Origin of the sequence: Symbiobacterium sp. (assembly GCF_040797425.1) — a bacterium.
Lineage (GTDB): Bacteria > Bacillota > Sulfobacillia > Symbiobacteriales > Symbiobacteriaceae > Symbiobacterium.
This window is the reverse complement of sequence record NZ_JBFNEH010000002.1, coordinates 57,672-114,150: the sequence shown is the minus strand read 5'-3', so window position 1 is coordinate 114,150 and position 56,479 is coordinate 57,672. Positions and strand designations below refer to the sequence as shown.

At 67.5% G+C, this 56,479-nt stretch carries 60 protein-coding genes and 1 riboswitch (2 of these 61 only partly in view); of the genes, 13 read left to right on the top strand and 47 right to left on the bottom strand.

Annotation, left to right across the window (positions count from 1 at the left end; translation table 11 throughout):
• The 7 genes from AB2385_RS01275 to prfB form a co-directional block, all read right to left on the bottom strand.
• On the bottom strand, positions 1–6 hold the 5' end (the start) of the coding sequence (locus AB2385_RS01275) for a S41 family peptidase (protein ID WP_367653095.1). Its footprint begins 1,227 nt before the window's first position; only the first 6 of its 1,233 coding nucleotides appear in the window; the start codon lies at positions 4–6; its stop codon lies off the left edge, out of view.
• A gap of 158 nt (positions 7–164) precedes the next feature.
• Positions 165–1,325: a murein hydrolase activator EnvC gene (locus AB2385_RS01270; RefSeq protein ID WP_367653094.1), complete on the bottom strand. Its 1,161-nt coding sequence runs from the start codon at positions 1,323–1,325 to the stop codon at positions 165–167.
• Between the two features lie 17 nt (positions 1,326–1,342).
• Complete coding sequence (gene ftsX, locus AB2385_RS01265; protein WP_367653093.1) at positions 1,343–2,266, bottom strand: permease-like cell division protein FtsX; 924 nt, start codon at positions 2,264–2,266, stop codon at positions 1,343–1,345.
• Complete coding sequence (gene ftsE, locus AB2385_RS01260; RefSeq protein WP_367653092.1) at positions 2,256–2,945, bottom strand: cell division ATP-binding protein FtsE; 690 nt, start codon at positions 2,943–2,945, stop codon at positions 2,256–2,258. The genes ftsX and ftsE overlap by 11 nt, the downstream gene beginning before the upstream one ends.
• 229 nt (positions 2,946–3,174) lie before the next feature.
• Positions 3,175–3,921 carry a WecB/TagA/CpsF family glycosyltransferase gene (locus AB2385_RS01255; protein WP_367653091.1) on the bottom strand — a complete coding sequence of 249 codons (747 nt, stop codon included), beginning with the start codon at positions 3,919–3,921 and terminating at the stop codon, positions 3,175–3,177.
• A 42-nt stretch (positions 3,922–3,963) separates the two neighbouring features.
• Positions 3,964–4,389 (bottom strand): hypothetical protein, encoded by a 426-nt coding sequence (locus AB2385_RS01250; protein ID WP_367653090.1) that lies wholly within the window; start codon positions 4,387–4,389, stop codon positions 3,964–3,966.
• A gap of 28 nt (positions 4,390–4,417) precedes the next feature.
• A protein-coding gene (prfB, locus tag AB2385_RS01245) for a peptide chain release factor 2 (RefSeq protein ID WP_367653089.1) occupies positions 4,418–5,537 on the bottom strand; the annotation gives its coding sequence in 2 pieces (ribosomal slippage) (positions 4,418–5,467 and positions 5,469–5,537; 1,119 coding nt in all).
• A 190-nt stretch (positions 5,538–5,727) separates the two neighbouring features.
• On the opposite strand from prfB, the gene AB2385_RS01240 reads away from it, so the two are divergent.
• Positions 5,728–6,540 carry a pyrroline-5-carboxylate reductase dimerization domain-containing protein gene (locus AB2385_RS01240; protein WP_367653088.1) on the top strand — a complete coding sequence of 271 codons (813 nt, stop codon included), beginning with the start codon at positions 5,728–5,730 and terminating at the stop codon, positions 6,538–6,540.
• A 66-nt stretch (positions 6,541–6,606) separates the two neighbouring features.
• Here AB2385_RS01240 and AB2385_RS01235 read toward each other — a convergent pair whose 3' ends face one another.
• The 12 genes from AB2385_RS01235 to raiA form a co-directional block, all read right to left on the bottom strand.
• Positions 6,607–7,857 carry a cation:proton antiporter gene (locus tag AB2385_RS01235; RefSeq protein ID WP_367653087.1) on the bottom strand — a complete coding sequence of 417 codons (1,251 nt, stop codon included), beginning with the start codon at positions 7,855–7,857 and terminating at the stop codon, positions 6,607–6,609.
• 3 nt (positions 7,858–7,860) lie between these two features.
• A complete protein-coding gene (locus tag AB2385_RS01230) occupies positions 7,861–8,307 on the bottom strand; it encodes a cation:proton antiporter regulatory subunit (RefSeq protein WP_367653086.1) in 447 nt (148 codons plus the stop codon).
• A gap of 372 nt (positions 8,308–8,679) precedes the next feature.
• Positions 8,680–9,828, bottom strand: coding sequence for an aminotransferase class V-fold PLP-dependent enzyme (locus AB2385_RS01225; protein ID WP_367653085.1), 1,149 nt, complete (start codon positions 9,826–9,828; stop codon positions 8,680–8,682).
• A gap of 44 nt (positions 9,829–9,872) precedes the next feature.
• Positions 9,873–10,823 carry a peptidase C39 family protein gene (locus tag AB2385_RS01220; RefSeq protein WP_367653084.1) on the bottom strand — a complete coding sequence of 317 codons (951 nt, stop codon included), beginning with the start codon at positions 10,821–10,823 and terminating at the stop codon, positions 9,873–9,875.
• 22 nt (positions 10,824–10,845) lie between these two features.
• On the bottom strand, positions 10,846–11,754 hold the full coding sequence (locus AB2385_RS01215; protein ID WP_367653083.1) for an ABC transporter permease: 909 nt from the start codon (positions 11,752–11,754) through the stop codon (positions 10,846–10,848).
• 16 nt (positions 11,755–11,770) lie between these two features.
• The gene (locus AB2385_RS01210) at positions 11,771–12,697 is read right to left on the bottom strand and encodes an ABC transporter permease (protein ID WP_367653082.1); all 927 of its coding nucleotides are present in this window, start codon (positions 12,695–12,697) and stop codon (positions 11,771–11,773) included.
• 62 nt (positions 12,698–12,759) lie between these two features.
• The gene (locus tag AB2385_RS01205) at positions 12,760–14,415 is read right to left on the bottom strand and encodes an ABC transporter substrate-binding protein (RefSeq protein WP_367653081.1); all 1,656 of its coding nucleotides are present in this window, start codon (positions 14,413–14,415) and stop codon (positions 12,760–12,762) included.
• A gap of 215 nt (positions 14,416–14,630) precedes the next feature.
• Positions 14,631–16,139 carry a DASS family sodium-coupled anion symporter gene (locus AB2385_RS01200; protein WP_367653080.1) on the bottom strand — a complete coding sequence of 503 codons (1,509 nt, stop codon included), beginning with the start codon at positions 16,137–16,139 and terminating at the stop codon, positions 14,631–14,633.
• Positions 16,140–16,328: 189 nt separating this feature from the next.
• Entirely contained in the window at positions 16,329–18,095 is a 1,767-nt protein-coding gene (gene ftsH / locus AB2385_RS01195) for an ATP-dependent zinc metalloprotease FtsH (protein WP_367653079.1), read from the bottom strand.
• Between the two features lie 182 nt (positions 18,096–18,277).
• A complete protein-coding gene (gene secA / locus AB2385_RS01190) occupies positions 18,278–20,989 on the bottom strand; it encodes a preprotein translocase subunit SecA (RefSeq protein ID WP_367653078.1) in 2,712 nt (903 codons plus the stop codon).
• A gap of 193 nt (positions 20,990–21,182) precedes the next feature.
• The gene (locus tag AB2385_RS01185) at positions 21,183–22,295 is read right to left on the bottom strand and encodes a hypothetical protein (protein ID WP_367653077.1); all 1,113 of its coding nucleotides are present in this window, start codon (positions 22,293–22,295) and stop codon (positions 21,183–21,185) included.
• 64 nt (positions 22,296–22,359) lie between these two features.
• Positions 22,360–22,899, bottom strand: coding sequence for a ribosome-associated translation inhibitor RaiA (raiA, locus tag AB2385_RS01180; protein ID WP_367653076.1), 540 nt, complete (start codon positions 22,897–22,899; stop codon positions 22,360–22,362).
• Positions 22,900–23,231: 332 nt separating this feature from the next.
• Between raiA and AB2385_RS01175 the strand changes: the two genes are divergently transcribed.
• Positions 23,232–23,648, top strand: coding sequence for a flagellar assembly protein FliW (locus AB2385_RS01175; RefSeq protein ID WP_367653075.1), 417 nt, complete (start codon positions 23,232–23,234; stop codon positions 23,646–23,648).
• Positions 23,648–23,908, top strand: a complete 261-nt coding sequence (gene csrA / locus AB2385_RS01170; protein WP_367653074.1) for a carbon storage regulator CsrA — start codon at positions 23,648–23,650, stop codon at positions 23,906–23,908. Before AB2385_RS01175 ends, csrA begins: the two co-directional genes overlap by 1 nt.
• Here the strand turns inward: csrA and AB2385_RS01165 are convergent.
• The 5 genes from AB2385_RS01165 to fabZ form a co-directional block, all read right to left on the bottom strand.
• Positions 23,888–24,658: a ComF family protein gene (locus AB2385_RS01165; protein WP_367653073.1), complete on the bottom strand. Its 771-nt coding sequence runs from the start codon at positions 24,656–24,658 to the stop codon at positions 23,888–23,890. The genes csrA and AB2385_RS01165 overlap by 21 nt on opposite strands.
• Positions 24,659–24,698: 40 nt before the next feature.
• Positions 24,699–25,091, bottom strand: coding sequence for a hypothetical protein (locus tag AB2385_RS01160; protein ID WP_367653072.1), 393 nt, complete (start codon positions 25,089–25,091; stop codon positions 24,699–24,701).
• 126 nt (positions 25,092–25,217) lie between these two features.
• Entirely contained in the window at positions 25,218–26,414 is a 1,197-nt protein-coding gene (metK, locus tag AB2385_RS01155) for a methionine adenosyltransferase (protein WP_367653071.1), read from the bottom strand.
• A gap of 104 nt (positions 26,415–26,518) precedes the next feature.
• A riboswitch (SAM riboswitch) is annotated at positions 26,519–26,625 on the bottom strand.
• Between the two features lie 48 nt (positions 26,626–26,673).
• Positions 26,674–27,321 carry a lysostaphin resistance A-like protein gene (locus AB2385_RS01150; protein WP_367653070.1) on the bottom strand — a complete coding sequence of 216 codons (648 nt, stop codon included), beginning with the start codon at positions 27,319–27,321 and terminating at the stop codon, positions 26,674–26,676.
• A gap of 87 nt (positions 27,322–27,408) precedes the next feature.
• A complete protein-coding gene (fabZ, locus tag AB2385_RS01145) occupies positions 27,409–27,855 on the bottom strand; it encodes a 3-hydroxyacyl-ACP dehydratase FabZ (protein WP_367653109.1) in 447 nt (148 codons plus the stop codon).
• 268 nt (positions 27,856–28,123) lie between these two features.
• On the opposite strand from fabZ, the gene AB2385_RS01140 reads away from it, so the two are divergent.
• The 3 genes from AB2385_RS01140 to pflA all read left to right on the top strand — a co-directional run bounded on the left by AB2385_RS01140 (position 28,124) and on the right by pflA (position 31,582).
• Positions 28,124–28,300, top strand: a complete 177-nt coding sequence (locus AB2385_RS01140; RefSeq protein WP_367653069.1) for a hypothetical protein — start codon at positions 28,124–28,126, stop codon at positions 28,298–28,300.
• A gap of 264 nt (positions 28,301–28,564) precedes the next feature.
• Positions 28,565–30,793, top strand: coding sequence for a formate C-acetyltransferase (gene pflB, locus AB2385_RS01135; RefSeq protein ID WP_367653068.1), 2,229 nt, complete (start codon positions 28,565–28,567; stop codon positions 30,791–30,793).
• Positions 30,794–31,582: a pyruvate formate-lyase-activating protein gene (gene pflA / locus AB2385_RS01130; RefSeq protein ID WP_367653067.1), complete on the top strand. Its 789-nt coding sequence runs from the start codon at positions 30,794–30,796 to the stop codon at positions 31,580–31,582.
• 129 nt (positions 31,583–31,711) lie between these two features.
• On the opposite strand, the gene mreB is transcribed toward pflA, so the two are convergent.
• From mreB to AB2385_RS01105, 5 genes are all read right to left on the bottom strand, one after another.
• The gene (mreB, locus tag AB2385_RS01125; RefSeq protein ID WP_367653066.1) at positions 31,712–32,734 is read right to left on the bottom strand and encodes a rod shape-determining protein MreB; all 1,023 of its coding nucleotides are present in this window, start codon (positions 32,732–32,734) and stop codon (positions 31,712–31,714) included.
• An 89-nt stretch (positions 32,735–32,823) separates the two neighbouring features.
• Entirely contained in the window at positions 32,824–33,072 is a 249-nt protein-coding gene (gene spoIIID, locus AB2385_RS01120) for a sporulation transcriptional regulator SpoIIID (protein WP_367653065.1), read from the bottom strand.
• Positions 33,073–33,230: 158 nt separating this feature from the next.
• Positions 33,231–33,902, bottom strand: a complete 672-nt coding sequence (locus tag AB2385_RS01115; protein WP_367653064.1) for a peptidoglycan DD-metalloendopeptidase family protein — start codon at positions 33,900–33,902, stop codon at positions 33,231–33,233.
• A gap of 69 nt (positions 33,903–33,971) precedes the next feature.
• Positions 33,972–35,069, bottom strand: a complete 1,098-nt coding sequence (gene spoIID, locus AB2385_RS01110; protein WP_367653063.1) for a stage II sporulation protein D — start codon at positions 35,067–35,069, stop codon at positions 33,972–33,974.
• A 92-nt stretch (positions 35,070–35,161) separates the two neighbouring features.
• Positions 35,162–35,854 (bottom strand): hypothetical protein, encoded by a 693-nt coding sequence (locus tag AB2385_RS01105; RefSeq protein WP_367653062.1) that lies wholly within the window; start codon positions 35,852–35,854, stop codon positions 35,162–35,164.
• Between the two features lie 247 nt (positions 35,855–36,101).
• Between AB2385_RS01105 and AB2385_RS01100 the strand changes: the two genes are divergently transcribed.
• The 7 genes from AB2385_RS01100 (at position 36,102) to AB2385_RS01070 (ending at position 43,932) form a co-directional block, all read left to right on the top strand.
• A complete protein-coding gene (locus tag AB2385_RS01100) occupies positions 36,102–37,127 on the top strand; it encodes an AAA family ATPase (protein ID WP_367653061.1) in 1,026 nt (341 codons plus the stop codon).
• A complete protein-coding gene (locus AB2385_RS01095) occupies positions 37,097–38,365 on the top strand; it encodes a VWA domain-containing protein (RefSeq protein WP_367653060.1) in 1,269 nt (422 codons plus the stop codon). Before AB2385_RS01100 ends, AB2385_RS01095 begins: the two co-directional genes overlap by 31 nt.
• Before the next feature lie 15 nt (positions 38,366–38,380).
• Positions 38,381–39,100, top strand: coding sequence for a FadR/GntR family transcriptional regulator (locus tag AB2385_RS01090; protein ID WP_367653059.1), 720 nt, complete (start codon positions 38,381–38,383; stop codon positions 39,098–39,100).
• Between the two features lie 214 nt (positions 39,101–39,314).
• Positions 39,315–41,051, top strand: a complete 1,737-nt coding sequence (locus AB2385_RS01085) for an L-lactate permease (RefSeq protein ID WP_367653058.1) — start codon at positions 39,315–39,317, stop codon at positions 41,049–41,051.
• 15 nt (positions 41,052–41,066) lie between these two features.
• Positions 41,067–41,807: a (Fe-S)-binding protein gene (locus AB2385_RS01080; RefSeq protein WP_367653057.1), complete on the top strand. Its 741-nt coding sequence runs from the start codon at positions 41,067–41,069 to the stop codon at positions 41,805–41,807.
• Complete coding sequence (locus AB2385_RS01075) at positions 41,797–43,257, top strand: LutB/LldF family L-lactate oxidation iron-sulfur protein (RefSeq protein ID WP_367653056.1); 1,461 nt, start codon at positions 41,797–41,799, stop codon at positions 43,255–43,257. Before AB2385_RS01080 ends, AB2385_RS01075 begins: the two co-directional genes overlap by 11 nt.
• On the top strand, positions 43,258–43,932 hold the full coding sequence (locus AB2385_RS01070; protein WP_367653055.1) for a lactate utilization protein C: 675 nt from the start codon (positions 43,258–43,260) through the stop codon (positions 43,930–43,932).
• A gap of 82 nt (positions 43,933–44,014) precedes the next feature.
• Here AB2385_RS01070 and AB2385_RS01065 read toward each other — a convergent pair whose 3' ends face one another.
• The 18 genes from AB2385_RS01065 to AB2385_RS00980 form a co-directional block, all read right to left on the bottom strand.
• On the bottom strand, positions 44,015–44,422 hold the full coding sequence (locus AB2385_RS01065; RefSeq protein WP_367653108.1) for a F0F1 ATP synthase subunit epsilon: 408 nt from the start codon (positions 44,420–44,422) through the stop codon (positions 44,015–44,017).
• Between the two features lie 16 nt (positions 44,423–44,438).
• Positions 44,439–45,857, bottom strand: coding sequence for a F0F1 ATP synthase subunit beta (gene atpD, locus AB2385_RS01060; protein WP_367653054.1), 1,419 nt, complete (start codon positions 45,855–45,857; stop codon positions 44,439–44,441).
• 33 nt (positions 45,858–45,890) lie between these two features.
• Complete coding sequence (gene atpG, locus AB2385_RS01055; protein ID WP_367653053.1) at positions 45,891–46,760, bottom strand: ATP synthase F1 subunit gamma; 870 nt, start codon at positions 46,758–46,760, stop codon at positions 45,891–45,893.
• A gap of 15 nt (positions 46,761–46,775) precedes the next feature.
• Positions 46,776–48,305, bottom strand: coding sequence for a F0F1 ATP synthase subunit alpha (gene atpA / locus AB2385_RS01050; protein WP_367653052.1), 1,530 nt, complete (start codon positions 48,303–48,305; stop codon positions 46,776–46,778).
• A gap of 14 nt (positions 48,306–48,319) precedes the next feature.
• Complete coding sequence (locus tag AB2385_RS01045) at positions 48,320–48,871, bottom strand: F0F1 ATP synthase subunit delta (protein WP_367653051.1); 552 nt, start codon at positions 48,869–48,871, stop codon at positions 48,320–48,322.
• The gene (gene atpF, locus AB2385_RS01040; RefSeq protein WP_367653050.1) at positions 48,871–49,398 is read right to left on the bottom strand and encodes a F0F1 ATP synthase subunit B; all 528 of its coding nucleotides are present in this window, start codon (positions 49,396–49,398) and stop codon (positions 48,871–48,873) included. The genes AB2385_RS01045 and atpF overlap by 1 nt, the downstream gene beginning before the upstream one ends.
• 69 nt (positions 49,399–49,467) lie before the next feature.
• Entirely contained in the window at positions 49,468–49,710 is a 243-nt protein-coding gene (locus tag AB2385_RS01035) for a F0F1 ATP synthase subunit C (RefSeq protein WP_367653049.1), read from the bottom strand.
• A 209-nt stretch (positions 49,711–49,919) separates the two neighbouring features.
• Positions 49,920–50,711, bottom strand: a complete 792-nt coding sequence (locus tag AB2385_RS01030; RefSeq protein ID WP_367653048.1) for a F0F1 ATP synthase subunit A — start codon at positions 50,709–50,711, stop codon at positions 49,920–49,922.
• Positions 50,708–50,998 carry a hypothetical protein gene (locus AB2385_RS01025; RefSeq protein WP_367653047.1) on the bottom strand — a complete coding sequence of 97 codons (291 nt, stop codon included), beginning with the start codon at positions 50,996–50,998 and terminating at the stop codon, positions 50,708–50,710. The genes AB2385_RS01030 and AB2385_RS01025 overlap by 4 nt, the downstream gene beginning before the upstream one ends.
• A 23-nt stretch (positions 50,999–51,021) precedes the next feature.
• Positions 51,022–51,288 (bottom strand): AtpZ/AtpI family protein, encoded by a 267-nt coding sequence (locus AB2385_RS01020; RefSeq protein ID WP_367653046.1) that lies wholly within the window; start codon positions 51,286–51,288, stop codon positions 51,022–51,024.
• 190 nt (positions 51,289–51,478) lie between these two features.
• The gene (wecB, locus tag AB2385_RS01015) at positions 51,479–52,657 is read right to left on the bottom strand and encodes a non-hydrolyzing UDP-N-acetylglucosamine 2-epimerase (RefSeq protein WP_367653044.1); all 1,179 of its coding nucleotides are present in this window, start codon (positions 52,655–52,657) and stop codon (positions 51,479–51,481) included.
• Positions 52,658–52,747: 90 nt separating this feature from the next.
• A complete protein-coding gene (locus tag AB2385_RS01010; protein ID WP_367653043.1) occupies positions 52,748–53,803 on the bottom strand; it encodes an MraY family glycosyltransferase in 1,056 nt (351 codons plus the stop codon).
• Between the two features lie 98 nt (positions 53,804–53,901).
• A complete protein-coding gene (locus AB2385_RS01005; RefSeq protein ID WP_367653042.1) occupies positions 53,902–54,336 on the bottom strand; it encodes a cytidine/deoxycytidylate deaminase family protein in 435 nt (144 codons plus the stop codon).
• 11 nt (positions 54,337–54,347) lie between these two features.
• Positions 54,348–54,977 carry a uracil phosphoribosyltransferase gene (gene upp / locus AB2385_RS01000; RefSeq protein WP_367653041.1) on the bottom strand — a complete coding sequence of 210 codons (630 nt, stop codon included), beginning with the start codon at positions 54,975–54,977 and terminating at the stop codon, positions 54,348–54,350.
• Between the two features lie 13 nt (positions 54,978–54,990).
• Positions 54,991–55,557, bottom strand: coding sequence for a TIGR01440 family protein (locus tag AB2385_RS00995; RefSeq protein ID WP_367653040.1), 567 nt, complete (start codon positions 55,555–55,557; stop codon positions 54,991–54,993).
• Positions 55,558–55,568: 11 nt separating this feature from the next.
• Positions 55,569–56,009: a ribose 5-phosphate isomerase B gene (gene rpiB, locus AB2385_RS00990; protein ID WP_367653039.1), complete on the bottom strand. Its 441-nt coding sequence runs from the start codon at positions 56,007–56,009 to the stop codon at positions 55,569–55,571.
• Positions 55,987–56,475: a low molecular weight protein arginine phosphatase gene (locus AB2385_RS00985; protein ID WP_367653038.1), complete on the bottom strand. Its 489-nt coding sequence runs from the start codon at positions 56,473–56,475 to the stop codon at positions 55,987–55,989. The genes rpiB and AB2385_RS00985 overlap by 23 nt, the downstream gene beginning before the upstream one ends.
• Positions 56,472–56,479, bottom strand: the final stretch of a protein-coding gene (locus AB2385_RS00980; RefSeq protein WP_367653037.1) for an L-threonylcarbamoyladenylate synthase. It continues 1,057 nt past the right edge of the window; 8 of the gene's 1,065 nt are visible here — the last part of the coding sequence; its start codon lies beyond the right edge, outside the window; the stop codon is at positions 56,472–56,474. The genes AB2385_RS00985 and AB2385_RS00980 overlap by 4 nt, the downstream gene beginning before the upstream one ends.

Sequence of the window (56,479 nt, the reverse complement as noted above, 5' to 3'; positions counted from 1 at the left end):
ATCCACAACACGTCATCCTCTCTTGGAACAAGCCTCTCCCCCATGTCTATCAGAGCCTGACTAGGAGTATACTCCTTGCGTTCCGCCGTGGTCAAACAAGTTCCACACGCCCAAACGGGGCCCGGCCGCGCCTGCGGCACGGGCCCCGCCGTGTCGGGGTTGGACTACCAGTTGATGTAATCCATCGGGTCCTTCTGCACGCCGTCAACGTGGATCTCCAGGTGCACGTGCGGGCCGGTGGACCAGCCCGTGGATCCGGCGCGGGCGATCGGATCGCCCTGGCTCACCGCCTGACCCTCGGACACCAGGATTTCGCTGTTGTGCGCGTACCACGAGGTGATGCCGCCGCCGTGGTCGATGATCACCAGGTTGCCGTACACGTCGTCATAGCTGGTCTGAAGCACCACACCGGACTCGATGGCCCGGACGGTCTGCCCCCAGCTGGCGGAGAAGTCCGTACCATAGTGCATGCGCTGCGTGCCGAGAATCGGGTGCCACCGCATCCCGAACGGATCGGTGATCACCACCGGGGTGACCGGCGGGATCGGGGCAAACACGCCGGCCTGGCGGTTTAGTTCCCGCACCAGGGCGGCCACCTGTTCGGCGAGCTGCTGGCTGTACCACTCCATCTCATCCAGCTGTGCCGCCAGCGCCTCCCGTCGCTCCGCAAGCGACCGGGAGACCTGCTCCCGCTCGGCCCGTTTGGCCACGACCGTAGCCTGGTACTCTTCCGCCTCGGTCTTCAGAGCAGCCAGGCGGGTCTTCCGCCCCTCCACCTCGCGCTGCTTCTCCTCCAGTGCGAGCTTCTCGGCGGTGACCTGCTCCACCAGTTCACGGTCCTTCTTGGCGATCATCGAGAGAACCTCGGCGCGGCTGACGAAATCCCGGAAGGAGGCGGCGCCGAAGAGCACGGAGATCCAGTCGACCGGCCCGTTTTCCCGGAGGGCACGGATGCGGTCGCCCAGCACGTCCCGCTTCTCCCGGTAGCGGGCCTCGGCTTCGTCCAGTTCGGCCTCCACCTGCTCCAGTTCAGCTGAGACCTCATCGTACTCGGCCGTGATCACCGCCAGGTTGGCGTTGGCCTCCATCAGTTCGGCCTCCACCAGCCTGAGCTGGGCCTCCGCCTCCTCGGCCTGGAAGGCGAGGTCGGCCAGCTCGTTCTGCACCTCGGCCTGCTTCTGCCGCACCGCCTCCAGGTCACGTTGCGCCTGCTCCAGCTGCGCCCGGATGTCGCTCGCCCGGGCGGGGGCGGAGGAGAGCGGCGCCAAGAGACTGAGGAGCAGCGCTGTGGCGATCATCGAGACCCAGCGATGTCCCCTGCGCACGGTATCCGACACCCCCCTTAGACCTTCAGGAAGCGACGCAGCGAGAAGTAGCTCCCCACGGCGCCCAGCGCCGCGCCCAGGAGCAGCAGGCCCAGCACCAGGTCGGCCAGGACCAGTGAAGGCTGCACCACGGGCAGGAAGGGCACCGACTGCTGGATGACCGGAGCGAGGCGCATGTAGCCCCAGGCGGTCACACCGCCGGCCAGTCCGGCGCCCACAGCGCCGAGCAGCATGCCCTCCAGCACGAACGGCCGGCGGATGTACCAGTCGGTGGCGCCCACCAACTTCATGATGGAGACCTCGCGGCGGCGGGCGTAGACCGAGAGGCGAATCGTGTTGGACAGGGTGAGCACGGTGGCGAAGAGGAGCAGCAGCACCAGCCCCAGCCCTGCGATGCGCACCGCCCGGGTGAAGGCCAGCAGGTCTGCCACGATCTCCTTGCCGTAGTCCACCTTGGCGACGCCGTCCAGCCGCTGGATCTGCTCCGCCACGGCGGGGACCAGTTCCACGTCGCGGACCTTCACGTAGACCTCATCGGAGAGCGGGTTCTCGTCGCCCTCGTAGCCCTCGAAGATCGCCGCCTGGGAGGGATCGGCCTGCTTCATCTGCTCCAGCGCCTCGTGCCGGCTGAGGAAGGTGACCTGCACCACGTCCGGCATCTGGCGGATGCGCTCGAGAATGGCCTCGGTTTCCGCCTGGGTCAGGTCACGCCCTCCACACTTGACCTCGTCCCGCTTGGCCGTACAGAGGTAACCCTTGATCTCCACCTGGCTCTCTGCGGTGGCTGCCCAGTACTCGAGGTTCACGGCCAGCAGCGAGACCACCGCCAGCACCAGAAGCGTCACGGCCACCGAGAGGACGGAGGCCAGGGACATCAGGCTCCCCCGCCGCGTGTTGTGCAGCGCGTCCCGCAGCGCGCTGACCCATCCCCTAAGACTCATGGCCGTACGTCCCCCTGTTCTCGTCCCGCACCACGCGGCCCCGTTCCAGGGCGACGACGCGCTTCTTCATGCTGTCGACGATCTCGGCCGCATGCGTGGCCACGACCACGGTGGCGCCCATCTGGTTGATCTGGTTCAGCAGGTTCATGATCGCCCACGTATTCTCGGGGTCGAGGTTCCCTGTGGGCTCGTCTGCGATCACCAGCACGGGATTGCGGACGATGGCCCGGGCCACCGCCACCCGCTGCTGCTCGCCGCCGGAAAGCTCGGCCGCCAGCGCACGGCTCTTGTGCCGCAGCCCCACCAACTCCAGCGCCGCCGGCACCCGGCGCATGATCTCCCGCCGGGGCACGTCGGTGCACTCCAGCGCAAAGGCCACATTGTCGAACACGGTGCGGTCCGGCAGGAGTTTGAAGTCCTGAAAGATCACCCCGAGGTTGCGCCGCAGGTAGGGCACCGCCCGGGGAGGCAGCTTCGCCACATCCTTGCCGTCGATCAGGAGCTGGCCGGAGGTGGGCACCTCCTCCCGGTAGAGCAGCTTCAGCAGGGTCGACTTGCCAGCGCCCGAAGGGCCAACCAGAAAGACAAACTCCCCCCGGTCAACCTCCAGGTTGATCCCGTCGAGGGAAGGTGTTTTCATATGTGGGTAAACTTTGGTAACATTTATGAAACGGATCACGCGGGATCACCCCACCGCTTACTTCGTATACGCCGCGGATCGATTCCATCCTTCATTATCCAAATGTCTAAAATAGAACCTGGGGAGGGTGTTCGACGGATGGCCAACCCTTCCCTTCCTACCGCTGAAATTCTAGCTCATTCCGTTTCTGGCTGCACTGGTAGATCGCACCATCGCAGCCCCCGACACGCGTCGACCCACCCGGCGGCCCGGGTGGGTCGTGTCGTTCTTATTTGTGGCTCCGGCCCCGCCGCCAGCGCTCGCCCAGCACGGCCAGTGCGAACCGCACGAGCGGCGGAACGCTGCGGCTCACCCGGCGCAGGCGCACGATGCGGTAGAGCCACTCGAGGTTGGCCCTGAGCATCCACTCCGGGGCCCGGGGCACCGCGCCCGCCCACACGTCGATGGTGCCGCCGACCCCCATTCCCAGCGGCACCCCCAGGCTCCGCAGGTGGCGGTGCAGCCAGCGCTCCTGCTTCGGCGAGCCCAGGGCGACGAAGAGCACGTCGGGCCGGGCCTCCCGGATCTGCGCGAGGATCTCCGGCTCCTCCTCCGGACGGAAGAAGCCGTCGCGCCAGCCCACCACGTCGACGTGGGGGTAGGCGTCCGCCAGGCGCCGCGCCGCCTCGGCCACCACCTCCGGGCGCGTCCCCAGCAGGAAGATCCGCCCCCCGCCGCGGCGCTCCAGCGCCGCGAGCAGGTTGGTGGCCAGGTCGCAGCCCCCCACCTTCTCCGGCAGGGGATCGCCCAGAAGGCGGGAGGCCGCCACCACGCCGATGCCGTCGGGCACCACCAGGTCCGCGCCGTTGATGATGGCCGCCAGATCGGGGTCGCGTGCGGCCGCGGCGGCAATCTCCGCGTTGGGCGTAACCACCAGGTGCGGGCCGCCCGCGTCGATGAACCCGAGGCACCGCTCCACCGCCTCGGCCATGGTCACGCGGTCCACGGCAATCGAGAGGATCTGCACTCGCTTCATGTTGTCTGCCACCACTGTGCGACCGCGCCGCGGGCGGTGCGCCTACTCCGTCTCAATCGTGATCTTGCCCTTCACCATGAGAACCAAATTGGTCTCCGCGTAGAAGCCGCGGCCGTCGCTGCGCGGGACCACGATCAGGTGGTTCTTGGGGATCTCGGCCCCTCCCGGGGTGTCGATGCCCTGGGTTGCGTCCAGCAGCCCGCCCAGCTCCGACACGATGGCCGTCGCCCGGCCGGAACGCAGCACCATCTCGGTGCCCGCCTCGCCGATCACCCGCTGGCCTTTGGACACGTTGACGACGCGGTAGACCGCCATCTCTTCCACGTACTGTTCCACAAACGATCGGGTCACCAGTGGGTCGCCGCCGGTGCCCGGCTCGCTCCCCTGGGCCATCACCCGGCCGGCCAACATCCCGCCGGCGATTCCGGCCGCCACCAACAGCCACAGCAGCCTCGATCGGTGCGCCATCCGGTCTCTGCTCCCTTCCTGGGCCGAATCAGGGTCGAGACAGTCCACCGCTTGCCCGCTTCTCCAGGTAGCCGTAGATAAACGGATCGAGGTCGCCGTCCATCACCGCCTGGGCGTTGCCCACCTCCACCCCGCTGCGGTGGTCTTTCACCAGGGTGTAGGGCTGGAACACGTAGCTGCGGATCTGGCTTCCCCAGGCGATCTCCATCTGCGGGCCCCTCACCTGGGCCATCTCCTTGTTCTGCTCCTCGATCTTCAGCTCCACCAGCTTGGAGCGGAGCATCATCATGGCCACCGCCCGGTTCTGCATCTGCGACCGCTCCTGCTGGCACGTGACCACGATGCCCGTGGGTAGGTGGGTGATGCGCACGGCCGACTCCGTCTTGTTCACGTGCTGGCCGCCCGCGCCGCTGGACCGGAACGTGTCGATGCGCAGGTCCTCGGGCCGGATCTCCACGTCGTCCACGTCTTCCTCGATCTCGGGCATCACCTCAACGGCGGCGAAGGAGGTATGCCGCCGCCCGGACGCATCGAAAGGCGAGATGCGCACCAGGCGGTGCACGCCCATCTCCGGACGGAGGAAGCCATACGCGTAGGGCCCCCGCACGGCCATCGTCACCGACTTGATGCCGGCCTCCTCGCCCTCCAGGCGGTCCAGCTCCTCCACCTTGAAGCCGCGGCGTTCGGCCCAGCGCACGTACATGCGCTGGAGCATCTCCGCCCAGTCCTGAGCCTCGGTGCCGCCGGCACCGGCGTGGATGCTGAGGATCGCGTTGAAGGAGTCGTACTTGCCATTGAGCAGCACCTGCAGCTCCAGCTTGTGCACCTGCTGCTCCAACTCGTCGGTCTCGCGCTGCGCCTCGGCCGCCAGTTCGGCGTCCGCCCCCTCCTCGGCGAGGTCGACCATCACCTTCAGGTCCTCGAGCCGGCGCTGGTAGCCCTCCAGTTGCTCGATGGGGGCGCGCAGCTGGGCGACCTGACGGGTGACCCGCTGCGCGTTCTCCTGGTCGTTCCAGAAATCAGGCGCGGCGAGCTGGTGCTCCAGCGCTGCAATCTCCTCGAGCCGCCGGTCGACGTCAAAGAGACCTCCTGAGTTCGGTGAGTTTCTCCTCCAGCCGCTGAGCACGGCGAGCCAGTTCATCGTACATGTCAAGCAGCCTCCCCAGATGTGTTCACGTTGTGCATTGTACCATTCGCCCAGTTGTGGGTCCACGGGGTCGGACCGACCGAGACACGCCCGGACGGAGGGGCCGGATCTCTGCAGGCGCAGTCGGTGACCCACGGGCTCACCCCCGAATACTCTGGGAACCAGTGAATCAGGCGCAGGAGGGACCCCCGATGAGAGTGGGCTTCATCGGCATGGGCAACATGGGCCGGCTCCTGGTGACCGCACTGGTGCGTGCGGGGGCGCTTCGGCCGGACGAGGTCGTCATCCACTCGCGCACGCTGGAAAAGCGACGCCGGGTAGCGGAGGCGCTGCCGGGTGTGCAGCAGGCGTACAGCAACGGCGACCTCGTGCGGCGCTGCGACGCCGTCTTCCTCTGTGTGAAGGCGGGCGACACGGGAGCCGTCCTGGCGGAGATTGCACCGTACATAACCCGGAATCACCTGCTGGTCGCCATCAACAACACCGTCACCGTGGCCATGCTGGAGGAGCGGACCCCGGCCCGGGTGGCCAAGGTCATCCCGTCCGTGGTGCACGCCGTGGGCCGGGGCGCATCGCTGCTGGTCTTCGGCGAGCGCTGCACCCACGAAGACCGCGCCCTGCTCGTGCGGCTGATGAGCGCTGTCAGCACGCCGCACGTCGTCGCCGAGGAAGACGTGCGCGCCGCCTCCGACCTCACCGCCTGCGGCCCGGCCTTCGTCAGCTATGCCCTCCACGCCCTGGCCTTGGCCGCCTGCAGCAGGGCGCCGGGCCTCTCCCGCGCGGCCGCGGAGGTCATGGTGCGGGAGACCGCCCGGGCCACCTGTGAGTTGATGGAGCAACACGGGTACACCTTCGCTGACGTGGTCGACCGGGTGTCGACGCCCGGCGGCGTGGCCGCCGCGGGCGTCGAAGCGCTGCGCCCGCTCTTCGCCCGCCTCTGGGAGGAGGTGCTGGGAGCCACGGCCGCCCACGAAGAGGTGCAACGATCCCGGCTGGATCTCTGAGCAGATGCCTGAGGGCCGCTTCCCCCGGCGGGGAAGCGGCCCTGATCGCGGCAGAACACGGTTCGGCTAGTCCTGCCCCCCGCCGCCCGACACGGTGGGGAGGGCAATCTTGCGCTGCGGTGCCGGCTTCTGCCAGTGGAAGATCTTGTTGAGCAGGTTGAAGATCGTCTTCGACTCCTTGGCCAGCAGCGGCCCGACCACGGCCAGGATGAGCACGTACAGGGCCGCGAACGGCTGGAGGATCGGCATCAGGCCGCCCGCCGCGCCCAGGTTCGCCATGACGATGGAGAACTCGCCGCGGGCGACGATGGTCAGGCCGATGTTGGACGAGGCCTTGTGCGAGAGCCCGGCCGAGCGGCCGGCCAGCATGCCCGCCGTGAAGTTGCCGATCGCGCTCACCAGTGCGGCGATGATCGCAGGCAGGACGGCCCCGCCGAGCCCAAAGGGGTCGATGGAGAGGCCAAAGCTGAAGAAGAACAGGGCACCGAAGAAGTCCCGGAATGGGAGGATGAGGTGCTCCACGCGCTCCCGGTGCTCGCTCTCTGCCAGCGCCAGGCCGAAGAGGAGGGCGCCGATGGCCTCGGCCACGTGCAGCGACTCGCCGATGCCGGCGACGAGCATCAGCGCCGCAAAGACCGCCAGCAGGAAGATCTCGTCAGAGAGCTTGCCCAGGAAGCGGTTAATCCACGGCATCGCCAGCCGGCTGAGGACGAGGACGGCGAGCATGAAACCGAACGCGGTGCCCGCCGACAGGAGGACTCCGCCCACCGAGGTCGCGCCGCTCAGCACGTAGCCGGAGACAATGGAGAGGTAGACCGCCAGGAAGAGGTCGTCGGCCATGACGATACCCAAGATGAGCTCGGTCTCCGGGTTCGCCGTGCGCTTCAGGTCGACCAGCACCTTGGCGATGATTGCGCTGGAGGTGACGGTCATGGCGCCGGCCGCCACCAGCACCTCTTTGAGGGGCCAGTCCATGATCAGCTTTCCGAAGACGAAGCCGCAGAGAAGGCTGAGCCCCACGTGGATCGTGCCCGCCACTGCGATCTTCCGGCCGGCCTTCACCAGGCGTCCGATGGAGAACTCAAGCCCCAGGTAGAAGAGCAGGAACAGCACGCCCAGGCGCCCCATGAACTCGATGAGCGGGGCGCTGTCGATGAAGGTGAGGTCGATCATCCCGATCTTGGGGGCGTGCGGACCGAGCAGCATGCCCATGACGATCAGGAATGGCACGTTGGAAATGCGCAATCGGGCGGCAAGATAGCCTGCGGCCGCCATGAGGGCGAGTGCGAGACCCAGTTGGAAGACCGCGTGTTCCATGGGCTACCGACTTTCCCCTGCCAGGAATCGCTCAAATGCCTTTACCTGACGTCGCTCGCCCGCCACCACCAGGGTCTGACCGGCCTTGAGCATTTCTTCGGGACCTGGGTTAATGCGCTTGGTCTTGTCCTCGTTGATGATGGCGATAATCGAAGCGCCTGTGGTCTTCCGCACCTCCAGTTCTCCGATGAGCTTGCCCACCACGGGGGAGCTCGGTTCCACCTTGTACCACTTGATCATCAGGTCGTTGACGTCGATGTCCAGGTTCTCCAGGTACTTGGGTTGATATGCCAGACCGCCGATGATGGCGGCCAGCTGCCGGGCCTCGGCATCGTCCAGCGTCACCATAGAAATCGGCTCGTCGGGATCCTCGTAGTGGAAATGGTAGATCGCACGCTGGCCGTCGTCCTGAACGATCACGACGATCTTGTCGCCGCTGCGCGCATCCATCTGAAACTTACGCCCAATTCCAGGGAGGTCAGACTCCCGGATGGTAGGCATGAACCATCCTCCTCTCCGAAATGCTGCCAGGGCAGCTAACGGGTCTATGCTACCATGAGACCAATTTCACAGTCCACCGCACGAACATACCACAATTATGTGAATCAGCGCGTGGACGGCCCCAACCGAACCGGGGAGCGGTTTCCAGCTGACGAGACTCCACTACAACGACTGCAGAAACAGCCCTTTTGGTTTGCACCGGCGCCAGTTTTTTCGCCGCCACATCCAGGCATCGGGTCCGTGATCGACTACGGCCTGCGCGGAGGCCGCCGAAAAGCGACCGTGGGCCGCTCCCCTTCCGTGGAGCGGCCCCTCTTTCGCTCAGGCGCGAGCCAGCGGCCGAAGAGCCGCGGCCAATTGTTCCAGTTCCTCCTCGGTATTGTAGAAGCCCGTGGAGAGCCGGAGGCTGCGCGGGTGGGGCACCGTGCGGATGAGGATTTTCTGGCCGGTCAGCGCCTTCAGCACCGCGTCGGCATTCGCCTCCACCTGGAAAGAGACCAGCCCGGCCGTCTCCGCCGGGGTGAGCACCGTAACACCCGGCACCTCGGCCAGCAACGCCCGGGCGGCGGCGGCGAGGCTGCGGATGCGGCTGTAGGCCCAGTCCGCCCCCACCTCGTCCGTCAGCCAGCGCAGCGCGGCCAGGTGCCCGGCCAGCGTCGCCGGCTGCAGCGTGCCCTGCTCGAACTTCTGGGCGTTGCCCTTGGGCAGCAGGCCCGCGTACATGTCGTAGGCCTGGGCCGTGTTGTAGCCGGCGAACGTGATCTGCACCTGCGAGACGGCCGCCCGGGAGGCGTAGAGGGCGCCGGCGCCCTCGGGCCCGCAGAGCCACTTCTGGCTCGTCACGGCGTAGAAGTCCACGCCCAGTTCCTTCACGTTCACGGGGATGGCGCCGAAGGACTGGGCACCGTCCACCAGCACCAGCACGCCGTGCCGGTGGGCCACCTCGGCGATCTCTTTCACCGGCAGCACCGCCCCCGTGATAAACGACACGTGCGAGACCGCGATCAGCTTCGTGCGCGGGGTGATCAGCCGCTCGATCACCGCCGCGGCCTCCTCCGGCCGCTCCAGCACGTCGGCGATCTTGATGGTGATGCCGAACCTCGCCCGGGCCGCAAAGAGCGGGAAGAGCGCGCCGGCGTGCTCGAGGTTGGTAGTGATCGCCTCGTCGCCGGGCTGCCAGTTCACGCCCAGGGTCACCAGGTTCATGCCGTCGGTGGTGTTCTGGGTGAGGGCGATCTCGTCGGGCTCGCAACCCAGCATGGTGGCGTGCCGGGCACGAATCTCGGCCTTCAGCCGGCTCAGTTTCACGTAGTACTCCGACGCGATCCGTCCGCCGGAGACCTGGGCGGCCAGCGACTCGGCCATGGCGGCGCGTACCGGCTCGGGCAGCGGGCCGGCCGTACCGGTGTTCAGGTAGACCTGGGACTGCACCGCCGGAACCTGGGCGCGGATTTCGCTGAGCTTGTCCACTGCTGCACCTCCCGGGTGTCTGTATCGCAACACAAATAATTGTACTACAGCCGGTCGTGAGTGGCCAAAGGCCGAATCACGTAGACCACGCCGCTCCGGTCCAGCCAGGCCCGCCGGAACAGGTTCCGGCGGTAGACCCGCCGCACGGTGCCGTCCTCCGCCGCCGCGGGGTCGTTGACGATCACGTCTCCCTCCGGTGTGAAACCGCGAACCACCAGGATGTGCCCGGCTGTGCGGGCGATGGGCGCGTTGGGCAGCCAGGTCCGGTCGTAGGCTACCGACGCGATGATGGGGCGGCCCTGTGCGATGTGGCGCTCCAGGTCGGCAAAGCCGCCGAAGCGGTCGACGTGGGCCACAAAGCCCCTTGTCGCGGCGTAGGCCGTGTTGAAGGGCCAGTTGCCGTGTCCGTCATAGGCCGCGTCGTAGACGCCGGGCACCGTCTCCTCCGGAATGGACTCGTGGTGGCCGTAGTAGGCCATCACCATCGCCAGGGAGACGGGGCTGCACCACACGCGCCCGCCGGGATAGACCATCTGCGACCGCGCAGGCACATCCAGGTCCACACCCCAGGCCGGGGTGTACGGCGGATCCTCCGACCGCTCCGCGGTCACCGCCGCGGCCAGCCAGAGCCGCCGGAGTTCAGCCCGCCGCAGGTGCACCCGGAACTGGCAGGCATCGGCCGAGCGGTCGAGGTGAAGGGTGTCGGTCTCCAGCCGGCCGAACGGCGGGTGCTCCTGCCCCGGAACCGAGGCCCGCGGGCCGGCGGCGGACCAGCGACCGAAGCTGAACCAGGGTGACCAAACCCCGTCGCTGCGGACCCGCAGCTGCACCTCAATCCCCTCGCCGCTGCCGTTCCACGAAGCCACCGCCCAGTCGAAAGGGGCAACCGCCAGGGCCGGCCCGGTCCAGGTGCCGTCACCCGCCATTCCCGCCGCCGTGGGGCGGGTGCCTTCGTGTACACCGGCGTGGAAGGACTCCACCGGGTAGAGTGCCACAGTCCTCGATTCCTCCCCCGTTTCACCGTCTGGATCGCGGGTCAAACGCGTCGCGCAGGCCGTCGCCCAGCAGGTTGAAGGCCAGCACCGTCAGCATGATCATCGCGCCCGGGGCGAGCGACATCCAGGGGGCGTGCCGCAGGTACACGCGCCCCTCGTAGATCATCGCCCCCCAGGTGGGCGTGGGCGGCTGCACGCCCAGCCCCAGGTAGCTCAGCGACGCCTCGCTCATGATCGCGCCGGGGATGCCCAGCGTGGCCGCCACGATGATGGGCCCCGCGGCGTTGGGCAGGATGTGCCGGAAGAGCACGCGCCGGTCCCCCGCCCCCACTGCGCGGGCGCCCTCCACAAAGTCGCGCTCCTTCAGCGCCAGCACCTGGCTGCGAGTCAACCGGGCCATCCCGGCCCAGCCCACCACCGAAAGTGCGATGAAGAGGCTCATGAGCCCCCCGCCCAGGGCAAAGGTGACGGCGATGGCAAAGAGCAGGTCCGGGAAGGCGAAGAGCACGTCGGCCGTGCGCATGATCGCCCGGTCGACCCGGCCGCCGTAGTAGCCCGCCAGCGCCCCCAGCGTCACCCCGATCAGCAGCACGATCCCCTCGGCCACGAAGCCCACCAGGAGCGAGATCCGGGCGCCGTAGATCACGCGGGAAAGCACGTCGCGCCCCAGCTGGTCCGCGCCCAGCCAGTAGCGGCCCTCCCCCAGCTCGTCGAAGGGCGTGCCCGGCGGCGCCAGCCGGGCGAACAGGTCCTGCTTGTTGGGATCCGCGGGCGCCACTACCGGCGCCAGAACGGCAAGGGCGATAAGGACCACGATGAAGACCAGCCCCGCCATGGCCAGCCTGTGCTGCCGCAGGCGCTGCCACACGGTCCGCTCCCGCTGCAGCGCACCGAGCGGTGCGGGATCCGCCTGCCGTATTGCTATGGCCATCGGGCCTGTTCCTCCCTCAGCTCATTCGAATGCGGGGGTCCAGGAGCGAATAGCTGATGTCGACGATGATGTTCATCACCACGAAGATCACCGCCGTCAGCAGCACCGTCGCCTGGATCACCGGGAAGTCCATGGTGCTGAGACCGCGGATGGTCACCAACCCCAGCCCGGGGATGCCGAAGACCGATTCGGTGAGAATCGAGCCGGTGAGCAGCCCCCCGATCTCCATGCCGATCACCGTCACCACCGGAATGAGGGCGTTTTTCAGTGCGTGCTTGAAGATGACCACCCGGCCGCTCAGCCCCTTCGCCCAGGCGGTGCGGATGAAGTCCTGTCCGATCACGTCCAGCATGGAGGAGCGGGTGTAGCGGGCCACTGAAGCGGCGTAGCGGGTGCCCAGCACCGTAGCCGGCAGCACCAGGTGCAGCGGCGTGTCGAAGCCGGAGATGGGCAGGAGGCCCCAGCGGTGGCCGAACAGCAGCTGGGCGACCATGGCCACCCAGAACACCGGCGCCGAGATGAACGACAGCGCCGTCACCATCGCCACGTAGTCCACGGTCGACCCCCGGTGGAGCGCCGAGAGAATGCCGATGGGCACGCCGATCGCCACCGTGACCACCACCGCCGACAGCGTGAGCTTCATCGTGGCCGGCATGGCGCCGGCGATCATCTCGGCCACCGGCTGGCGGGTCTGGAACGAACGGCCCAGGTCGCCCTGGAGGGCCTTCACCAGGAAGTCGGCGTACTGCACCGGCAGCGGCCGGTCGAGCCCCAGTTCGCGGCGGATGCGGGCGATGGTCTCGGGGTCGGCCCGCTTCTCGAAAGCGGCGGTGACCGGGTCGCCCGGCACCACGTGCATCAGGATGAAGGTGATGAGGCTCACCCCCAGGAGGACGGGAACCCCCTGCAGGAGGCGACGCACGACGAAGGCGAGCACGGGCATCTCCCCTCGCAGGCCATCTGGGAGGGGACCGGCCGGAGCGGTCCCCTCCGCCTGATGGGCACTTAGTTCACGTCTTTCCAGACCGTCTTGTAGTCGTAAACGAAGACCGGGTTCAGCTGGAACCCGTGGACGTAGGGCTGGCTGACGAAGTAGGACTTCAGGTGCCAGAGCGGAATGATGGCGTACTCCTCATAGAGCAACCGCCGCTCCAGGTCCTGGTAGGCCTTGATGCGGGCCGCCTGGTCGGTGCTGACGCGGGCCTCCTCGAGGATCCGGTCCGCCTCCGGGTCGTTCATCGCCACCGACATGCTGCGGGAGCTGGAGGAGTGGAAGTAAGTCCAGAGGTAGTTGTCGGGGTCGGGGTAGTCGGCGTACCAGTTGCCCTGGTTGGCCATGATCTCGCCGTTGGCCCTGGCCTCCCGGAAGGTGGCCGAGTCGCGGATTTCCACCTCGTAGTTGAGGCCCACATCGGCCAGCATCTGCTGGATCGCCAGGTTGGTGTCAGACACCTTGTCGCCGTCCCGCTGCCACGAGACGATGGTCATGCCCTCGGCCCCGGCCTCCCGGATCAGCTGCCGCGCCCGTTCGGGGTCGTAGGGGAAGCCCGGGGCTTCGGTGAGCGCACCCACGATGCCGGGTGAGGTGAAGCCGATGGCCGGAGTGCCGGTGCCGTTGTGGATGGTGTCGATGATCTTCTGCCGGTCGATCGCCAGCGAGATCGCCTCACGCACCCGCCTGTCGGGCACCATCTCCAGCTGGAGCGAGAGGTAATAGGTGTTGAGGGTGGTGGTCTCCCACAGCTTCCACCGGCCGGACTGGGTGGCGTTCACCCACTCCACCGTGGGGATGTCGTTGTCGTCGAGGTTGCCCGCCTCGAACTCCAGCCAGCGGGTGGACTCGTCGGCGATCACCCGGTACTCGATGGCGTCCAGGAACGGGTAGCCTTCCTCGAAGAAGTCCGGGTTCCGCTCCAGAACCAGGAGCTCGTTCTCCCGCCACTCCTTCAGCCGGAAGGGACCGGTGCCCACGGGTTTGCGGGCGAAGTCGTCACCCATCTCCCGGGCGTACTCGGCCGGGTAGATAGAGGCCGGGGCGGTGGCCAGGTAGTAGAGGAAGGGTCCGAACGGCTGCTTCAGGGTGATCTCGAAGGTGTAGTCGCCGGTCACCCTGAACCCGGCGAGCTCCGTGGCAGTGCCGTTCAGCATCTCGTCGGCGCCCACCACGTCCTGCAGCACCCAGGTGTTGGCCGCCCTCGTGGCCGGCGTGAGCAAGCGCTCGAAGGTGTACTTCACGTCGTGGGCGGTGAGGGTGGCGCCATTGTGGAACTTCACCCCCTCCTTCAGGCGGAAGGAGTACGTGCGGCCGTCCGCGGAGATGGTGGGCATCTCGGCCAGGAGCTCGGGCTCCAGTTCCAGCGTCTCGCCCTTGTAGCGAACCAGGGTGCTGAAGATGTTGCGCGCCAGGCGGTAGGTGAAGAGCGTTGTGTCGATGTGCGGGTCAATGCCGGCCGGCTCCGCCCCCACCGCCATGCGGTAAACCCCGCCGTACACCTCTCCGTTCGGCCCGCGCCGCACCTGGGACTCGCCGCTGGAGGAGCCGCCGCCCTGGTCGACGACCTGCTCGCCGCCTCCGCGGGTCTCGGTCGACTTCGAGCAGGCCGCCAGGAGCACGGCCGCGGCCAGCACTGCGGCGGTGAGTCGCAAGGGCCTCCCCTTCATCCAATCGCCTCCCCTTTTTCGCACTCCGGCGAGGACCTGATGCGGGTGCTCGCCGTGCCAGTGGATTAGAAAATATTCACTGAAATTCCTCTATAATCCTCTCGCCTCCGGCGAACAGACGTCGAATTTGCAAAAAAACGAGCCCCGGGCAAGGCCCGGGGCGGCTGGTCGAATCCTGCCAGGTCTGAGCCGAGGCGGCGCCGCGGCGTGCGGCCCTACATGAACCGGGCCCAGATCAGGGGGATCCAGAAGTAGCCGAACAGGGTGATCGTGATGATGGAAGCCAGGTTGAGGAAGAAGCCGACCTTGATCATCTGCTGCATGGTCACGTAGCCCGTGCTGAAGGCGATGGCGTTGGGCGGGGTGCCCACCGGCATCATGAAGGCCAGCGTCGAACCCTGCGCCGCCACCATCATCAGGGCGACGGGCGAGACGCCCAGCGCGGCGCCGAGGCTCGCCATGATCGGCATGAAGATCGTCGCGATGGCCGAGTTGGACGTGATCTCGGTCAGGAACACCAGCATCGTCGCCACGGCCAGGACGACGACGAAGTAGTGCACCCCCTCCAGGGCGGCAAGGTACCCGGCGAGCCACTCGGCCACGCCGGTGCTCTCGAAGACGCTGGCGATGGAGAAGCCGGCGCCGAAGAGCAGCAGCACGCCCCACGGGATCTTGGCGAAGGCCTTCTCATCGAGCAGGAACTGGCCGCGCTGGCGCCCGGTGGGGATCAGGAAGAGGAGCAGGGCGCCGAAGATGGCCACCATGGTGTCGCCGATACCCGGGATCACGCCCTTCAGGACGAAGGGGTAGATGATCCAGAGCAGGGCGGTGATGGCGAAGACGACAAGCACTCGCCGCTCCTCCCGGGTCATCGGCCCGAGGGCCGCCAGCTGCTGGCGGATGAACTCACGGCTGCCGGGGATTTCCGTAGACTCGGGCGGCATGATCTTCAGCATGATCCACCAGGCGACGAAGGTGTACACCAGCGCCACGGGAAGCCCCACCAGCATGTAGTCCAGGAAGGTGATCTCTACCCCCGCGGCCTTGGAGGCCATGCCCACCATGATGGCATTGGGCGGCGAGCCGATGACGGACCCGACGCCGCCGATGGACGCGGCGTAGGCGATGGCGAGCATGATCAGGGCCGCGAAGTTCGTCCGGGGCACCTCGCCGCCCTCGCCGGTTGTTCCCTGCAGCTCCGAGATCTGCTTGACCACCGCCAGGCCGATGGGCAGCATCATCATCGCCGTGGCGCTGTTGGAGATGAAGACCGAAATCCCACCGGTGGCCAGCATGAAGCCCAGCACCAGCCGCCGTGGCCCAGTCCCCACCCGGTTGATGATGCCGAGCGCGATGCGCCGGTGCAGGTGCCAGCGCTCGATGGCCACAGCGATGACGAAGCCGCCGAGGAAGAGGAAGATCGTGGGATCGGCATAGGGGGCCAGGACATCTTTGACCGAACCGAGGCCCAGGACCGGGAACAGGATCATGGGCAGCAGGCTGGTGGCGGCGAAAGGCAGGGCCTCCGTGACCCACCAGGCGGCAATCCAGGCCGTCGCGGCCAGCGCAGCCACGCCCTCCTTGCTCAGGTTGGCGGGCCGGAAGAACAGGGAGATGAGCAAGAACAGAACCGGTCCCAGAACCAGGCCGACCTTCTGGCCCAACGAATAGCCATGACGCTCCTCCAGGTCAGGCCCGGGCCGGGAGCTAGGCGCCGTGGCCACGAGTTCTCCTCTCCTTTCGCATGGTAAACTAGCACATAATCAAATCTGTTAGGCCCAAGTTTACGGTGGCCACTCCTATCTGTCAATCCTCCCGCTCCCGTAAATTCGAACTTCAAGCAAAAACGTGCCCCGGGCGCTACCTTTCCCGGCAGCGCCCGGGGCGATACATCTACCTTAGTCTTCTGATGCTCAGGCGCAGAGGATCCGGCGGACCTCCTCGCCATCGATGGTCTCGCGGTCGGCCAGCGTGCCGGCCAGCGCCATCAGCTTGTCCCGGTTCTCCTCCAGCAGTTGGCGGGTCTCCTGGTACATCTGCGACAGGAGCGAACGCACCTCCCGCTCGATGGCGGCAGCCGACTCCTGCGAGACGCTCTGTACCTCGGGCCAGTCGGTGTCCGGCACGGTCATCAGGCCCACGGACTCGCCCATGCCATAGCGGGAGATCATCTCCCGGGCCAGCTGGGTCGCCCGCTTCAGGTCGTCCTGGGCGCCTGTGGACCGCTCGCCCATCAACACCTCCTCGGCGCAGAGGCCGCCCAGCAGCATCTTCAGCCGGGCCTCCAGCTCCGACCGGGTGTAGAGCATCTGTTCCTCTTCCGGTGCGGTCAGCGTGAAGCCGCCCGCCCGGCCCCGGGGGATGATGGTCACCTTCTGTACCGGGTCGGCCCCGGGCGTCAGGGTGGCCACCAGGGCGTGGCCGGCCTCGTGGACGGCCACGCGCCGCTTCTCCTCCGGCCGCATCACGCGGCCCTTGCGGGCGGGTCCGCCGGCCACCACCCGGTCGATGGCCTCGTCGATCTCGCTCATGGTGATCTCCTCGCGACCCCTCCGCACCGCCAGGATGGCCGCCTCGTTGAGCAGGTTCGCCAGGTCGGCCCCGGTGAAGCCGGGGGTCCGCTTGGCGATGGCCGCCAGGTCCACCGAGGGAGCCAGCCGCTTCCCTCTGGCGTGGACCTTGAGGATGGCCTCCCGGCCGGCGGCGTCGGGCAGGCCCACCGGCACCTGCCGGTCGAAACGGCCCGGCCGCAGCAGGGCCTTATCCAGCACGTCAGGCCGGTTGGTGGCGGCCATCACGATCACGCCCTCGTAGGCGCCGAACCCGTCCATCTCGGTGAGCAGCTGGTTCAGGGTCTGCTCCCGCTCGTCGTGGCCGCCGACGATGGCACTGCTGCCGCGGTGGCGCCCCACGGCGTCGATCTCGTCGATGAACACGATGCAGGGCGCGTTCTTGCGTGCCTGTGCGAACAGCTCGCGCACCCGGGAGGCACCCATGCCCACAAACAGCTCGACGAAGCTGGAACCGCTCAGGGCGAAAAACGGCACGCCGGCCTCGCCGGCCACCGCCCGGGCCAGCAGGGTCTTGCCCGTCCCGGGCGGCCCGTAGAGCAGCACCCCCTTTGGGATGCGAGCACCGATGGCCTTGTACTTCTCGGGGTTCTTGAGGTAGTCGACCACCTCTTCCAGGTCGCCCTTCACCTCGTCCACCCCGGCCACGTCAGCGAAGGTGACGGTCGCCTCGCCGGGGGCGATGGGCTTCACCGTACCCCGGGCCAGGCCCACGGCCCCGGCCTGCCGCTTCTGCATCCACACGACCAGGCCGATCATGGCTGCCAGCCAGATCACCGTGGGCAGCAGGGCCAGCCACCAGGGCTGGGTGGCCTCCTTGTATCGCTGCTCCACACCCGCGGCTGCGAGCCGGTCCGCCAGGTCGGGCGTCTCCGGAGGCAGGATGGTCTTGAACGTCTCGCCGCTGTGCAGCTTGCCCGTGACCGTCCGGTCGACGACCAGCACCTCGGCGACCTGCCCCTGTTCCAGGGCGTCCAGGAAGGCCGAGTAGCTGATCTCGTTCTGGCGGTTGTTCAGCGGCGGCATGAACAGGAACTGCAGGAGCCAGACGACAAAAAGGGCCAGCAGGATACGCTTTGTCGTGTCGCGCGATCTCGAGTCGCTACCCATCGCCGATGCCCCCTTTGTCATTTGGGTGGTCCTGCTATCAAAATACCGCGCGATCCTGAGATAGTCCTGAGAGGAACAATATATTGTCGTTAAAAACTAGCCGCGCGGCCGGGTCTGGCGAAGGGCGGAGGTCAGACTGAACGCTGACCTCCGCCCATCCGGCCGGTACGCTGCCCCGGCTGTCAGGCGTTCGCCGCCCGCCCGCAGCAGAACTTGTACTTCTTGCCCGAACCGCACGGGCAGGGGTCGTTGCGGCCAACCTTCTTGCCCTGCGCCCGGACCGGCTGCCGGGGCTCCGCACCCTGGCTGCCCGACTCGATCATGATGCGCGGCCGCTGCGGCTCCCGCGCCACCTCGATGATGAAGAGGTTCCGCACCACATCCCGCTGGATGGAGCGGATCATGTGGTTGAACATCTCCATCGCTTCCATCTTGTACTCGATGAGCGGGTCCCGCTGGCCGTAAGCCCGCAAGCCCACGCCTTCCCGCAGGTCGTCCATGGCGTCGAGGTGGTCCATCCACTTCTCGTCCACGGTGCGCAGGATGAGGAAGCGCTCCAGCCGCCGCATCATCTCGGGGCCGAGCCGCTGCTCCTTCTCCTCGTACGCCCGGATGGCCGCCTGCTTGATGACCTCGGCCAGGTTCTTCCGGCCTTCCTGCTCCCTGCGGACGCCCTCGACGGCCGCCTTCAGGTCTTCCACCTTCACGTAGCCCTTGGGAATGCCGACATCCTCGGCCAGGGCCACCAGAACCTCGGGATTCCACTCCTCGAAGTAGACGCCCTCCGGCACGCCCTCCTCCACGATCGACTCCGCCGTCGCGGCGATCGCGTCCATGGCCACCTCGCGGGTGTCGTGGCCCTCCAGGATCTGGCGCCGCTGCTTGTAGATCAGCTCGCGCTGCGTGTTCATCACGTCATCGTACTGGAGCACGTGCTTGCGGATGTCGAAGTTGCGGGCCTCGACCTTCTTCTGGGCGCTCTCGATGGCCCGGGAGACCATCGGGCTGTCGATGGGCACGTCCTCTTCGATGCCCAGCTTGTTCATCAGGTTGGCGACCATCTCGCCGCCGAAGAGGCGCATCAGGTCGTCCTCCAGCGACACGTAGAAGCGGGACTCGCCCGGGTCGCCCTGACGGCCGGCGCGGCCGCGCAGCTGGTTATCGATGCGCCGGGCCTCGTGCCGCTCGGTGCCGATGACGCAGAGGCCGCCGACGGCGCGCACCTTCTCCGCGTCCTTGGCGCACTTCTCCTCTTCTTCCTTCAGGTACTTCAGGTAGACCTCCCGGGCGGCCTGCACCTCGGGGTCCTCCGACGGGATGATGTCCGTCGCGGCGACGATCAACTCCGGCGAGTACCCCTCGGCCCGCATGCGCTGGCGCGCCGCGAAGTCGGGGTTGCCGCCCAGCAGGATGTCGGTGCCGCGGCCGGCCATGTTCGTCGCAATCGTAACGGCGCCGAAACGGCCCGCCTGGGCGACGATCTCGGCCTCCCGCTCGTGGTGCTTGGCGTTCAGCACCTGGTGCGGGATGCCCCGGCGGGTGAGGATCTGCGACAGGTACTCCGACTTCTCGATCGAAACGGTGCCGACCAGCACCGGCTGGCCCCGCTTGTGCCGCTCCTCCACGTCGTCGGCCACGGCCTTGAACTTCGCCCGCATCGTCTTGTATACGATGTCGGGGTGGTCGATGCGGATCATCGGCTTGTTGGTGGGGATGGCGATCACATCGAGCCCGTAGATCTTCCGGAACTCCTCTTCCTCCGTGAGCGCGGTGCCCGTCATGCCCGCGAGCTTCTTGTACATACGGAAGTAGTTCTGGAAGGTGATGGTGGCCAGGGTCTGGGTCTCTTCCTCGATCTTGCAGCCTTCCTTGGCCTCGATGGCCTGGTGCAGACCGTCGGACCAGCGCCGGCCGAACATGAGGCGGCCGGTGAACTCGTCGACGATGATCACCTGGTTGTCCTTGACGACGTAGTCCTTGTCGCGGTGGAAGAGCTCCTTGGCCTTGATCGCGTTGTTGAGGTAGTGGACGAGCTGCTGGTTCTCGCCCTCATAGAGGTGCTCGATGTTCAGCCACTTCTCGACCTTGGCGACGCCCTCCTCGGTGGGGGCGACCCGCTTCTCCTTCTCCTCAACGACGTAGTCGACGTCGCGCTGCAGCCGCTCGGCAATCTTGGCAAAGGTGTAGTACAGCTCCGTCGGCTTGCCGGAGGGACCGGAGATGATCAGCGGGGTCCGGGCCTCGTCGATCAGGATCGAGTCCGCCTCGTCCACGATCGCGTAGAAGAACTCGCGGTGCACCATGTCCTGCGGGTGCATCGCCATGTTGTCACGCAGGTAGTCGAAACCGAACTCGTTGTTCGTACCGTAGGTAATGTCGCACGCGTAGGCCTGGCGCCGCTCGGCCGAGGTGAGGCCGTGCACGATCAGCCCGCAGCTCAGCCCGAGGAACTTGTAGATGCGGCCGATGTCGTCGCGGCCGACCTTGGCCAGGTAGTCGTTCACCGTGACCAGATGGCAGCCGCGGCCCAGCAGCGCGTTCAGGTAGAGCGGCATGGCCGCCACCAGCGTCTTGCCCTCGCCGGTCTTCATCTCGGCGATGTTGCCCTCATGCAACACGATGCCGCCGATCAGCTGCACGTCGAATGGCCGCCTTCCCGTGGTGCGGATCGACGCCTCGCGCACCACGGCGAACGCCTCGGGCAGGAGCTGCTCCAGCGTCTCGCCGCGAGCGATCCGCTCCTTGAACTCGACCGTCTTGTGGGCGAGTTCAGCGTCCGAGAGCTTTTGCATCTGCGGCTCCAGGCTGTTGATCAGAGCCACCGTCTTCTGGTGGCGCTTGACGACCTTCGCACTGTAGTCGCCAAAGATGCGTTCCAGGATCTTCAAAGCCAACGCTTACACCTTCTTCGCTATGCAGCCAGCGGGCTGGCGCCGTGGTGTTGGAATCTGTTCCGCCTCGGTATAGACGCGTGAAGTCCCGCTGTAGGTTCGCGCCAGCGCGGACATCCGTGTTATTTTAGCATGCCTCGCCTGGACTAGCAACGGAAGTTGATGGGGAAGTTCGGAACAGTATGACGACACCCGGCTACGGGACCGCAGGTCCGCCCCGCGCGGCGATGGCCCGGTCGGCCAGCACCCACAGCCCGCCGGCGACGACGGAATGGCCGCCCAGCACCACCGGGATCCGGCAGTTCACCGCCGCCCGGGTGAACTGGTGCACGAAGGGGTCCCGAATCTGGTCCGCCAGCCCGAGGTCCGAGTGGAACCGGTCCCATTCGCTGACCCGCCGGCCCCGGTTGGCGAAGAGGACGCGGGTGTCGAAGAAGGCGGCGTCGCAGATCTCGCCCAGCCGCTCGAAGAAGCGCTCGGGTCCCAGGTCGGTCACCAGGTCGCCCACCAGGGAGCGCACCTCGCCGCGGGCCTCGCGCCCCAGCGCCTTCATCCCCCGCTCTTCCGATAAGACTCGCAGCCGCACCGGCAAGTTACGGTTGAAATATTCCATGATGGCGGAACCCACGCGGCCGATCAGTGCCACCTCCGGCAGGTCGGTGGCCAGGACGTCAGCAGCGGCCCGCAGGCGGTCGTCCGGCCAGGCCAGCATCCGCAGCGCCGCCTGCGCCCTGGGGCCCCCGCGCCCGCTCAGGGCCAGGATCAGGTAGTCGGTCGGCGTGTCCAGGTCGAAGTGGATGGCCGCCGAGTGCGGGATCAGCACCCGCTCCATGCCGGCCTCCCGCAGCCTCCAGCCCAGCAGGTTGTCGTTCTCCGGCGGTTCTACCCGCTCGAGGAAAGCGGCGGGATGCCAGGCCACCAGGTCCGCGGACTGCACGTTGTTCACCACCACGGTGGGCCCACCCTGCGCCAGGGCGCGGCAGATCCAGGCGATCTCCTCCAGCGCCATGAGCGGCAGCGCCGCGCCGCTCAGGTAGATCACCGCGTCCGCGCCGGACTCTCGCACCGCCTGCCCAAGGACCCGGCCGAAGTGAAATCCTGCGGCTTCTGTGGCGAAGATGCGGGCACCCAGGCTGTGCGCGGCCTCCGCGAGGTCGCGGTGGTTGGTGGCCAGAATCACCTCGAGCCCGGCCCGCTGCAACTTCTCCACGGTGTCCAGGGTCACCGCGTGGCGCAGCTGCGCGATGCGCTCCTGAAGCTCGTCCGCGGGCAGGGGCCCGCCCTCGAAGACAATGGCTGCCGTGCGCACGGTTCCGCCTCCTGCATGGCGCAGCCCCGCCGCCTGGTGGCGGCGGGGCCGAAGTGGCCTCTGACTAGTATTCCGGCTCCAGGAGCCCGTAGTTGCCGTCGTGGCGGCGGTAGAGTACGTTGACGGTTCCGGTCTCACTATTGACGAATACGAAGAAGTCGTGCGAGAGGAGGTCCATCTGCAGGATGGCCTCGTCGACGGTGACGGGCTTCACCGGGAAGCGCTTGACCTTCACGACCTTGCCGTCGACCTCGGCGACCGCTTCCTCACCCTCGGACGCCGCAGCCATCTGCGCCTCGGCCTCCGCACCGGGGGCCGAACGCCGGCGGAGCCGGGAACGATACCGCTGCAGTTGCTTCTCCAGCTTGTCGGCAACGAGGTCGATGGAGGCGTACATGTCGTTGGTGGCCTCCTCACCCCGCAGGATGAGCCCGTTCACCTCGGCAGTAACCTCGACGATGTGGCGCCCCCGTTCCACATACAGGTTTACCTGCGCCTGAATCGGGTGATCCACGAACTTCTCGATCTTGCCCAGCTTCTTCTCGAGATACTCGCGAAGCGCTCTGGTGATCTCGATGTTCTTGCCACGTACCGCAACTTGCATAGCGCCAACTCCTCCCTTTTCGACAGGCCCTGCCGGACCCCCCTCAGGGTTATGACTTTCTTCCCCTCCGCGAGGCCGATTCCCTGCTGGGTGGAACGCCCCTTCACACATTGTCTGCCCCGGGCGCTGCTTCATCCCCAGGCGGGGACAGATTATGCACAAGGTGTGCCTATCCTGGCTGTGGATTTTGGGGATAAGCTTGTTGATAACCATTTGCACAAGGTTCGCGCGTGGGGATAACATTGTGGACGCGTGCAGGCGGGTCCCGCGTGGCCGCCGAACATTATAGCGAACGAACCTGGCGCACGGATCCAGCGGACGGAGGGCTCACAATGGAGAACGTATTCGAGTTTCCGGCGGGACTCTACGGGTTTCCCGACCTCAAGCGGTTCGTGGTAGCAGACGTCCCCGGCGGCGGCGACGTGTTCAAGCAACTCCTGGCCCTGGACCAGCCCGAGGTGGGCTTCACCCTGGTCTACCCCCTAGCCTTCTTCCCCGACTACGATCCCGACATCCCCCCGGAAGACCTGGAGGCGGTGGGCGCGGAGAACCCCGAGCAGGTGCTGCTCTACGCGATCGCCCGGGTGCCCGAGTCGGTGCAGGAGGCGACGGCCAACCTGCGGGCCCCGCTGCTCTTCAATCCCTTCACGCGGAAAGCGCGGCAGATCATCCTGTCCGACGACCGGTACCAGACCCGCGAGCGCCTCTTCCACAGGATGAAGCCCACGCCCCACGAGGAGGCCCTCTGATGCTCGTCCTCTCCAGACGCCTGAACGAGTCCATCCTGATCGGCGACGACATCGAGATCAAGATCGTGCAGGTGCGCGGCAACGGCCCGCAGGCGGTAGTGCGCCTGGGCATCACGGCACCCCGGTCGGTCACCGTCCTGCGCAAGGAGATCTACGACGAGGTGGTGGCCGCCAACCGGCAGTCGGCCCAGCCGCCCGCCGCCCTGCCGGCCGCGCTGCTCGAGGCGCTGAAAGACCGGTCATCCGGCGAAGATGCGTGAAGCCGGAATGGGCTTGTCGGAGACGGCCACCACCGCAAGGCTGACGCTGCGGGCGCCGGTCGCCCGCAAGACGCGGGCCGCCGCGGCCGCGGTCGCACCGGTGGTGAGCACGTCGTCCACCAGCAGGGCGTCCCGGCCCGCCCACGCCGGCACCCGTCCGCCGCGCACCCCAAAAGCGCCGGCGAGGTTCTGCCACCGCGCCTGCCGGTCGCGCCGGGTCTGCTCACCGGTGCGCCGGAGCCGGACCAGGTCCCCTTCCGCCACCGGCACGCCCAGCTGCGCGGCCAGACCATGCGCGATGCAGGCCGCCTGGTTGTAGCCGCGCTCCCGCTGGCGGCTCGTGTGCAGCGGGATCGGGATGATCACCTCCGGCGGGTCGGTTACACGGGCGGCCAGCCGCTCGCCCAGGGCCCGGGCCAGGGCCTGCCGCCCCCGGAACTTCGCATGGTGCACCGCCGTGCGCAGGGCGCCGCGGTGCAGGCCCAGGGCCCAGACGCGCCCGAAGGGCGGCGGCTCCACGCACTCCACGCAGAGCCCCCACCCCCCGGTGATGGGGCGGCTGCAGTTGGCACACAGGCGCACGTCCGGCCCGAAGGGCATCGCCGCCCAGCAGTGGTCGCACACCGGCACGGTCTCCGCAATGGTGGCCAGCGGCGGCAGTGTGTACGCCAAGGGCCCGCCGCAGGTCACGCACGTGCTCCGCTGCGGCCAGAGGAGGGTCACCAGCCCCTCGACAACGGTTTTCCACAACGCGGTTCACCCCCGGGCGCACTTCGCCGCGGGGGTTGTGTTATCCTTCTTTTTCCAGATTTCGTCCCAGCTCCACCACCACGACACGCGGGGACTCCGCCGCCGCCACCGCCCGGGCGATGGCCTCCTCCCGGGGCAGGTGGCCCAGTTCCAGCACGGGCACGTGTCCGAGGCGCCGGGCCAGCCGGGCCAGCACCGCAGCGGATTCGTCCCGCGAGCCCAGGTCCACCAGCACCAGCTCCGCGTCCACCTCCCGGGCGAACTGGAGCACGGCGTCCTCCAGCCATTCCGCCTGGTCGCGCACCAGCACCACGTAGGCCACCGGCTCGGCGGCGGAGCGGATGCGGCCGATCAGCTCCGCCACCTGCGCCGCGGCGCTCACCGCGCCGTAGGCCGCCAGGGCCAGCATGCCCCAGAAGAGACCTTCCCGCACCGCCACCCCCTCCTGATGGGTAGGGTATGAAGCAGAACCGGGAGGAGGTGCGAGGGAGGCGCTCAAGCGGGCAGAGTATTGAAAAAAAGCACGCCGGCGATCGCGCGGCGTGCTTTTTGCTTGCGGTTACAGGCCCGCCAGCTGGCGGATGGCATCGACCCGGTCGGTGCGCTCCCAGGGCAGATCCAGGTCGGGGCGGCCGAAGTGGCCGTAAGCAGCGGTCTGCCGGTAGATCGGGCGGCGCAGGTTCAGGTCGCGGATGATGGCGCCCGGCCGCAGGTCGAAGACCTCCTTCACGATCTCGGCAATCCGGTCGTCGGGAAGCCTCCCCGTCCCGAAAGTGTCCACGAGGACGGAGACCGGATGGGCGACGCCGATGGCGTAGGCCACCTGGACCTCGCAGCGGGTCGCCAGGCCGGCGGCCACGAGGTTCTTCGCCACCCAGCGGGCGGCGTAGGCGCCGGAGCGGTCGACCTTGGTCGGGTCCTTGCCCGAGAAGGCGCCGCCGCCGTGACGGGCGTAGCCGCCGTAGGTATCCACGATGATCTTGCGGCCGGTCAGCCCCGTGTCGCCCTGCGGGCCGCCCACCACGAACCGCCCGGTGGGGTTGATGAAGTAACGGGTCCGGTCGTCCAGCAGGCGGGGGTCGATCACCTCGTGGATGACGTTTTCGATGATGTCCTTGCGGATCTGCTCCTGGGTCGTGTCCGGGTCGTGCTGGGCAGAGATCACGATGGTATCGATGCGCCGCGGGCGCCCGTCCTCGTACTCCACCGTCACCTGGGTCTTGCCGTCGGGCCGCAGGTAGGGCAGGGTGCCGTTCTTGCGCACCTGCGCCAGCCGCCGGGCCAGGCGGTGGGCGACGCTGATGGGCATCGGCATCAGCTCGGGCGTCTCGTCGCAGGCGAACCCGAACATCATCCCCTGGTCGCCCGCGCCGATCTCCAGCTCCTTCTCCTCTACCTTGCCGCGCACCTCGATCGCCACGTCCACGCCCTGGGCGATGTCCGGCGACTGCGGGTCGATCGCGGTCATCACGCCACAGGTCGAGCCGTCAAAGCCGTACTTGGCCCGGGTGTAGCCAATGTCGCGCACCACGTCGCGCACGAGGCCGGGGATGTCCACCCACGCCTCGGTGGTGATCTCGCCGGAAACGATCACCAGGCCCGTGGTCAGCAGGGTTTCACAGGCCACCCGCGACCTGGGATCGACCGCCAGGAGGGCGTCCAAAATCGCGTCGGAAATCTGGTCGGCCATCTTGTCCGGATGCCCTTCGGTGACAGACTCAGAGGTGAAGAGATACCGCCCCTTCTGCTGAACCATGTTCGTCCGTTACCTCCTCGGTGGGTGCGGCGCTCGGGCGTCCGCGATCGCACACATCAAAAACCCCCTTCGGAACGAAGAGGGTTGGATGGCGCTGCGCTTCCCTCTTATCTCCCGGTAGTGTACCCGGCTGGAATTGGCACCTTGCCTGGCTGCCCAGGCGGTTGCCGAAGCTTCATCGGGCCAGTCCCTCCGCTTCTCTCGATAAGAGTATTCTGTTCTACGTGCTATGCTAGAATACCACCGCCCGCTCTGAGTGTCAAGCAAGACTGGTGCTCACCAGAACCACCAGGTTGATCAGCCCGTGCACGAAGACGGCGGGCCAGACGGAGCCGGTCCGTTCGTAGGCCCATGCGAACACCAAGCCGCACACCAGCGCGACCGGCAGGACGTTCCAGGTGGGCCAGTGGGCAACTGCAAAGACGAGCGCGCTCAGCAGCATGGCCCACCCCGCACCGGTGCGGGTACGGAACCAACGGTAGAGAAAGCCCCGGTAGAACACTTCCTCATACACAGGCGAGATCACGCAGGCGGAGACGAAGGCGACCGTCACGGTCACCAGGCTCATGTTGGCGCGCAAGCCCTCGGTCTTCGCGTTCGCGTAGGTGTTGCCGACCAGGCGGGTGAGCTCCATGGCCAGGATGCTCCCGGCCAGTGCGATGACCGTCCAGAGCAGGATCAGCCCCCACGTGCGGGCGGGGAAAGGCCGCAGCCCGACCTCGCACCACGGGAGGCGCCGGGGGCGCAGCGCCACAAGATAGAGGCCGCCGATCAGAACCAGCGCGATGGTCAGCCCGGTCAGGGTCCCGGAAACCACGGGGTTCGCGCTCCACTGTTCGTACAACCCCTGCAGTCCCCGCTTGACCACCGCCATGACGAACACGAACTCCAACAGGAGGAGGGCCACCAACTCCCTCCAGCCCCAGGGATCCCCTCGCCGCCAATCTGGCTGAGACATGCTTTCTCCCCTTTCGCCAGATTGGCATTATAGCAATTACTCCGCCTCCCGGACAACGGCCTCGTCGACCAGCGCGAACTTCAGCGTGGCCTCCGCCTTCAGCTCGTCCCCCACGAACGCCTTTCCCCTGCCGACGCCCAGCCCCCGGCGGATGCCCACCAGCTCTACCTCCAGGCGCAGCTGGTCCCCGGGCAGCACGGGCTTGCGGAAGCGGGCGTCGTCGATGCCGGCGAAGAGCGGCACCTTGCCGGCGTGCTCCGGCTGCGAGAGTACCGCCACAGCACCCGCCTGCGCCATGGCCTCGAGGATCAGCACCCCCGGAAAAATCGGGTTGCCGGGGTAGTGACCCTGGAAGACCGGCTCGCCGGCCGACACGTTCTTCACCGCCACCACGCGGCGGCCCGGTTCCAGCTCCAGCACCCGGTCGATCAGGAGCATCGGGTACCGGTGCGGGATGATGGCCATGATCTCCCTGATGTCCAGCGGATACGCCCCCCTGATAAGTGGAATTCTTATGTTGAGTATTCCCCCGAATGCGCCTCCTCTCCTCTCCGGGAGCGAGACTTGACGCGGGCCGCCATAGGCGGTACGATTACCCCACGGGGTATGGCTCGCAACAGCGGAGGTGTTGCATCGCATGATTCAGATCACCCCGGAAGCCGCCGCCGAGATCTCCCGGCGCCTTGCGGACAAGCCGGAGAAGGTGGGCTTCCGCATCTTCGTACAGGGTTTCGGCTGAGGCGGTCCCAGTTTGGGACTGGCTCTGGAAGAGCCGAGCGACACGGACGAGACGATCGTGAACGAGGGCGTGCGCGTCTACCTGGATCAGCGGGTGGCGCACTGGTTCGACGGGGCCGTGCTGGACTTCAAGCCCGACGAGTGGGGCGGCGAGTTCACCTTCAGCCACCCCGACGTGAGCCGGTGCTAGCGATGTCGCCGAGCGACCATGATGACGAGGGGAGCGGAACTCCGCTCCCCTCGCTGCATGACGGGGACTACCTGCACCAGTGCTTTGGTGCTATCGGGAAGATCCATCTCGGGAGTGATGGCGCCCTCCGCCCCCACCCATTATTCTGAGGGTAGTTCCCGCGCATGCATTTCACCGCCGAAAAACGACATTTCGCCGGTGAAAAACAGCATTTCACCGGAGTGCATATACAATTTGCACAACCGGCTCACCAGGAGGACGATCATGATCGCATGGGAAGGCTTCCGGCCCGGCCGCTGGCAGCGGCACATCGACACCCGTGACTTCATCCAGCAGAACTACCGCCCCTACGAGGGCGATGCCTCTTTTCTGACCGGTCCCACCGAGCGCACCAAGGCCCTGTGGGAGAAGGTCTTCGCCATCTTCAAGGAAGAGCAGGCCAAGCATGGCCCCCTGAAGGTGGACACGTCCACCCCCGCTGGCATCCTCTCCCACGCCCCCGGCTACGTGGACCGGGACCTGGAGCTGATCGTCGGCCTGCAGACCGACGAGCCCGGCAAGCGGACCTTCTATCCGGCCGGCGGCTGGCGCATGGTGGAGGAGTCCATGAAGGCCTACGGCTACCAGCCCGAGGAGCGCTGGCGCACCATCTACACCAAGTACCGCAAGACCCACAACCAGGGCGTGTTTGACGCGTACACTCCCGAGATGCGCGCCGCCCGCCACAACCACATCATCACCGGTCTGCCCGACGCCTACGGCCGGGGCCGCATCATCGGCGACTATCGCCGCGTGCCGCTGTACGGCGTCGACCGGCTGATTGAGGAGAAGCAGCGGGAGAAGGCGGCCACCGAGCCCTGGACCATGGACGAGGAGACCATCCGCCTGCGCGAGGAGCTGACCGAGCAGATCAACGCCCTCAAGGAGCTGAAGGAACTCGGCAACTGGTATGGCCTCGAGCTGGGCCGGCCGGCAGAGAACGCCCACGAGGCCGTGCAGTGGCTCTACATGGGCTACCTCGGCGCCATCCGGGAGCAGAACGGCGCCGCCATGTCCATCGGCCGCATCTCCACCTTCCTGGACATCTACATCGAGCGCGACCTCGAGCGGGGCCTCATTGACGAGGCCGGCGCCCAGGAGCTGGTGGACCAGCTGATCATCAAGCTGCGGCAGGTGGCCTTCCTGCGCACCCCCGAGTACAACGAGCTGTTCAGCGGCGATCCCACCTGGGTCACCGAGTCCATCGGCGGCATGGGCCTGGACGGCCGCACCCTGGTCACCAAGACCTCGTTCCGCTTCCTGCAGACCCTCTACAACCTGGGCCCCGCACCCGAGCCGAACCTGACCGTGCTCTGGTCGCACCGTCTGCCCGAAGGGTTCAAGAAGTTCTGCGCCCAGGTCTCCATCGACACGTCGGCGATCCAGTACGAGAACGACGACGTGATGCGCCCGCTGTGGGGCGACGACTACGGCATCGCCTGCTGCGTCTCCGCCATGCGGATCGGCAAGCAGATGCAGTTCTTCGGCGCCCGGGCCAACCTGGCCAAGTGCCTGCTCTACGCCATCAACGGCGGCGTCGACGAGAAGACCGGCCAGCAGGTGGGCCCGAAGCTCCAGCCCATCACAGGCGACGTGCTGGAGTACAACGAGGTGCGGGAGCGCTTCAGCCAGATGATGGACTGGCTGGCCCGGACGTATATTAACACACTCAACATCATCCACTACATGCACGACAAGTACAACTACGAACGGCTGGAATTCGCCCTGCACGACCGGGACATCTACCGCACGATGGCCTGCGGCATCGCCGGACTCTCGGTAGTGGCCGACTCGCTCTCGGCGATCAAGCACGCCAGGGTGAGGCCGATTCGCGACGAGCGGGGCATCGCCGTGGATTTTGCGATCGAGGGCGAGTACCCGGCCTACGGCAACAACGACGAGCGGGTGGACAGCATCGCCCGTGAGGTGGTCGAGGAGTTCCTGGAGAAGCTGCGCAAGAACAAGACCTACCGGAACGCCGAGGTCACGCTCTCGGTGCTCACCATCACCTCCAACGTCGTCTACGGCAAGCACACCGGCACCACGCCGGACGGCCGGAAGGCGGGCGTTCCCCTGGCGCCGGGGGCCAACCCCATGCACGGGCGCGACAAGAAGGGCGCCATCGCCTCGCTGAGCTCCGTGGCCAAGATCCCGTACGACGCCGCAAAGGACGGCATCTCCAACACCTTCTCCATCGTGCCCGCCGCGCTGGGCAAGACGCCGGAAGAGCGGCGAAGCAACCTGATCGCCATCCTCGACGCCTACACCAGCCAGGGTGGGCATCACCTGAACGTGAACTGCCTCCACCGCGAGACCCTGCTGGATGCCATGGAGCATCCTGAGCGTTACCCGCAGCTCACGGTGCGGGTCTCCGGCTACGCCGTGAACTTCGTGAAGCTGACCCGCGAGCAGCAGCTCGACGTGATCAGCCGCACGTTCCACGAGAGCCTGTAGATGACGGAAGTAGCTGGCGGGGTGGGGCGGGTCCACCTCGTACCGACACCCGGCCGTGCGCTCCGCACGGGCCGCATTCACTCGGTGGAGAGCTGCGGGGCCGTGGACGGCCCCGGGCTCCGGTTCGTGGTCTTCCTGCAGGGCTGCCCCCTCCGCTGCCGCTACTGCCACAACCCCGACACCTGGGACCCCAGGGGCGGCACCGAGGTGACAGTGGGCAGCCTCGTGGAGGAGATTCGGAAGTACATCCCCTACATGAAGTTCTCCGGCGGCGGTGTGACGGTGAGCGGCGGTGAGCCGCTGCTCCAGCCCGACTTCGTGGCCGCCCTGTTTGCCGAGTGCCGGCAGCTGGGCATTCACACCGCCCTGGACAGCAGCGGCTTCGCCCCTGCCGAGCGCGCCGAACGGGTGCTCGCGCAGACCGACCTGCTGCTGCTGGACATCAAGCAGCCGAACCTCCTGCGCCACAAGGCGCTCACGGGGGTTGACGGCCGTCGCCCCCGCACCACGGCCCGCCTGGCCGCGGCGATGGGGATTCCGATGTGGATTCGCTACGTGGTGGTGCCGGGTTGGACCGACGACCCAGCGGATGTGGAAGCCCTGGCCGACCTGGTGCTGACCTTACCCACGGTGGAGAAGGTAGAGCTCCTCCCCTACCACCTGCTGGGCAAGCACAAGTGGGAGGCGCTCGGGATCTCGTACCAGCTGGAAGGCGTTCTGCCTCCCCCGGCCACCACCATGGAGCGAATTCGGAAGCAGCTCACCGATCGGGGGATCCGCGTGGGCTGAACCGAGCAGACCCGAAAATGCTGACCGGTATCACGAAGAGGCGGCCTGGACTGCACGGGTGCGGTCCAGGCCGCTTTCCTCTGCGAACAGGGGCCGCGGCACGTCGCCGCGGCCCTGTCTCCTGCTTCGTCACATCACCCTGCGCAGCACCACCAGGTGGTCGTCCTGCACCTCGAACTCCTCCAGCACCCGGCCCGCGCCCTTGGCCACGCACGACACCGGATCTTCGGCCAGGTAGGCCGGCACGCCGGTCTCGGTGGCGATCACGCGGTCCAGGCCGTGCAGCAGCGAGCCGCCGCCGGTCATCACCATGCCCCGCTCGATGATGTCGGCCGAAAGCTCAGGGGGCGTGGCCTCCAGCACGGCCTTGATCGTGTCGCAGAGCGAGGTGACCAGCTCAGCCACCGCCTCCCGCACGTCGGCGGAGGTGATCGTAACGGTCTTGGGCAGGCCGGTCATCAGGTCGCGGCCGCGCACCTCCATCGATTCGTTGCGGCTGTCGCAGCCCGCGCTGCCGATGGCGATCTTGATCTCCTCGCCCGTGCGCTCGCCGATGAGCAGGTTGTACTTCATCTTCACGTACCGGACGATGGCCTCGTCGAACTTGTCGCCGCCGATGCGAATCGACTGGGTCTGCACGACGCCGCCCAGGGAGAGCACGGCCACGTCCGTCGTGCCGCCGCCGATGTCAATCACCATGTTGCCGGCGGGCTGGGTGATGTCCAGCCCGGCGCCCAGCGCGGCGGCCAGCGGCTCCTCCACCAGCGTCGCCGACCGGGCTCCGGCCTCCATCGCCGCCTCCACGACCGCCCGCTTCTCCACAGTGGTCACGTTCGCGGGGACGCAGATGACCATCCGGGGACGCGACAGAAGGCGGGGCCCCGAGACCCGCCGCAGGAACGCCTTCAGCATGGCCATCGTCACGTCGTAGTCGGCGATGACGCCTTCCCGCAGGGGGCGTGTGGCCACGATGTTGCCCGGCGTGCGCCCCAGCATGCGACGGGCTTCCTCGCCGATGGCCAGGATTTGCTTGGTATCGCGATGCATCGCCACCACGGAGGGCTCCCGGAGGACGATGCCTTTCCCCTTCACGTATACGAGCACCGTCGCCGTGCCCAGGTCAACCCCCACATCTGTCGCCCATCCAAACACTGTTTGAATGCCCCCTGTTCAAAGGCTGGAAAGTTTGCCACTGTCTTTCCAGCTTCGACGCCAGGAGGCAAACTCCTTCGCTGCGGGGGCTAGCGCTCGAGGTACTTCTGGCGCGTCGCGGCACCCCCGCGGATGTGGCGCTCGGCCTTGTTGTGATCCAGGACACGCTTGACCTTGGCGGCCAGCTCGGGGTTGATGCGGGGCAGGCGCTCCGTCACGTCTTTGTGCACAGTGCTCTTGGAGACGCCAAACAGCGCGGCCGTATCCCGCACGGTGTCCCTGGTTCGGCAGATATGGTTGCCTATCTCGATTGCACGCTTCCAGATGTGGTCCTTCACCGCTGGGCCCCCTTCGCCCTGGATGGTTGGTAGAGTCTATTGGGGCCAGCGGGCAAACATGACGGCGCAGGGGCTGGGGAGCGCTGGAAAACGGGCGCGCTGCCACCGCCCCCTCGGTCACCGGGGGGGCGGTGCCGCGCGCCCTGCCTGTTATCCGGCTACGGCTCGATGTGCAGTTCGGGGTCCACCGGCTCGCCGTCGATCAGCAGGCTGAAAGCCAGGTGCGGACCGAAGCTCCGGCGCAGGGGAACCGGCTGACCCACGTACCCGATGGTCTCACGGGCGGACACGGAGTCGCCCTCCGCGACCACCACCTCCGCCAGGCCGGCGTACCGGCTCTGCCGGCCGTCGCCGTGGTCCAGCACCACCACCGTGCCGTCCACCGGGTGCTCCTCCACCGCCGCCACCCGTCCGCCGGCGGCGGCGAAGACGGGCTGCCCCGGCGTGGCCTCCAGGGCGACGGCGTTGTACAGGCGGTAGTCACCCAGGCTCTCGTCCACGGAGCCGAAGGCCTTCACCACCCGGGGGGTGCCGGAAAGCGGCCAGGCCAGCGCCTCCACCGCAGGCTCTGCGCCGTCTACCACGGTTTCGGCCGCCTCCCCCGGAGGCGCAGAGGTGCTGTCGCCGGCTTCCGCCTCCTCGGTCTCCGGCGCCGGTGCCGCAGCAGAGCCAGTGGCTTCGGGAAGGGCCGGAGCGGGCGCCGGGCGCAGCTGGTACCACGCCATGCCGCCGATCAGCAGGAAAAGCGCTGCGGCGGCGGCAAGCGCCAGGCGACGCTCAGGCGGCAGGCCGCCCGAAAAGAGTTGGGGCAGACCACGCACAGGCTTCACTTCAGATCACCTCGTGAATAGCCTGCCCACTTTCCTGGCAATTCAGACAGACATTGGCAGCGAACGGTTCTAGGTGTCGAATAATCGGTTCAGGCTCACGCCCGTATAGTAATGCGTGAGAATCTCCCGGTAGGTCTTCCCGGCGCGGGCCATGCCCTCTGCGCCGTACTGGCTCATGCCCACGCCGTGGCCGTCGCCGAAGGTCTCCACCACCACGTGGCCGTCCTGCCAGAAGACCCGGAAGTCGGTGGAACGCAAACCGAGCCTCTCCCGGAACTCCCGGCCGGTCATGGTGAGGTTCCCGATAGCCACCTCCTTCACCCGCCCGCCGGCGGTGCGGGCCGTCACCTGCACCGGCGAGAGGCCGGCCCGGGCGGCGGCCGTGACCGCGAGCACCGGGTCGCCGCCCGCCGGCGCCAGGGCTTGGGCGAAGTCCTCCGGCGTGAAGCGGCGCTGTTCCACGAGGCGGGGGGCATCGGCCCCCCAGGTGTCGTCCACCGGCACCAGGTAGGGCAGGTCAGTATCGAAGTAGTCGCCGGCGCTCTCGGTCATCCGGCCCGAGACCGCGTGGTAGAGCGCGTCGATGACCTCGCCCTGGTAAGTGAGCACCTCGCCCTCCGTCTCGGCCTGGGCGACACTCAGGCGGCTCCAGAACTCCTCGGCCTGTGCCGGCCCGTATCGCTCGGCCAGCTGCTCACGGGTCATGTAGGCCTGGCTCGTGCGGTAGTCGGCGCACACGTCCGCCTCCGGCTGGAGCGGGCAGCCGCCGGACCCGCCGAACTGGCGCATCCGGCGCACGGTGTAGGTCCGGGCCACCACGAACTGCGCCTTCAGAGCCTCCATGGAGAAGTGGGCGGGCATCTCCGCGGCCACCACCCCTTTCAGGTACTCCCCCAGGGGCATGACCTCCACGGCGTCCCGGTCGGGGAAGTAGACGCTGACGGGCAGCGAGTCTGCACCCTCGGGCTCCGACGGAGGGGCGGGCAGCGCCGCGGGCGGAAGCGGTTCCACCGCCGCGGGGGACGGCGACGCTTCAGGCGACGGCTGCCGCTCCGGTGTGACCAAAGCGCGCGGCGCGGGCGTGCGGAGCGCCACGCCGAGCCCGGCCGGCAACGCAAGGGTCACAAGCCCAACCACGAGCCCGGCAACCAGGAGAAAACGCAGCATGCCCTCTCCTCCGCAGTCGGGATGCAGGTGAACGACACCCTATCTCTATGGGGAACCTGTCCCTGATATTACATAAGGCGCTCCCGGCGCGCTCAGTAGTCGCTGCGCACCACCGGCCAGCCGATCCAGAAGCGGCCCTCCCCGCCCTCGTGCCGCACCGCCACCTGAACGTTCACCGGATAGGGGCCCGGGGGCAACAGCCGCGACCAGCCGGCCACCGAAGCCGAAGGGCCTTCGGCCCAGGGCTGGCGGTCCCGCGCCGCCACGCCGTCCAGCGCGGCAGCGGCCAGCGCCAGCGGACTGTCGGGTCTGGCCGTGCGGCCCGAGAGTTCCACGTAGACCGGCGCCTCGAGCCCTTCTGCCGCCAGTGCGGCCTGGAGTGCGGCGTGGGCCTCGTCCCAGCGGCCGGCTTCGGGGCCGTGGAGACGCCACTCCACGGTAAGGACAGGCCCTCCGATGCCGTCCTCCACGGCGAGGCGGCGCTGCCCGGCGGGAGAGGCCTGCGGTGCCCGGTCCAGGCGGGCGGCCAGTCGCTCCGCTGCCTCCGGGCCGGCCGCGGGCACCGTGGCCACGAGTGCGGCTGCCTCCAGGCGCCCGCCCATGGCCGCCACGGCCCGGCCGAGGGCCGCGATGCCAGACTCCTCGGCGGAAACGTCGCTTGCGGCCACCTGACCCCCGTCTCCCGTGACCGCCGCACGGGCCGGCGCCAACCCCGGGCGGGCCGCCGCCAGAGCCACGTACACCGGCAGAAGCAGCAGGGCAGTCAACAGCACCGGTTGGCGCATCGGCAAACACCTCCTAGGGGGAGTCTTGCCCCCTGGGCGTTGACGTAAACACGCACCGGTTCCGGGCACGTGTACACGGAAGGAAGAATTCCCGGCAGGAATCCTGCCGATTCCATCGAATCATGGTGCAAGGTCGCAATAGACTGGTAGCGGGCACAATGGTGCCCATTCTTCATTCGTCCTGGAATTGAGAACATTTTGGGGGCGGTGGTCGCCGATGCACCCATACCTCGCCGGAGGCACTGCTGTGGGCATCGGGTTGATCGCGGCCGTGCCGCTCATCCGCTGGGGGCCGGTATGGTGGCGGGTGTGGCGGCGGGAGATGGCCAACCAGGAGTCGTTGGCCACGGCAAAGGAGCGACTGAACGAGGAGGCGAGCCGTCTGTTTCCGTACACGCCAACCGAGCTCCAGCAGGCGCTGCAGGAGCAGGGGTACTTTCTTGATCTCCTGACGACCAAGAAGCTCTGGTCCTACCTCCGCCAGGGCAAGCCGGTGGGGCTGCGGGGCGAGCCCGGCATCGGCAAGTCGCAGCTCGCCGAGGCCTTCGCGCGGGCCATGGGATACGACCTGGTGGACCTGGAGTGCCACAGTCACCTCGAGGCCGAGGAGATCGGCATCTCCTGGAACGGCTTCAAGCAGATCGTGGACGCGCAGGTCTACCAGCGCACAGCTGACGGGCCGCCGCCGAACCTCTACACGCTGGAGTACCTGAACCGCACCCCACTCCTGGAGAGCGTGCTGGCGAACCGGCCCACCGTAGTCCGGGTCGACGAGGTCGACAAGCTCAACGAGCACACCACGAACTTCTTCCTGCGCTACCTGGACCGTCAGGAACTGGTGGTGCACAACCTCGACCAGCCCGGCCAGTCGCGCGTGCTGAAGGCGCGGGCGCCCCTTTTCATCTTCCTCACCTCCAACGAATACAAGCGGCTGGATACCGCCTTCATGCGCCGCACGGTCTGGCTGGACCTCAAGTTTCCGTCTGAGGCCATCCTGACCCGTATCGTCGAGCGGGCTGCGGGGGTGCCGGTAGACTTCGCGGCGCGCGTGGCCCGCATCGTCGTCCAGCTGCGCCAGCTGAACATGGAGAAGAAGCCGGCGATTGCCGAGGCCATCGAGTGGGCCCGCGCCCTCCTGGATGTGGGAGACGGGAGCATCACCCCCGAAACGGTGGAGGTGACCATCGGCTTCCTGGCCAAGTACCCGGAAGACGAGGCCATCGTCAAGGAGGCGCTCCGACAGTGGTACGACGGCTTCGGACGAACCGCCTGACCGATGCGCTGCTGCGCTGGCCCCGCCTTCTCGTTCGCTGGCTGCTGGCCCGTCTGGGCCGTCTGAAAGCGCGCAGCCGGCGCGCCCTGCGCACGGGGGTGCGCGTGGCGCGCCTGTTTCTTTCTGCCCGCGATCCGAACAACTTGTACGTCATCGCCGGCGAGGGGGCGTATCACCAGCCGGAGGGTGCGCTGGCCCTGGCGGCGGTGCAGCCGGGCGAACGCTCCGCCACCCTGCTGTGGGCGGGCACCCCTGCGCCCGTGCCCGAGATCGCCGTGACTGGCCGCCTCACCCTCTGGGGCGGGCTGGCGCCGTCGTCGGTGGCCGAGAGCGCGGCGGGAGCCGAGGCGGCCAACCGCCGGTACGCGTATGTGGACCTGCTGAGGTCACCGCTCCGCAAGCTCTCGCAGCGGGAGATCGAGCAGCTGGAGGAATTGGTGGAGCGCCTGGCGCGCCGGTGGCTCAACACCGACCAGACGTTCCGGCACTGGCCCCGCCGCAACCGGCTCGACGTGGCACGCACGCTCCGGTACAACATCCCCCGCTACGCCGGAACGGTGCTCCAGTTCCGGTGGCCGGTGAAGGAGATCCCCGAGCCGGAGCCGGCCAGGCCTGCCCGTATCCTGGTGATCGGCGACGTCTCCCACTCGATGGTCCACTACGTCTCCGTCCTGCTCTTTTTCTTTCACAGCCTCAACTTCAAGTTCAGTGTAGAGAGCTACGTCTTCAGCGAGAGGGCCACCTATGCCACCCCGTACCTGAAGGGCACCGGCTCCTTCGAGGCGAAGGTGCAACGGCTCATGCAGGGGGCCCGGTCCTGGGACGCGGGCACCCGGTTCGGCTCGGCCCTGGCCGAGATCGCGGCGCACGCGCGGGTAGACGACCAGACCTACGTGCTCATCGCCACCGATGGCAAGGTCTCCCTGAAAGAGGACGAGCGGCGCAAGATCGAGCTCTACATGGGCGAGCTGCGCCGGCGGGCCCGGCAGGTAATCTTCGTCACCCCGTCGGCCGACTTCTCCAGCGGAGCACGGGGAGAGGGCCGGCAGAAGCAGCGGCGGCTGGGCACCCTGATGTACGGCTGCCACCAGGTGCCCATCTGGGCCATGGGCACGCCGCACTGGTACGGCGTCCTGGGCCGATACGCAGATCGGATTTACCTGGTGCGCACCGTGCAGGACCTCCTCGACATGGTCGAGAACCTGCTTATGAGCAGCTCCCCCACGGAGAGTGAATAACCTGTGGAGGTTCGCATGGGAAAGTTTGAACGAATTACCAACCAGCGCATCTACCAGCAGATCGTGGACCAGATCACCCGCATGGTACAGCAAGGCGTCCTGCAGCCCGGCGATCGCCTGCCGCCCGAGCGCCAGCTGGCGGAGGAGTTCGGCGTGAGCCGGGCGGCGGTGCGCGAGGCCCTCTCCGCCCTCCGCCTGCTGGGCCTGGTCGAGGTGCGCGCCGGCGAGGGTACCTTCGTCGCGCACTCGGCCGGCGACCGGATCATCTCCCCGCTGGCCCTGGTGCTCACCATCGAGCAGAGCGAGGCCGTGGGGCGCGAGCTCCTGGAACTGCGGGCGGCGATCGAGGCCCAGGCCGCCGCGCTGGCCGCCGTCAGGCGCGAACCGGAGGACCTGGTGGCGATGGAGGAGGCCCTGGCCGAGATGGAGGCCGACCTGCATGCGGGCCGGCTGGGCGCAGACGCCGATTGGCGCTTCCACGACGCGGTGGCCAGCGCCAGCGGCAACGCGCTCCTGCTCAAGACCATGCGCTCGCTGAGCGAGACGATGCGGGAGGCGCTGGGGCTCTACCGTGAGCGGCTGCTGCGGATCCCGGGCATGGGCGAGGTTCTGCTGCAGGAGCACCGGGACGTGCTGGCGGCCATCCGGGAGCAGAATCCGGTCGCGGCCCGGGAGCGGATGTTGTCGCACATCCTGCGGGTCCAGTCGACGCTCTACGGGCAGGAACGGGAGTAGCGGTCTAGCGGCGCCGGTACAGAGGGGCTATTTGTGAGCGCAATAACTTGCGCTTATGACTCCTTGTCGCCAATGGAAGGTCATTTGCCGCGCGGGCAGCAGGCAGAAGCGTAGACCCCTGCGAACAATAGGAGTGGTCTGACCACCAGTCCATCCGACCACGCGCGGGTGCGGCTGCCATCCTACCACTCATCTCATCATGGGGGGCTCGTGCATGCAGTTCCTGCAGACCTATGACCCGCTCGGCCAACCGCTGCTCTCCACCCTGGTTGCGGCGCTGCCGCTGCTGCTGCTTCTCTACCTCCTCGCCTTCGTGCCCTGGCGCGACAAGCAGGGCCAGCGCCGCCGCGGCATCCCGGCGCCCCGGGCCGCCCTGGCTGCGTCGCTCCTCTCCCTGGTCTTTGCGGTCTTCATCCTGAAGATGCCGGCCATCACGGCCACCACGTCATTCCTCTACGGCGCCGCGTCCGGCCTGTTCCCCATCGGCTGGATCCTGCTGGCGGCCATGTTCCTCTATACCCTCACGGTGGTCACGGGCCAGTTCGACGTGGTCAAGGAATCCATCGTCTCTATCTCCTCTGACCGGCGCATCCAGGTGCTGATCATCGCCTTCGCTCTGGGTTCCTTCCTCGAGGGAGCGGCGGGCTTCGGCATTCCCGTGGCCATTGCCGGAGCCATGATGGTCGGGCTGGGCTTCAAGCCCTTCCAGTCGGCGGTGCTCAACCTGCTGGCCAACTCGGTGCCCGTGGCCTTCGGCGCCATCGGCACGCCCATCATCACCCTGGGCGCCGTGACGGGCCTCGACGCGCACCGGCTCGGCATGCTCTCCGCCCTGGAGCTCATGCCCTTTTGCCTGATCACCCCCGCGCTGGTGATCACGGTCATGGTCAAGATGGACCGCAAGCCCCTCCGCAAGGTGTTGGAGGTCTGGCCGGCCCTGGTGGTATCAGGCGTCGCGTTCACCCTCTCGGAGTACCTCACCGCCGCCTACCTCGGCCCCAACCTGGTGGGCATCCTCGGCGGTCTCATCACCCTGGTGGCCCTGCTGGGGCTGTGCGCCGTGTGGAAGCCCGCCCGCCCCTACGATGAGGAGGCCGCCATGACCGCCCCGGCGGCGGGGGCGCGCTCCGTCGCCGCCATGGCCGGCGGTGCCGGCGGCCACAGCCGTGGCGAGGTCGCCCGGGCGTGGCTGCCGTGGGTGCTGCTCACCCTCTTCGTCTTCCTCTGGGGACAGCCCGCCGTGAAGAATGCGCTGGACCGGGGGCTCGGCGGCATCCCCACCGTGTTCAAGTGGCAGGTCCCCTTCCTCCACGGCGTGGTCTACCGCATGCCGCCCGTGGTGCCCGAGCCGGCGGCCGAGTCGGCCGTCTACACGCTCAACTGGCTCTCCTCCCCCGGCACCGCCATCTTCCTGGCCGCCATCATCGCGGGGCTCTGCCTGCGCATGACGGGGGCGCAGTGGAAGGAGACCATCACCCGCACGCTCACCCGCATGAAGGGGCCGGTCACCACCGTGGCGATGGTGCTGGGCTTCAGCTACCTCACCCGGTACACGGGCACCGACGGCACCCTGGGGCTGGCCTTCACGAAGACCGGCTTCCTCTACCCGTTCTTTGCCCCGCTCCTCGGCTGGATCGGCGTCTTCATCACGGGCTCTGACACCTCGGCCAACGCCATGTTCGGCAGCCTGCAGCAGATCACGGCACGCCAGCTGAACCTCGACGAGTATTTGATCGTCTCCGCCAACTCCGTCGGCGGCTGCACGGGCAAGCTGGTCAGCGCCCAGTCCCTCGTGGTAGCTACCGCCGCAACCTACGAGGACCAGCGCGAGGCCAGCAGCGCGGTCGGGTCCATCCTGCGCGCCGTTGCCGGCTTCAGCCTGGGAATGGCGATTGTCGCCGGCCTGATCCTCATGGCGCTCGCCTACGTTTTCCCCGGTCTGGTCCAGTGATGGGAGGTGTCTGATGTGAAGGTATCGCTGTTCATCACCTGTCTGGCCGACCACTTCGCCCCGCAGGTCGGCGAGGCGGTGTTTCACCTGCTGCGCCGCCACGGCGTGGAGGTCGACTTCCCGGCTGGCCAGACCTGCTGCGGCCAGCCCTCATGGAACACGGGCCATCTGGACGACGCCCGTGACTTCGCCCGGCTCTATATGAAGACCTTTGCCAGAAGCGAGTACATCATCCAGCCTTCGGGCTCGTGTGCCGGGCACGTGCGGTACTTCTACCCGAAGATGTTCCCCGACGGCTCCCCCGAACAGCGGGAGGCGGCGGCCATCGGGCAGCGCACTTACGAGTTCACCGAGTTCATGGTGAAGGTGCTGGGCGTGAAGGACGTCGGCGCCCGCTTCAAGGGCAAGGCGTTCTTCCACACCAACTGCCACATGCAGCGGGAGCTGAAGGTGCGGGAGGAACCGCTGGAGATGCTGCGCTGCGTGCGCGACCTCGAGCTGGTCGACATCCCCCGGCCCGACCTCTGCTGCGGGTTCGGTGGCGCCTTCTCGGTGAAGGAGCCGGAGATCTCCACCGCGATGGCCGACGACAAGCTCGACGCCATCCTGGCCACCGGCGCCGACCTGCTGGTCAGCTCCGACCTGGGCTGCCTGATGCACCAGGGCGGCCGCCTGGAGAAGCGCGGCATCACCTCTGTCCGGCCGGTGCATATCGCAGAGCTGCTGTGGGAGGGGGTTCAGCAGAATGGCCGCTAGAGCCGAAGCCCTGGAGCGGGTGCGGAAGGCGCTGGGCGACCAGCACCTGCGGGGGGCCGTACGCTATACCGCCGAGAACCTGTACATGAAGCGCAAGGCCGCCATGGCCGACCTGGACGCCCAGGCGGCCAGGGGTGATGCCATCGGCAACTTCGAGGAACTGCGGGCCCGGGCCCGGGAAATCAAGCTGCACACGCTGGCCCACCTGGACGGCTACCTGAAGCAGGCGGCCGACCAGATCCGGAAGAACGGCGGTGTGGTGCACTGGGCCAGGGACGCCGAAGAGGCCAACCAGATCGTGCTGGAGATCTGTCGCAAGCGCGGCGCCCGGAAGCTCATCAAGTCCAAGTCCATGGTCTCCGAGGAGATCCACCTCAACCAGCACCTGGAGGCCGAGGGGCTGGAGATCGTCGAGTCCGACCTGGGCGAGTACATCATCCAGCTGGCCCACGAGACCCCGGCCCACATCGTGATCCCGGCCATTCACAAGACCCGCCGGCAGATCGCCGACCTCTTCGGCGCCGTCGCCGGCCACGAGCTCCCCACCGACACCAAGTCGCTGACCGCCTTCGCCCGGGCCACCCTGCGCCACAAGTTCATGACCGCCGACGTGGGCGTGACCGGCGCCAACTTCGTCGTGGCCGAGACGGGCACGATCTGCCTGGTCACCAACGAGGGCAACGGCCGGCTCACCACCTCGGTTCCGCCCTGCCAGATCACCCTGGTGGGCATGGAGAAGCTGGTGCCCCGCCTGGAGGACCTCGCGGTGATGATGGCCCTGCTGCCCCGCAGCGCCACCGGGCAGAAGATCACCACCTACTTCAACATGATCACCGGCCCGCGACGGCCCGGCGAGCCCGACGGCCCGGAGGAACTGCACGTGATCTTCCTCGACAACGGGCGCTCGCAGATCCTGGGCAGCCGGTACGAGGAGGTGCTCACCTGCATTCGCTGCGGCGCCTGCCTCAACTCGTGCCCCGTCTACCGGCAGCTGGGCGGCCACGCCTACGGCTCCACCTATCCCGGGCCCATCGGCTCGGTGCTCACCCCGCTGCTGCAAGGGCTGGAAGAGTGGGAGGAACTGCCCCAGCTGTGCAGCCTGTGCGGCGCCTGCCACGAGAACTGCCCGCTGGGCATCCACCTGCACGAGTACATCATCCAGCTGCGGGGCGAACTGGTCGCCCGGGGCCGCGAGAACCCGCTGATGCGCACGGCCCTGAAGCTGGTCCACTTCGCCTGGACCCGCCCCGGCGTCTACCGGTTCGTCGCCGGCTCGGCGCACCTGGGGACGAAACCCTTCACCCGCAAGCGGAAGGATGGCAGCGAGTACCTCGACAACCTGCCCTCCATCGCCGCCGGGTGGACCATGAGCCGCACCATGCCGGCGCCGGCCAGGAGGCCCTTCCACCAGCGCTGGGCGGAGCTCGAACGCCAGGGAGGTGCCAAGTAGATGACCACCGAGCAGGAGTTCCTCTCGCACGTGGCCCGGAGGCTCGGCCGCAGCCCTGAGCCGGCCCCGGCCCCCTTCCGGCCGTCCCGGCCGGTCGGCCCCGTGGGCCCGAAGGGCGGCTACGCTCTCGCCGACCGGTTCCAGCAGGAGCTGGAGAAGATCAGTGGGGTGGTCCACCGGGTGAAGTCTGAGGGCGAGGTTGCGCCGCTCATCGCCCGTATTTTGAAGGAAGCCGGTGCGGCGGGCAAGCCTGTGGCCCGCTGGGCGGACCCCGCGCTGGATGCGCTCGGTATCGATCAGGCGCTGACGGCGGCCGGCCACCCCGTGGTGGCCTTCCAGACGGGCGGCGACGGGCGGGCTTTCGTGGAGGCGGTGGAGAAGGCGGCGGCGGGCGTGGTCGCCTGCGATGCGGCCATCGCCGAGACCGGCACCATCGTGATGACCACAGCCCTCACCCGGGGCCGCACGGTGAGCCTGCTGCCGCCGCTGCTCATCGCCGTGCTGCGCAAGGAACAGATTCGCTACAGCAGCGTGGATGTGTTCCGGGCGCTCGCCTCCGGTGCGATGCCCTCGCAGGTGATCTTCAAGTCGGGCCCCAGCCGCAGCTCGGACATCGAAAACGACCTCTCGATCGGCGTCCACGGCCCGGGCGCCCTGCACGTGATCCTGATCTGAACAGCGCAAGCGGGAGGGGGTAGACCCCTCCCGCTGCTCGTTGTACGAGAGCCCACGCCTCCCAGGGCGTGGGCTCGTGCGCTTATTCCTCCTCGTCCAGCGCGCCGGCCGCCCGCAGGCGGGCCAGTGCACGGCGCAGCGCGGCCTCGGCCCGCGCCCGGTCGATGTTGGCCTTCCGGTCGCGCAACCTGGCTTCGGCCCGCTTCCGGGCCTGCATGGCCCGCGCCACGTCGATGGACTCGGCCAGTTCGGCCGCGTCGGCCAGCACGGTAACCCGGTTGTGGGAAACCTCCATGAAGCCGCCGATCACGGCCGCCCGCTTGAACACGCCGTCCTGCCGGTAGCGGAGGACGCCGATGCGCAGGTTGGCCACCATGGGCGCGTGGTTGTGCAGGATGCCCATCGAGCCGTCCACCACCGGCACGACCACCGCGTCCGTGGGCGCGTCCTTCAGCACCGTGTGCTCGGGCGTGATGATGGTGAGCGTCATCGCTTCTGCGGCCACTTTACTTCACCTCGGCCAGCAGCTTCTTGCCCTTCTCCACGGCCTCCTCGATCGTGCCGACCATGTAGAACGCCTGCTCGGGCAGGTCGTCGTGCTTGCCCTCGAGGATCTCCTTGAAGCCCTTGACCGTGTCCTTGACGTCGACGAACACGCCGGGCAGGTTGGTGAACTTCTCGGCCACGAACATCGGCTGCGAGAGGAAGCGCTCGATCTTGCGGGCCCGGGCCACGATGAGCTTGTCTTCGTCGGAGAGCTCGTCCATGCCCAGGATGGCGATGATGTCCTGCAGCTCCTTGTACCGCTGCAGCACCTTCTGCACGCCGCGGGCCACCTCGTAGTGCTCCCGGCCCACGATGTTCGGGTCGAGGATGCGGGAGCTGGAATCCAGTGGGTCCACGGCCGGGAAGATCGCCTTCTCGAACACGGCGCGGGAGAGAACCGTCGTCGCGTCCAGGTGGGCGAAGGTGGTGGCCGGGGCCGGATCGGTCAGGTCGTCGGCCGGGACGTAGATGGCCTGCACCGACGTGATCGAGCCCTTCTTGGTGGAGGTGATGCGCTCCTGGAGGTAGCCCATCTCGGTGGCCAGCGTCGGCTGGTAACCCACGGCAGACGGCATGCGGCCGAGCAGCGCCGACACCTCGGAACCGGCCTGCGTGAAGCGGAAGATGTTGTCGATGAAGAGCAGCACGTCCAGGCCCATCTCGTCGCGGAAGTACTCGGCCATCGTCAGGCCGGTGAGCGCCACGCGCATACGGGCGCCGGGCGGCTCGTTCATCTGGCCGAACACCATCGCCACCTTGTCGATGACGCCGGCCTCGATCATCTCGTGGTAGAGGTCGTTGCCCTCACGGGTGCGCTCGCCCACGCCGGCGAAAATCGAGTAGCCGCCGAACTTGTAGGCGATGTTGTGGATGAGTTCCTGGATCATGACCGTCTTGCCCACGCCGGCGCCGCCGAAGAGACCGATCTTACCGCCGCGGGCGTAGGGGCAGAGCAGGTCGATAACCTTGATGCCGGTCGGCAGCATTTCCTGGGCGGGGTTGACGTTCGCCACACCCGGGGGCTCCCGGTGGATCGGCAGCGAGACCGGGCTGTTCACCGGCCCCTTGCCGTCGATCGTCTCGCCCAGCACGTTGAACATGCGGCCCAGGACCGGCTCGCCCACGGGCACCGTGATCGGCGCCTGCGTGTCGTAGACGACCTCGCCCCGCCGCAGGCCGTCGGTAGAGTCCATGGCGATGCAGCGGACCTGGTTGTTGCCGAGGTGCTGCGCCACCTCCAGGGTCAGGTTGATGTCGCCCCGCTCCCCGCCGTTCCGGATCACGAGGGCGTTGTTCAGCTTCGGCAGATGGCCATCGGGGAACTCCACGTCGACGACGGCGCCCATGATGGCCAGGATCTTGCCAATCGGTTCGCTCACTGCGGGTTTCCCTCCTCTACTCAGGAAGCAGGCTTAGCCCTGAAGGGCGTTGGCGCCGCCCACGATCTCGGAGATCTCACGGGTGATGGCGGCCTGGCGGGCCCGGTTGTACGCCAGCGTGAGCTTGGCGATCATCTCCTGGGCGTTGTCCGTGGCGTTGCCCATGGCCGTCATGCGGGCGCCGTGCTCGGACGCCTTGGACTCCAGCAAGGCCTGGTAGAAGACCGTCTCCGCGAACCGGGGCACCAGGGTGTTGAGTACCTCCTCGGGGGACGGCTCGTAGATGTACTCCACCTGCGCCTGCCCCTCCTCCTCGCGCGTAGCCGGCTGTACCGGCAGCAGCTGCGTCTCCACCGGCCGCTGCGTCACGGCGTTGATGAACTCGGTGTAGATCAGCCGCACCTCGTCCACCTCGCCGGAGAGGTAGAGCTCCACGATCTTGGAGACGATCTGACGGGCGAGGGCGAAGGTCATGTTGTCGCCCAGGTTCACGAACTCGAGAACCGGCTGAATCTTGCGCTTGACGAAGTAGTCGCGGCCCTTGCGGCCAATGCAGATCAGCTTCACCGGACGGGCCTCGGCCTCGATCGCGGCGTGGGCCCGCCGGATGACGTTGATGTTGAACGCGCCGGCCAGGCCCCGGTCGGCCGTGATCACCACGTAGGCCACGGTGGGCGTGCCCTCCGGTTGCCGCGAGAGCAGCGGATGGTTCTTACCCGCTCCCGCCGCCACCAGGCGGCCGAGGGTCCTGGCCAGCTCCCGGGCATACGGCCGGGCGGCCAGCACCCGCGCCTGCGCCCGGCGCAGCTTGGCGGCGTCCACCATCTTCATCGCCTTGGTGATCTGCTGGGTGGACTTGACGGCCTTGATGCGCCGCTGTACCGCCTTCTTGTTCTCAGCCACAGTGGGTCACCACCCTTACTGGTTGGCGGCCTGGGCGGCAGCGCGCTGGCCGTAGCCCTTCTTGAAGGCGTCCACAGCGGCCCTGACCTCGGGCTCGATTTCCTTCCACTTGGTCACCGGGATCCGCGCCAGCAGCTCGGCGTGGTTCGCCTTGAAGTAGGTATGCAGCTCCTGCTCGAACCGCTGCACCTCTTCCAGGGGCAGGTCGTCCAGGTAGCCGTTGGTGGCGGCGAAGATGGAGAGCACCTGCAGCTCCACCGGCAGCGGATGATACTGCGGCTGCTTCAGGATCTCGGTCGTCCGCTGGCCGCGGATGATGCGGGCCTGGGTCGCCTTGTCCAGGTCGGAGCCGAACTGGGCGAAGGCGGCCAGCTCGCGGTACTGGGCCAGGTCGAGCTTGAGCGTACCGGAGACCCGCTTCATCGCCTCCACCTGCGCGGCGCCGCCGACGCGAGAAACGGAGATACCGACGTTGATGGCGGGGCGCACGCCGGCGTAGAACAGGTCGGAGTCGAGGAAGATCTGCCCGTCGGTGATGGAGATGACGTTGGTCGGAATGTACGCCGACACGTCGCCGGCCTGCGTCTCGATGATCGGCAGGGCGGTCAAAGAGCCGGCGCCGTATTCCTCGCTCATCTTGGCAGCCCGCTCCAGCAGGCGGGAGTGCAGGTAGAACACGTCGCCGGGGTACGCCTCGCGGCCCGGCGGACGCCGCATGAGCAGCGACATCTCGCGGTAAGCCACGGCGTGCTTGGAGAGGTCGTCGTAGACGATGAGCGCGTGCATGCCGTTGTCGCGGAAGTACTCGCCCATCGCGCAGCCGGCGTACGGGGCGAGGAACTGCAGCGGCGCCGGGTCGGAGGCCGTTGCGGCCACGACGATGGAGTACTCCATCGCACCGGTCTCCTGCAGCTTCTGCACCACGCCGGCGATGGTGGAGGCCTTCTGGCCGATGCCGACGTAGATGCAGATGCAGTTCTGCCCCTTCTGGTTGATGATGGTGTCGACCGCGATCGCGGTCTTGCCGGTGCCGCGGTCGCCGATGATCAGCTCACGCTGGCCGCGGCCGATGGGCGTCATCGAGTCGATGGCCTTCAGGCCGGTCTGCAGCGGCTCGTGCACCGACTTGCGCGTGATGACGCCCGGGGCCTTCCGCTCCACGGGCAGGTAGGTGTCGGTGACGATGGGGCCCTTGCCGTCCAGCGGCTGGCCCAGCGCGTTGACGACGCGGCCAATCAGGGCCTTGCCGACGGGCACCTCCACGACACGGCCGGTCCGGCGGACCTCCATGCCCTCCTTGATGTCCTCGTCGGGGCCCAGGATCACGACGCCGATGTTGTCCTCTTCCAGGTTGAACGCCATGCCCATGACCCCGTTGGGGAACTCCACCAGCTCGGAGGCCATGCAGGACTCCAGGCCGTAGACGCGAGCGATGCCGTCGCCGACCTGAATCACCCGGCCGACGTTCGCAATTTCTATCTCATTGGAGAAACGCTCAATCTCCTGCTTCAGAATTGAGGAGATCTCCTCAGGCCGAATGCTCATCCCCGTGTCACCCCTCAGACCTTGCTTTCCGAACCGATCAGCCGCTCGTGCATGCGGCGCAGGCGGGTGCGGACGGAGCCGTCCATCAGCGTGTCGCCCACGCGTACCACCAGGCCGCCGATCAGCTCAGGGGCGACCTGGGTCCGGAACTTGACCCGCTTCCCCAGGCGGGTCACCAGCGCGGCCTCCAGCTTGCGCGCCGTCTGCTCCTCGAGCGGAACGGCCGAACGAACCTCGACCTCCACGACTCCGAGGGCCTCGTTGGTCAGCTCCTCAAACGCGCGGTACATGGCGGGCAGATAGGCCTCGCGCCGCTTCTGCACCACCAGGAAGAGGAAGTTCCGCACCAGCGGGGAGATCTTGCCGTCGAAGACGCGGCTCAGCACCTCGCGCTTCTTCGGGGGCGAGATCATCACGTCGTTCATGAACGCCCGCAGGTGGGGCTGTGTTTCAATCATCTGAACCACATAGCCAAATTCGCGGGCAACCTGGTCGAGCAGCCCCTTCTCCTGGGCCAGGTCGAAGAGGGCCTTGGCGTAACGCCGGGAAACGGCCTGGCTCAACATCAGTGCTTCGTCACCTCTGCCACGAAGCTATCGGCGAGCCGCCGCTGCTCCTCGGTGTCGAGGTTCTTCTCGATCACCTTGCCAGCCACCGCCACCGCGAGGTTGGCCACCTCCAGCCGCAGCTCCGACAGGGCCTTCGCCTTCTCCCGCTCAATGGTCTTGGTGGCGTTCTCCAGGAGTTCCGCCGCCCTGGCCCGAGCGTCGGCCTCGATCTGCTCCTTGACGGCCGTGGCGTTCTTCACGGCCTTGTTGATAATCTCCTGCGCCTCACGCTGGGCGTTGGCCATCTGAGCCTCGAACTCGCGGCGCAGGCGCTCGGCCTCCGCGCGGTCCTCGGCCGCCTTCTTGAGGTTGTTGTTGATCTCATCCTCGCGAGCCTGAACGGCGCCCAGTAGCGGCTTGTACAGGAGCAAGTACATGCCCACCAGGAGGATGGTGAAGTCAATGATCGTCCAGATCAGTTCGTTTGGCTCGGGGAAGATGTTAATGGTCCCGCTCTCTGCGAGCGTCAACAAGAAGAGGTCCAAAAAGGGTTCCCCCCCTCTCTAGTAGGGGGCGACCAGAGGTGACTAGCCCCGGGTCGCCCCACTTCGAGCCTAGAGCTTGCCGCCAAGGATGAAGATGATCAGGATGGCGGTCAGCAGACCGTAGATAGCGATGGCTTCCATCAGGGCCAGGGAGACGAGCAGCGAGCCACGGACGTCGCCGGCGGCCTCGGGCTGCCGCCAGATGGCGTCCATCGCGGCGGCGGTCGCCTTACCCTGAGCCATCGCCGCGGGGATCGCGCAGATCGCGATGCTGACGGCGGCGGCCAAAGCGAGCCATGCAACCGGAGTCATGATGCGGGTTCCCCTCCTTCTAACGAGAGAGTGTCTTCAAGCTGCGGGCCAGAGCGCCCTCTTAGTCAATCCTCCCAGAGGCAAAGGAAGGGAGCGCCTTCCCTAGAGGGGGAGGAAAGCGAAATCTTTCACGACACTGCCCAGCCGCACGCAGCCCGGGACTGTGCTCAGCGCTGCCACGGCGGGCAGGACCGGGCCCATCCGGCGCCTTACTGTGCGGGAGCAGGCTGCGGATGCGCCTCGCCCTCCGGCGTATGCTCGTGGCCGTGGGCGCCATGAGCCTCCAGCACGCCGCCGATGTAGATGGCGGTCAGCGTGGTGAAGACGATGGCCTGAATGGCGCCGAAGATCAGGCTGAGCAGGTAGATGGGAATGGGTGCGAGCATCGGCACCAGGAAGACGATCACGGCCAGCAGCGTCTCCTCACCGAAGATGTTGCCGAAGAGACGGAGCGACAGCGAGAACGGGCGCACGAACTCCTCGAGGATCGACAGGGGACCGAGGTGGAGCAGGTGCTTCACCCACCCCCAGCCGCCGAGGTTTCGGATGGCGATGACCTGCACGGCGATGGCCACCACGATGGCGAGGCCGAGCGTGGTGCCCCAGCGCCCCGTGGGGGCGAAGAGGCCGTAGCCGACGGTGGGCACGATGCCCAGGTAGTTCGACGTGATGATGAACAGGAACAGCGTGCCCAGCAGCGGCATGTACTGGCGCGCGTACTGACGGCTGCCGATGAAGGACGCGTACCAGCCCTCCAGGAAGTCCAGCAGCAGCTCCATGGCGCCGCGCAATCGGGTATTGCGGCCGGTCAGCACCGCCCGGTTGATCACGAAAGCCACAATCAGGAGAACCGCAATGATCACCCACTGCGTGATGATCATATTGTTGATCTCGAAGTATCCGCCGAGTACATCCTCCAGCCAACCAAGCTTCTGCGGCTGGTGGATGTGGAACTCGCGCTCCCCACCGGTGGCGGCCAGGCTGAACAGGAGCGTCGTCACTCAAACTTCCCCCCCTTCCGCGCGTAAACGGCGAAGAGCGAAACCTGCGCCGCTACCGTGATCGACAGTCCGGCGGCCACCAGGGCCTCCCCGCTTCGCAGCATGAGGTAGAACATGACCAGTGCGAGGGCGTCGACCAGGTAGCGAACAAAAAAAACAATGCCAATGCCGCGCAGTGAATCGTAACCCGCTGTGCGGTTGTTGGCCATTTTGCGGAACAGGAGCAGATTGCCGATGATGCCCCACAAGGAGCCGTACAGAATACCAAGCAGGAGGTTCCATGCCACGTGGACCCGCCCCCTCGGCGGGGTCAGGGCCGAGCCTCGTCCCCTGGTGTGTCCCGATCTGCTTGCGCCTGCTCCGCCTTCGCCATGGCGTTCAACCGCCGGAGCAGGCTGCTGAACGCGACAGCCAGTCCGAGGAGGATTCCGGCAATCAGAAAGAGCGGAGCGGTGCCCACCCGGCCGTCCAGCCACCAGCCGAGGCCGCCAAACAGGACCACAGCGGCCAGCAGCGTATAGCCGAAATCAAAGGCCACGAGGAAGTACGGTGACGGGCGCCGGGACCTGCGTGACACCCTGGGCGCTCCCTCCTCCGCTACCATCCGCTAAAATCCCCAAAGCGGATTATACTAAAGGCCCCTAGAAAAGACAAGGAAAAAAGGTCTGTAGTGCCTTTGTCGCTACTATTCCAAGTGTTTAGGGTCACGATAACACCAGGGCATAAGGAGTAGCCCTTTTGACGGACCCGTCGCCACGCCCCGCCGCTCAGCCCTCCGCCCGGGGCCGGTGCGGGTCAAACGGCGCCGGCTTCTCCGGCAGAAAGCCGAAGCGCCAGCCCAGGTACTCGGCGATGCGCCGGCTCGCCCGGCCGTCGCCGAAGGGGTTCTGGGCCCGGGCCATCCGCTGGTAGAGCGCCCGGTCCGTCAGCAGCCGCTCCCCGGCAGCGTAGACGCCCTCGTAGCTGGTGCCGGAGAGCAGGATCACCCCGGCCTCCAGCGCCTCGGGCCGCTCGGTGGTCTCCCGCATCAGCACGTGAGGCACGCCCATCGACGGCGTCTCCTCCTGGATGCCGCCGGAGTCGGTCATCGCCATGTAGGAGCGGGCGGCGAGGTGGATCATGTCAGGGTACGGCAGCGGGTCGAGGAGCAGAATGCGCGGGTGGCCGCCCAGGATCGGCCAGGCCAGTTCCCGCACCGCCGGGTTGAGGTGCACGGCGTAGACCAGGAGCACGTCGGGGAACCGGTCCACCAGGTCGCGCACCGCCCGGAACATGTTGCGCATCGGCTCGCCCAGGTTCTCCCGCCGGTGGGCCGTCATCACCACCACCCGGTACCGGTCGAAGTCGATGTCCCGCAGGGCCGGCACGCTGAAGGTGTGCGGCTGGCTTAGCACCGTCAGGGCGGCGTCCACCCCCGTCTGCCCGGTGACGAAGATGGTCTCGGGGTCAATGTGCTCGGCGATCAGGTGCTCCCGGGCCCGGGGCGTGGGCGCGAACTGAATGTCGGCGATAATCCCCGCGATGCGCCGGTTAATCTCCTCGGGGTACGGGTTGTACTTGTCGAAGGTGCGCAGCCCCGCCTCCACGTGGCCGACGGGAATCTTATGGTAGAAAGCCGCCAGCGCGCCGGCGGCGGTGGTGCTGGTGTCTCCGTGGACCAGCACCAGGTCCGGGCGCTCCTCCGCCAGCAGCGCATCCAGGCCCGAGAGGGCCCGCACCATGATGTCGGTCAGCGTCTGCCGCGGCTGCATGATCGCCAGGTCGCGGTCGGCCTCAAACCCGAACGCCGTGAACACCTGGTCGAGCTGCTCCCGGTGCTGTCCGGTGGAGACCACCACCGTCTCGAACCAGTCGGGGTGGCGGCGGAGCTCCTGAATCACCGGCGCCATCTTGATGCCCTCCGGCCGGGAGCCAAAGATCGTCATCACCTTTCGGCGTGCAGCCACGGTTTTTCCTCCTCACAAAATCAAAAATTGGAGCGCGCACCCAAAAAGAGGGCAAGAGGTTATCCTCTTACCCTCCCAATCTGCCCATCGTCAACGTCCCGAATGCTTTTCCTTGGGCGTGGAGACCGCCAGGAGCCCCAGCCGGCGGGCGCCTGCAAACACCGCCGCCAGCACCAGGCCCACGATCACCATCGCCTCGGCGAAGTTGACCTCCGTCACGGCCACCGCCGAGAGGCCCAGCGCCGCCGAGAGGGCCCACATGACCAGCACCGTGTTGCGGTGGGAGAGGCCCAGCCGGAGCAGCCGGTGGTGCAGGTGGTCCTTGTCGGCCTGTCCGATGGGGCGCCCGCCCGCCAGCCTCCGCACGATGGCGAAGGCCGTGTCGAAGATGGGCACCGCCAGCGCCAGCACCGGCACCAGCACCGAAACGGCGAGGGCGCTCTTCATCACGCCGTCCACCGAGATGGCGGCGAGCGTGAGCCCCAGGAACATCGAGCCGGCGTCGCCCATGAAGATCTTCGCCGGGTTGAAGTTGTACCGCAGGAACCCGATGGCCGCGCCCGCCAGCGCCGCCGAGAGCAGGATGGCCACCGCCTGGGACTGCTGGAACGAAACCACCAGCAGCGTGAGCGCCGCGATGGTGGAGATGCCGGCCGCCAGCCCGTCCAGCCCGTCGATGAAATTCATCACGTTCACGAAAGACACGATCCAGATGATCGTCAGCGGTCCGGCCAGCGGTCCGAAGTGGACCCACCGGTCGCCCAGCGGGCTGTAGATGGCGTGCACCTGGAGCTGCCAGACCGGGACGTAGACCAGCAGTGCGGCGATCAGCACCTGGCCCAGGAACTTCGTCCGGGGCCGCATGGGCTTTCGGTCGTCCCACAGACCCAACAGGGTAATCAGGCCGCCGCAGACCAGGATCCCCACCACCTGCGGATCGCTCAGTCCCCCGCCTGCGATGACCGCAAGGGCGAACGCGGCGTACATCGCCAGGCCGCCAAGGAAAGGCTTCGGCTCCGTGTGTACGCTTCTGGCCACTACCGGCGCCACGATGCCGGCCCGCAGTGCCAGCCGGCGCATCAGGGGCGTGAGCAAGAGCGCGCCCACAAGCGCCAACCCAAACGCGAGGCCTGCTTTCATCAACATTCCGCTCAACTCCTACACCGGCTCAGCAGCGTACCAGACTACATAATGCCGGGACCGGACGCTTGTTATTCTAAGCGCAAAGGAACAGCGTGTAAAGGTCAACAGGGGTTGGAAGGTTGGAAGCGTTCCATCACCACGCCGGCCTGCCGGGCCATCTCCAGCCCGATCTGCTCGGTGTAGCTGTCCAGGTACACGATGCGCTTGATGCCGGCGGCGATCAGCATCTTGGCGCAGTGGACGCACGGACTGCTGGTCACATAGCAGGTGGCGCCCCGCAGGTCGATGCCGTGCAGCGCCGCCTGGATGATCGCATTCTGCTCCGCATGGATGGCCCGCACGCAGTGTCCGTCCACGATCAGGCAGCCCACGTCTGTGCAGTGGGGCAGCCCGGGCGGCGACCCGTTGTAGCCGGTGGTAAGGATCCGCTTGTCCCTTACTAAGACGGCGCCCACCGCCCGGCGGTTGCAGGTCGAACGCTTCGCCACCACCTGCGCCAGTTCCATGAAGTACTCGTCCCAGCCGGGCCGTGCCATGGCCATTCCTCCTACTTCGTTCCGAAAAGCCGGTCACCGGCGTCGCCGAGGCCGGGCACGATGTAGGCGTGTTCGTTCAACCGTTCGTCGAGGGCAGCGATGAAGATGTCCACGTCCGGGTGCGCCTCCTGCACCGCCCTCACCCCCTCGGGAGCGGCAATCAGGCAGAGCAGCTTGATCTTCTGGCCACCCCTGCGCTTGATCAGGTCGATGGCCGCCACCACCGAGCCGCCGGTGGCCAGCATCGGGTCGACCACGATGAGCTCGCGCTCATTCAGGTCGGGGGGAAGCTTGCAGTAGTACTCGACGGGACGGAGCGTCTCGGGGTCGCGGTAGAGGCCGATGTGGCCCACCCGGGCGGTCGGGTAGAGGTTCAGGATGCCCTGCACCATGCCGAGCCCGGCCCGCAGGATGGGGACCAGCCCGATCTTCTCCCCGGCGAGCCGGCGGCACTTCGCCCGGGCGATCGGCGTCTCCACCTCCACCTCCTCGGTAGGCAGGTCCCGGGTCACCTCGTAGGCCATCAGCATGGCCACCTCGTTGACCAGCTCGCGAAACTCCTTGGGGCCCGTCTCCTTGTCGCGGATGATACTGAGCTTGTGCTGGATCAGCGGATGGTCAATGACGACAACCCTGGACATGGCGCTCTCTCCCTTACTTGGACTCCATCTCGTAAACCGCACGGGCCCCGCCGATCAGCTTCGGGCGGGTCCGGGCGGCGATTACCCGGGCCTGTCCGATCATGGCGGTCTGGAGCCGCACCGGCACGGCCACGCGGCGGAGGTGCATGCCGATCATGGTCAGGCCGATGTCGAGGCCCGCATGGGCCGCGATCTCCTCCACCACCACCGCATCCGGCAGCCGGCGCATCGCCCGGGCGGCGAACGCCCCGCCCGCCTGCGGCACCGGGACGACCCATACCCGCTCCCAGCCGTATCGCTCGGCCGCGGCTGCGGGCACCACCAGCGCCCGGTTCAGGTGCTCACAGCACTGGCAGGCCAGGTAGACGCCCGCCCCGCTGCACGCCTCCCACAGCGGCTCCAGAACCGCCTCCGCCACCGCCTCGCTGCCGGCGGTGCCGATGCGCTTTCCGAGGATCTCGCTGGTGGAACAGCCCACCACCAGTACCTGCCCGGGGGAGAGCCCGGCGGCCGAGAGCAGCTCGTCCACGGCGGCGCGGGTCTGAGCCCGCACGGTCTGCAGGAACTGCTCGTCCACCATGGTAGGGCCCCCTACCGGCGCTCCAGGAGGCGGATCTTCTCCACCCGCCGGGCGTGACGGCCGCCCTCATGTTCGACGGTGAAAAAGGTCCGCACGATTTCCTCGGCCACGCCGGGGCCCACCACCCGCGCCCCCAGGCAAAGCACGTTGGCGTCGTTGTGGGCGCGGGCCATCCGGGCCATGTAGATCTCGTTGCAGACGGCCGCCCGAATTCCGGGGACCTTGTTGGCGGCGATGGACATGCCCAGGCCCGTGCCGCAGATCAGGACGCCGCGGTCGTAGCGCCCGGCGGCCACGCCCTCCGCCACCTTCTGCGCGTAATCGGGGTAGTCGCACGAGTTCCTGTCGTAAGTCCCCAGGTCGTCCACCTCGTGACCCAGAGACCTGAGCACGGAAATGACGGTCTCTTTCAGGTCGAGACCGCCATGATCAGATCCCACTGCTACTTTCATGCTGCGTACTCCCTTCCGCGCGAATTCGATCCACCACCGCCGGCAGCAGCCGCTCCAGCGCCGCGGCGGTCTTCTGATAGGCCTCCAGCGAGCCGCCGAACGGGTCGGGCACGTCCTCCCCCGTCCCGGCGTACTCGCCCAGGCTGAAGATCCGGCCGGCCGCGTCCGGGAAGCGGTTCCGCAGCGCATCGCGGTGGCCGCGAGTCATCGTGAGCACCAGGTCATACCCGTCGAGGCTCTGCACCGGGCGGGACCGGTGGCCGCTGAGGTCGATGCCCCGCTCCTGCATCACGGTCACCGCATGGGGGCTGGCGGGCAACCCCGGGAAGGCCCCGGTGCCCGCCGATTCGACGGTGAGCGCCCAGCCGGGGTCTGCCTTGCGCCAGAACTCGGCGAGGAGGGCCGCCGCCATCGGGCTGCGGCAGGTGTTGCCGGAACAGACCAGCAGCACCCGCTGCACCCTCATACCC

Excerpts from the sequence above, each read along its gene's own strand:
- ftsX (WP_367653093.1), bottom strand. The coding sequence starts at position 2,266 with ATGAGTCTTAGGGGATGGGTCAGCGCGCTGCGGGACGCGCTGCACAAC.
- AB2385_RS01090 (WP_367653059.1), top strand. The coding sequence starts at position 38,381 with ATGGGAAAGTTTGAACGAATTACCAACCAGCGCATCTACCAGCAGATC.
- AB2385_RS01235 (WP_367653087.1), bottom strand. The coding sequence starts at position 7,857 with ATGGAACACGCGGTCTTCCAACTGGGTCTCGCACTCGCCCTCATGGCG.
- AB2385_RS00985 (WP_367653038.1), bottom strand. The coding sequence starts at position 56,475 with ATGAGGGTGCAGCGGGTGCTGCTGGTCTGTTCCGGCAACACCTGCCGC.
- rpiB (WP_367653039.1), bottom strand. The coding sequence starts at position 56,009 with ATGAAAGTAGCAGTGGGATCTGATCATGGCGGTCTCGACCTGAAAGAG.
- AB2385_RS01070 (WP_367653055.1), top strand. The coding sequence starts at position 43,258 with ATGACCACCGAGCAGGAGTTCCTCTCGCACGTGGCCCGGAGGCTCGGC.
- AB2385_RS01005 (WP_367653042.1), bottom strand. The coding sequence starts at position 54,336 with ATGGCACGGCCCGGCTGGGACGAGTACTTCATGGAACTGGCGCAGGTG.
- AB2385_RS01105 (WP_367653062.1), bottom strand. The coding sequence starts at position 35,854 with ATGCGCCAACCGGTGCTGTTGACTGCCCTGCTGCTTCTGCCGGTGTAC.
- ftsH (WP_367653079.1), bottom strand. The coding sequence starts at position 18,095 with ATGGGTAGCGACTCGAGATCGCGCGACACGACAAAGCGTATCCTGCTG.
- AB2385_RS01255 (WP_367653091.1), bottom strand. The coding sequence starts at position 3,921 with ATGAAGCGAGTGCAGATCCTCTCGATTGCCGTGGACCGCGTGACCATG.
- AB2385_RS01215 (WP_367653083.1), bottom strand. The coding sequence starts at position 11,754 with ATGGCCATAGCAATACGGCAGGCGGATCCCGCACCGCTCGGTGCGCTG.
- AB2385_RS01085 (WP_367653058.1), top strand. The coding sequence starts at position 39,315 with ATGCAGTTCCTGCAGACCTATGACCCGCTCGGCCAACCGCTGCTCTCC.
- pflA (WP_367653067.1), top strand. The coding sequence starts at position 30,794 with ATGACGGAAGTAGCTGGCGGGGTGGGGCGGGTCCACCTCGTACCGACA.
- atpA (WP_367653052.1), bottom strand. The coding sequence starts at position 48,305 with ATGAGCATTCGGCCTGAGGAGATCTCCTCAATTCTGAAGCAGGAGATT.
- AB2385_RS01240 (WP_367653088.1), top strand. The coding sequence starts at position 5,728 with ATGAGAGTGGGCTTCATCGGCATGGGCAACATGGGCCGGCTCCTGGTG.
- upp (WP_367653041.1), bottom strand. The coding sequence starts at position 54,977 with ATGTCCAGGGTTGTCGTCATTGACCATCCGCTGATCCAGCACAAGCTC.
- raiA (WP_367653076.1), bottom strand. The coding sequence starts at position 22,899 with ATGCAAGTTGCGGTACGTGGCAAGAACATCGAGATCACCAGAGCGCTT.
- AB2385_RS01065 (WP_367653108.1), bottom strand. The coding sequence starts at position 44,422 with ATGACGCTCACCATCATCACGCCCGAGCACACGGTGCTGAAGGACGCG.
- AB2385_RS01205 (WP_367653081.1), bottom strand. The coding sequence starts at position 14,415 with ATGAAGGGGAGGCCCTTGCGACTCACCGCCGCAGTGCTGGCCGCGGCC.
- pflB (WP_367653068.1), top strand. The coding sequence starts at position 28,565 with ATGATCGCATGGGAAGGCTTCCGGCCCGGCCGCTGGCAGCGGCACATC.
- AB2385_RS01035 (WP_367653049.1), bottom strand. The coding sequence starts at position 49,710 with ATGACTCCGGTTGCATGGCTCGCTTTGGCCGCCGCCGTCAGCATCGCG.
- AB2385_RS01210 (WP_367653082.1), bottom strand. The coding sequence starts at position 12,697 with ATGCCCGTGCTCGCCTTCGTCGTGCGTCGCCTCCTGCAGGGGGTTCCC.
- metK (WP_367653071.1), bottom strand. The coding sequence starts at position 26,414 with ATGGTTCAGCAGAAGGGGCGGTATCTCTTCACCTCTGAGTCTGTCACC.
- AB2385_RS00995 (WP_367653040.1), bottom strand. The coding sequence starts at position 55,557 with ATGGTGGACGAGCAGTTCCTGCAGACCGTGCGGGCTCAGACCCGCGCC.
- AB2385_RS01230 (WP_367653086.1), bottom strand. The coding sequence starts at position 8,307 with ATGGATGCGCGCAGCGGCGACAAGATCGTCGTGATCGTTCAGGACGAC.
- AB2385_RS01250 (WP_367653090.1), bottom strand. The coding sequence starts at position 4,389 with ATGGCGCACCGATCGAGGCTGCTGTGGCTGTTGGTGGCGGCCGGAATC.
- AB2385_RS01045 (WP_367653051.1), bottom strand. The coding sequence starts at position 48,871 with ATGTTGAGCCAGGCCGTTTCCCGGCGTTACGCCAAGGCCCTCTTCGAC.
- AB2385_RS01175 (WP_367653075.1), top strand. The coding sequence starts at position 23,232 with ATGGAGAACGTATTCGAGTTTCCGGCGGGACTCTACGGGTTTCCCGAC.
- csrA (WP_367653074.1), top strand. The coding sequence starts at position 23,648 with ATGCTCGTCCTCTCCAGACGCCTGAACGAGTCCATCCTGATCGGCGAC.
- AB2385_RS01010 (WP_367653043.1), bottom strand. The coding sequence starts at position 53,803 with ATGTTGATGAAAGCAGGCCTCGCGTTTGGGTTGGCGCTTGTGGGCGCG.
- spoIID (WP_367653063.1), bottom strand. The coding sequence starts at position 35,069 with ATGCTGCGTTTTCTCCTGGTTGCCGGGCTCGTGGTTGGGCTTGTGACC.
- AB2385_RS01075 (WP_367653056.1), top strand. The coding sequence starts at position 41,797 with ATGGCCGCTAGAGCCGAAGCCCTGGAGCGGGTGCGGAAGGCGCTGGGC.